Consider the following 54,429-nt stretch of genomic DNA (forward strand, 5'->3'; position numbering starts at 1 on the left):
GTGGGAATGCAGCCCGTGACGCTCCGCGTCACTGGACGCGGAGCGTCCCCAGAGGCGTTCCCACGCAGAGCGTGGGAACGATCGGTTCATCAGGCATAATCCGCCCCAATTCCAACAACAAGGATGCCTTCGAAGTGAGCTCAGTCAACAAGTCGATATTGTTGGTCGATGACGACCAGGAAATACGCGAGTTGCTGGAAACCTACCTGACCCGTGCCGGGTTTCAGGTGCGGGCCACGGCCGATGGCGCCAGTTTCCGTCAGGCACTCAACGAGGCGCCCAGTGATCTGGTGATCCTCGATGTGATGCTGCCCGACGAGGACGGCTTCAGCCTGTGCCGCTGGGTGCGTCAGCATCCGCGTCAGGCGCAGGTGCCAATCATCATGCTCACCGCCAGTTCCGACGAGGCCGACCGGGTGATCGGTCTGGAGCTCGGCGCTGACGATTACCTCGGAAAACCCTTCAGCCCTCGTGAACTGCAAGCGCGGATCAAGGCGTTGCTGCGTCGTGCGCAGTTCGGCCAGGAGCGCAGTGGCAGTGAAGTGCTGGCCTTCGACGAGTGGCGGCTGGACATGGTCAGCCATCGGCTGTTCCACACCGACGGCGAGGAAGTGATTCTCTCCGGCGCCGACTTCGCGTTGCTGAAGTTGTTTCTTGATCACCCGCAGGAAATCCTCGACCGCGACACCATCGGCAACGCCACCCGTGGCCGTGACCTGATGCCGCTCGATCGCATTGTCGACATGGCCGTCAGTCGCCTGCGCCAGCGTCTGCGCGACACGGAAAAACCGCCGCGCCTGATCCGCACCGTGCGCGGCAGCGGCTACCAACTGGCAGCCAATGTGGTTGCCGGCAATGGTCACTGAGTCGCTGCGCCGGCTCGCCAGCAAAGTGCCGGTGCCGCGTTCGCTGCTCGGGCGGATGCTCCTGCTGACCCTGTTGGCGGTGCTGTTTGCGCAGACCTTGTCGAGCGTGATCTGGGTTTCGCAACTGCGCGCGACCCAGCTCGAAGGCCTGGTCACCAGCGCCCGCAGCCTCGCCCATTCGATGACCGCCAGCGTCAGCTATTTCCGTTCGCTGCCAGTGGCGTATCGGCCGCTGGTGCTCGACCAGTTGCGCAGCATGGGCGGCACCCGTTTCGTGGTGACGCTCAATGACAAACCGCTGGGCATGGACGTGTTGCCGGTGACCCCGCGCAAGGCCGCAGTGATGCAAGCGGTGGACGAAGTGCTGCGCCAGTCGCTGGGCCATGATGCTGATATCTCGGTGACCTTCGTCAGCCCCGAAGACCTGCGAATTTTCAACGCCGGACTCAAGCTCGATGAGCTGCCACGCTCCTGGGCGCATTACGCGCTGACCCTGGAACCGGTGAACCCGCCGGTGCTGGTCACCCAGATTCAAATGGCCCCGGGCGAGTGGCTGTACATCGCGTCGTTGCTGCCCGAGCCCTACACCAGTCTCGAAGAACAAGGCCTGCCGGCGCAGCAGGTGTGGTTCATCGTCCTCACCAGCGGCTTTTTGCTGTTGTTCATCGGTCTGCTGGTGCACTGGCAGAGCCGGCCACTCAAGCGCCTGGCGCGGGCGGCGCGGGACCTGTCGCTGGGGGCCGACGTCGAACCGGTGGCCGAGGGCGGCGGCAGTGAAGTGGTGGAAGTGGGCCGTGCGTTCAACACCATGCGCGAGCGCATCAGCCGTTACCTGACCGAACGCAGCCAGTTGTTCAGCGCGATTTCCCATGACCTGCGCACGCCGATCACCCGCCTGCGCTTGCGCGTCGAGCTGCTGGAAGACGAGCAACTGCAAGCCAAGTTCGGCCGTGATCTGGATGAGCTGGAGTTGCTGGTGAAGGGGGCACTGCAGTGCGTGAAAGACACCGACATCCACGAGAACATCGAGCCAGTGGATCTCAACCATGTGCTCGATTGTCTGGTGGAGCCGTACCTGGCGCCCAATGGAAATGGCCGCGTGACCCAGCAAGGCAAGGCACTGGCGGCGTATCCGGGTAAGCCCCTGGCGTTGAAACGCTGCATCGGCAACCTGATCGATAACGCGTTGAAGTACGGGCAGAACGCACATCTGCACATCGATGACGATGAGCGCGCGTTTGTCCTGCACGTCGACGATGAAGGCCCGGGTGTGCCGGAGCAGCGGCTGGAACAGGTGTTCGAGCCACACTTTCGGTTGGCGGGGCAGCAGCAGGGTTATGGGCTTGGGTTGGGCATCGCGCGCAATATTGCCCACAGCCATGGTGGGGAGGTGACGTTGCAGAATCTGCGTGAGGGTGGGTTGCGGGTGACCCTGCAATTGCCGCGTTCGGTGGATTGAATCCAAAGCTTTCCCTCACCCTAGCCCTCTCCCGGGGGGAGAGGGGACTGACCGAGGTGTATTTGGCTATCCGCCGACCTGATGCATTGAGTCGATTATGGATTCGGTACAGCACTTTCAGGTCGGCGCAACTCTTCAGCATCCTGCGGTCGGCCCCCTCTACCTCCGGGAGAGGGCTGGGGTGAGGGTGGCTCTTTTGTCACGGATCAGTGACAAAGCCCGCCCCCTTCGTTACAAGCCCACCCCGGCCCGTTGTTTAGACTCCCCGCAGTCATAACAACAAAAAAGGCCACCCATGGATCTTTTGCTCCCAGGCTTCAGCAGTTGGCTGAATGCCCCAGCCCACCAGCAATGGCTCGCCGACGAAGGTCTGCGCCTGCTGGCATTCGCCAGGAATTCCAGACTGCCCGAAGGTTTCGGCAACCTCGACGAGCGCGGCCGTTTGCCGGCGCACGCGCAAGCCGAAACCATGAACACCGCGCGCATGACCCACAGCTTCGCCATGGCCCATATTCAGGGCCTGCCGGGGTTCGCTGAACTGGTCGATCACGGCATCGCCGCCTTGCGCGGGCCGTTGCGTGATGCACTGCATGGCGGCTGGTTTGCGGTCGCCGAACACCGCGATGGCAACACCGGCAAGAACGCCTATCTGCATGCCTTCGTGGCGCTCGCGGCCAGCTCTGCGGTGGTCGCGCAACGCCCCGGCGCCCAGGCGTTGCTGGATGACGCCATCGACATCATCGACACTTATTTCTGGAGCGAAGAAGAGGGCGCCATGCGCGAATTCTTCAATCGCGACTGGCACGAAGAAGAAGCCTATCGCGGCGCCAACAGCAACATGCACGCCACCGAAGCGTTTCTCGCGCTGGCCGATGTCACCGAAGACCCGCGCTGGCTGGTGCGTGCGCAACGCATCGTCGAGCGGGTGATTCACGGTCACGCCGCGGCCAACGGTTACATGGTCATCGAACACTTTGACCACGACTGGCAACCGCTGTGCGAGTACAACCACGACAACCCGGCCGACGGTTTCCGCCCTTACGGCACCACCCCTGGACACGGTTTCGAGTGGGCGCGGCTGTTGCTGCACCTCGAAGCGGCGCGGGTTCAGGCCGGCATGCTCACGCCCGGCTGGCTGGCGACCGATGCGCAAAAACTCTTCGAGCAGAATTGCCGTCACGGCTGGGACGTCGATGGCGCGCCGGGGATTGTCTACACCCTCGACTGGGATAACAAAGCCGTAGTCCGCCATCGCTTGCACTGGACCCATGCCGAGGCCAGCGCCGCTGCCAGCGCCTTGCTCAAACGTACTGGCGATGAGCAATACGAAACCTGGTACCGGCGGTTCTGGGAGTTCTGCGAAAACCATTTCATCGATCGCTGCGATGGCAGTTGGCATCATGAACTCAGTCCGCAAAACCGTCCGAGTGCCGATATCTGGCCGGGCAAACCCGATCTCTACCACGCGTGGCAGGCGGTGCTGATTCCTCGTCTACCCTTGTCACCGAGTATGGCGACGGCTCTGGCGCAATTGTCCCGGACTGTTCCTGTGTAACCATGTGGTGACATTTGCGCATCCCTTCGTTACCTGCGAAGGGAATCGCCCTGTTTAAACTCCTGTGCAGCGCAAGCACCAGACTTGCATGCATAACAACAAGAAAGGTACATCTCAGATGAATGCGATTTCTCGCCTCGCTACTGTCATTTCTGTCGCCTCCCTGTTCCCGCTCGCAATTCTGCCTCTCAGTGTTTCCGCTGCCGAATCCAAAGGTTCGGTCGAAGTCGTGCACTGGTGGACGTCCGGTGGCGAAAAAGCCGCTGTTGATGTGCTCAAGGCCCAAGTCGAAAAAGACGGTTTCACCTGGAAAGACGGCGCTGTCGCCGGCGGTGGCGGTGCCACGGCCATGACCGTGCTGAAAAGCCGCGCAGTCGCCGGCAACCCGCCTGGCGTTGCTCAGATCAAAGGCCCGGACATCCAGGAATGGGCGTCCACCGGTCTGCTCGACACCGACGTGCTGAAAGACGTCGCCAAGTCGGAAAAGTGGGACAGCCTGCTCGACAAGAAAGTCTCCGATACCGTGAAGTACGACGGTGATTACGTGGCCGTGCCGGTGAACATTCACCGCGTGAACTGGCTGTGGATCAACCCGGAAGTCTTCAAGAAAGCCGGCATCACCAAGAACCCGACCACCCTCGAAGAATTCTACGCCGCCGGCGACAAGCTGAAAGCTGCGGGCTTCATCCCGCTGGCCCACGGCGGTCAGCCTTGGCAGGACAGCACCGTGTTCGAAGCCGTGGTGCTGTCGGTCATGGGTGTTGATGGCTACAAGAAAGCCTTGGTCGATCTGGACAACAAGGCGCTGACCGGTCCGGAAATGGTCAAGGCGCTGACCGAGCTGAAGAAAGTCGCGACCTACATGGACGCCGACGGCAAAGGCCAGGACTGGAACCTGGAAGCGGCCAAGGTCATCAACGGCAAGGCCGGCATGCAGATCATGGGTGACTGGGCCAAGTCCGAATGGACCGCGGCCAAGAAAGTCGCCGGCAAGGACTACGAGTGCGTAGCGTTCCCGGGCACCGACAAGGCGTTCACCTACAACATCGACTCCCTTGCTGTGTTCAAGCAGAAGGACGCGGGCACCGCGGCCGGTCAGCAGGACATCGCCAAAGTGGTGCTGGGTGAAAACTTCCAGAAAGTCTTCAGCATCAACAAAGGCTCGATCCCGGTTCGCAACGACATGTTGAACAACATGGACAAGCTCGGCTTCGATTCCTGCGCCCAGACTGCTGCCAAGGACTTCCTGGCAGACGCCAAGTCCGGTGGCCTGCAACCGAGCATGGCGCACAACATGGCGACCACGCTGGCGGTGCAGGGCGCGTTCTTTGATGTCGTGACCAACTACATCAACGACCCGAAAGCCGACCCGGCCGATGCTGCGAAGAAACTCGGCGCAGCGGTGCAGTCAGCCAAGTAATCCTTGGCCCCTGTAGGAGTGAGCCTGCTCGCGATAGCAGTTTGTCAGGTAACAGATTCATCAACTGACACACCACAATCGCGAGCAGGCTCACTCCTACAAGGGAATGCCCTGTCATCTTTATTCTGGATTTTCCCATGAGTTCTGTTGCTGTGTTCAGCAAGGCCTCGCCGTTCGATGCACTGCAGCGCTGGCTACCGAAACTGGTGCTGGCGCCGAGCATGTTCATCGTGCTGGTGGGCTTCTATGGCTACATCCTGTGGACGTTCGTGCTGTCGTTCACCACCTCGACCTTCCTGCCGAACTACAAGTGGGCGGGTCTGGCGCAATACGCACGGCTGTTCGACAACGACCGCTGGTGGGTCGCGAGCAAGAACCTCGCGGTGTTCGGTGGCATGTTCATCGGTATCACCCTGGTGATCGGCGTGCTGCTGGCGGTGTTCCTCGACCAGCGCATCCGTCGCGAAGGCTTTATCCGCACCATTTACCTGTACCCGATGGCGCTCTCGATGATCGTCACCGGTACCGCGTGGAAATGGCTGCTCAACCCGGGCATGGGCCTGGACAAATTGTTGCGTGACTGGGGCTGGGAAGGCTTCCGTCTGGACTGGCTGATCGACCCTGATCGCGTGGTCTATTGCCTGGTGATCGCCGCGGTTTGGCAAGCCTCGGGCTTCATCATGGCGATGTTCCTCGCCGGCCTGCGTGGCGTTGATCAATCGATCATCCGTGCCGCACAGATCGATGGCGCGAGCATGCCGACCATCTACTGGAAAGTGGTGCTGCCAAGCCTGCGCCCGGTGTTCTTCAGTGCGGTGATGATTCTGGCCCACATTGCGATCAAGAGCTTCGACCTCGTCGCGGCGATGACCGCCGGTGGCCCGGGTTATTCCTCCGACCTGCCGGCGATGTTCATGTACTCCTTTACCTTCAGTCGCGGCCAGATGGGCATGGGCTCGGCCAGCGCGATTCTGATGCTCGGTGCGATCCTCGCGATCATCGTGCCTTACCTGTACTCCGAGCTGAGGACCAAGCGTAATGACTAGTCTCGCTGCCAAACCCGCCTTCAGCCTGAGCCGCGTGGCGATCTACGCGGTGCTGATCCTCGCGGTATTGCTCTACCTGATCCCGCTGGTGGTGATGCTGTTGACCAGCTTCAAGACCCCGGAAGACATCAGCACTGGCAACCTGCTGAGCTGGCCGACCGTGGTCAGCGGCATCGGCTGGGTCAAGGCCTGGGCCACGGTTGACGGTTACTTCTGGAACTCGATCAAGATCACCGTGCCGGCCGTGGCCATCTCCACCGCCATCGGTGCGTTGAACGGTTACGTGCTGTCGTTCTGGCGTTTCCGCGGTTCGCAGCTGTTCTTCGGTCTGCTGCTGTTCGGCTGCTTCCTGCCGTTCCAGACCGTGTTGCTGCCGGCCTCGTTCACCCTTGGCAAGATGGGCCTGGCAAGCACCACCACCGGCCTGGTGTTTGTCCACGTGGTTTACGGTCTGGCGTTTACTACGCTGTTCTTCCGTAACTACTACGTGAGCATTCCTGATGCACTGGTGAAAGCTGCACGTCTGGATGGCGCGGGTTTCTTCACGATCTTCCGTCGCATCATTCTGCCGATGTCGACGCCGATCATCATGGTCTGCCTGATCTGGCAGTTCACCCAGATCTGGAACGACTTCCTGTTCGGTGTGGTGTTCTCCAGCGGTGATTCGCAGCCGATCACGGTGGCGCTGAACAACCTGGTCAACACCAGCACCGGCGCCAAGGAATACAACGTTGATATGGCAGCGGCGATGATCGCCGGCCTGCCGACCCTGCTGGTCTATGTGGTCGCAGGCAAGTATTTCGTGCGCGGGCTGACGGCCGGCGCAGTCAAGGGGTAATCATGGCAACGCTCGAACTTCGCAACGTCAACAAGACCTACGGTGCCGGCCTGCCGGACACCCTGAAGAACATCGAACTGTCGATCAAGGAAGGCGAATTCCTGATCCTCGTCGGCCCGTCTGGCTGCGGCAAATCGACCTTGATGAACTGCATCGCCGGTCTGGAAACCATCACCGGCGGCGCGATCATGATCGGTGATCAGGACGTCAGCGGCATGAGCCCGAAGGATCGTGACATCGCCATGGTGTTCCAGTCCTACGCGCTGTACCCGACCATGAGCGTGCGCGAGAACATCGAATTCGGCCTGAAGATTCGCAAGATGCCTCAGGCGGCGATCGACGAAGAAGTCGCACGCGTCGCCAAGCTGCTGCAGATCGAACACCTGCTGAACCGCAAGCCGGGTCAGCTCTCCGGTGGTCAGCAACAGCGTGTGGCGATGGGCCGTGCCTTGGCGCGGCGGCCGAAGATCTATCTGTTCGACGAACCGCTGTCCAACCTCGACGCCAAGCTGCGCGTCGAGATGCGCACCGAAATGAAACTGATGCACCAGCGTCTGAAAACCACCACCGTTTACGTGACCCACGACCAGATCGAAGCGATGACCCTGGGCGACAAAGTGGCGGTGATGAAGGACGGCATTATCCAGCAGTTCGGCACGCCGAAAGAGATCTACAACGACCCGGCCAACCTGTTTGTGGCGAGCTTCATCGGTTCGCCGCCGATGAACTTCATTCCGCTGCGCCTGCAACGCAAGGACGGCCGTTTGCTGGCGCTGCTCGACAGCGGCCAGGCGCGTTGCGAGCTGCCGATGAGCATGCAGGACGCCGGTCTTGAAGATCGCGAAGTGATCCTCGGCCTGCGCCCGGAACAGATTGTTCTGGCGAACGGCGAGGGCAATGGCTTGCCGAGCATCAAGGCCGAAGTGCAGGTTACCGAGCCGACCGGTCCGGACACCCTGGTGTTCGTCAACCTGAATGAAACCAAGGTCTGCTGCCGTCTGGCACCGGACGTGGCACCGCAGGTGGGCGAGACCCTGACACTGCAGTTCGATCCGTCGAAAGTGTTGTTGTTTGATGCCAAGACTGGCGAGCGTCTGGGCGTTGCGGGCCAGGCGCAAACCGAAGCGCGGTCGGCGAACGTCGCGCAATTCAAAGGCCGCTGAAGATCAAATGTGGGAGCGGGCTTTTGTGGCGAGGGGATTTATCCCCGATGGTCTGCGCAGCAGACCCGGCTTTTGGGGCCGCTTCGCAGCCCATCGGGGATGAATCCCCTCGCCACAGGGCTCACTCCTACAAAGGAGCACGCCGTGGATTGCCTGTAATCCATCGCAATTTATGTAAACCGCGTTAGATAAAAACAGTTAATAACAATAAAGACGAGGATGTAGGGATGAAAAAGAAACACGTCAATGCCCGGTTGATCTGCCAAGTGTCAGCTGCGGCGGCATTGGTGCTGGCCGGCAATGCAATGGCTGCCGATGCATTCAGCTCCGATTCGAAATGGATGACCGGCGACTGGGGTGGCGAGCGTACCAAGCTGATCGAGCAAGGTATCGACATCAAGGCTGATTACGTCGGGGAAATGGGCGCCAACCTGCATGGTGGCTACAACGACGACAAGACCGGTCGCTACAGCGATCAGTTCGGTCTGGGTGTGGCGCTGGACCTGCAAAAACTTTGGGGCTGGGACAACACCCAGGCCAAGATTCAGCTGACCAACCGTAACGGTCAAAACATCTCCAACGACCGCGTTGGCGATCCGCGTGCCGGCACCTTGTCGTCGTCGCAGGAAGTCTACGGTCGTGGCCACATGGTGCGTCTGACCCAGTTGTGGATACAGCACCAGTTCTTCGACAACAAGCTCGACGTGAAGGCCGGTTACTTCGGTGAAGGCGAAGACTTCAACACCTTCCCGTGCGAATTCCAGAACCTGGCGTTCTGCGGCTCGCAAGTGGGTAACTGGGCGACCAACATCTGGTACAACTGGCCCGTCAGCCAGGCCGCGATCCGCGTGAAGTACAACATCAACGACGAGCTCTACGCGCAAATCGGTGCGTACAACCAGAACCCGTCGCAGCTGGAACACGGCAACGGTTTCAAACTCAGCGGCAGCGGCACCAAAGGTACGGTTCTTCCCGTCGAGCTGGTCTGGTCGCCGAAGGTCAACAGCCTGCCGGGCGAATACCGCATCGGTTACTACAAGAGCACGGCTGACGCCAACGACGTACGTGAAGACGTCAACGGTTTCGACGCGGCTACCACCGGCGACGCCTACAAGACTCACAGTAGCAAACACGGCTACTGGTTTGTCGCGCAACAGCAACTCCCCAGCCACAACGGTGATGCTACCCGTGGTCTGAACATTGCCGCCAACGCGACCTTCCACGACAAGGACACCAACTTCATCGACAACTACCAGTCGGTGATGTTTGTCTACAAAGGCCCGTTCGACGCACGTCCGAAGGATGACGTCGGCATTGGCGCGGCGCGTATCCACGTCAACGATGACGTGAAGAAAAACGCCGAGCTGCTGAATGCTTCCAACGGTGTCTCGGACTACGACAACCCGGTGTTCTCGCCAATTCGTGACACTGAATACAACTACGAGATCAACTACGGCTTCCACGTCACCAACTGGCTGACGGTGCGTCCTAACCTGCAGTACATCACTCACCCGGGCGGTGTTGATGCAGTGGACAACGCATTGGTCGCGGGCCTGAAAATTCAGTCGGTGTTCTAACGCTGTTGCGATAAGCTCCTCTCTATGTGCGCATATTTGCGGACAGCCAAGGCTGTCCGCTTTTTTTTGCGACACAGGTCTGTGGCGAGGGGGTTTATCCCCGATGGGTTGCGAAGCGACCCCAAACCTGCAACCGTTTTCCCCCTGACATACCGTATGCAATTGGTTCAGGGCCGCTTCGCGCCCCATCGGGGATAAATCCCCTCGCCACAGTGTTCACTCTCACTGGGCACAAAGGTAATTGAGTACCCCCATGATTTTCAGGACCGTGGCCAATGCATGAGCATCCGCTGCAACGCTTCTTCAAATCCCTGCGCGAACAACCGGTGTTCGCCTGGGAGCGCTATCAGATGCGCGATGTGCTGGTGATCGATCATCCGCTGTGTCAGGCGGTGTTCAGTCGTCAGGGTGCGCAGTTGCTGCACTTTCAGCCGCGTGGGCAGAAACCGTGGTTGTGGTGTGCGGCGAAGTGGCCGCACGTTGGCGCCATTCGCGGTGGCGTGCCGGTGTGCTGGCCGTGGTATGGCCGTCATCCGAGCGAAAACGCGTGGCCTTCCCATGGCTGGGCGCGACTGCTCGACTGGAAACTGATCGACAGCAGCAGTGCCGACGACGGCGTGCGCCTGCATTGGCAGTTGCAGCTGTGCGACTGGCAGGCGGACCTGCACGCGCATCTGGGCGAACGCATGGAATTGCGCCTGAGCACCGAGCATCAGGACGACATGCCGTGCCAGTTGAGCCAGGCTTTGCATGCTTACTGGCGTATTGGCGACGTCGGTGAGATAGCGCTGTCTGGGCTCGAAGGCGCGCAAGGTTATGACCAGTTGAGCCGCCAGTCCTGCCAGCAGGAAGGTGAGTTGCGTGTCGATGGCGGTTGTCAGCGGGTGTTCCAGCATGACGGCGAATTGCAGCTGAAAGATCACGCCTGGCAGCGCGAGCTGTGCATTGATACGGGCGACAGCGCCGACACGGTCGTCTGGCACCCGGGTGCGCGGCCGTTGCTGGGGGTGAGCTGGGATGAGGTGACGGAGTTTGTCTGTGTTGAAGCCGCGGCGGGCGGCACTGACAGCCTGCATCTGGCGCCCGGGGAGAAGGCGCATTTGAGTTTGCAGGCGTGGGCGGCGGCTTGATCGTTCCCACGCAGAGCGTGGGAACGATCAGCCGTCAGAGATCAATTGAACTCGTCACCCACCGGATACCGGCTGGCATTCAAACTCTCTTTGATCTTGCGCAGATGCGGCTGGAAATCCACCCCGCGACGCAAGGTCATGCCGGTCGCCAGCACATCAAGCACGGTCAACTGAATGATCCGCGAGGTCATCGGCATATAGATGTCGGTGTCTTCCGGCAACGGGATGTTCAAGCTCAAGGTGCTGGCCTTGGCCAGCGGCGAGTTCTCGGCAGTCAGGCCCAGCACTGAAGCGCCGTTCTCCCGGGCAATGCGCGCCACTTCCACCAGTTCACGCGTACGCCCGGTGTAGGAAATGATCACGAACAACTCACCGGTGTGCGCCACCGAAGCAATCATCCGCTGCATCAGCACATCGGCATGTGCGGTGACCGCCAGGTTGAAGCGGAAGAACTTGTGCTGTGCATCCAGCGCCACCGGCGCCGAAGCGCCGAGGCCGAAGAAGTGGATCTGCCGTGCCTGAATCAACAGGTCGACGGCACGACTGATCAGGTTCGGGTCCAGCGCCTGGCAAGCGCTGTCCAGCGAGGCGATGGCGCTGCCGAAGATCTTCTGCGTGTAGGCCTCTGGATTGTCATCGGCCTCCACCGCGCGGCTGACATACGCTGCGCCACTGGCCAGGCTCTGCGCCAGTTGCAGCTTGAGTTCAGGGTAGCCGCTGACACCGAACGAACGGCAGAAACGGTTGACCGTCGGCTCGCTCACCGACGCCGCCTGGGCGAGGGCGGCGATGCTGAAGCGGGTGGCCTGCTGCGGGTTGAGCAGGATCACCTCGGCGACTTTGCGTTCGGCCTTGTTCAGCTCTTCAAGGCGACTCTGGATCTGTTCCAGTAAATTTCGCACGCGGTCCATATGGAATTCCTAATTCACCTGCGCAAAGTTGCGCCGGGCTATGCAAATTGGGCCTTTGATGTGGCCCGTGACGGTGGCCTATCCTACTGATGGCTCCGACCGACCACCACTCGGAATCTGTATTTTGCGAAAATGTTGTGGTTATTACTACATTTTCCCTTGAGTGATGCCTTGAAAAAAGGTATTTGTAGCTTAACTTGATAAAAGAACAAACATCATGCCTTCGATTACGGTTGAACCGTGCACCTTTGCCTTGTTCGGCGCTCTCGGCGATCTGGCCTTGCGCAAGCTGTTTCCTGCCCTTTATCACCTCGATGGCGCTGACCTGTTGCACGAGGACACGCGCATCATCGCACTGGCCCGTGAAGACGGCACCGAGCAGCAGCACCTGGCATTCATCGCCGCCGAATTGCGCCGTTACGTCGGCAAAGAACTGGACGAGGCCGTGGCCGAGCGCTTTCTGGCGCGTCTGAGCTACCTGCATGTCGACTTCCTCAAGGCTGAAGATTACGTGGCGCTGGCCGAACTGGCTGGCAGCACTCAACGCATGATTGCCTACTTCGCCACCCCGGCGGCGGTGTACGGCGCGATCTGCGAGAACCTGGCGAAAGTCGGTCTGGCAGAAAATACCCGCGTGGTCCTGGAAAAACCGATCGGCTCCGATCTGGAGTCCTCGCGCAAAGTGAACGACGCCGTGGCGCAGTTCTTCCCGGAGAACCGCACCTACCGCATCGACCACTACCTGGGCAAAGAGACCGTCCAGAACCTGATCGCCCTGCGTTTCGCCAACAGCCTGTTCGAAACCCAGTGGAACCAGAATTACATCTCCCACGTGGAAATCACCGTGGCCGAGAAGGTCGGCATCGAAGGCCGTTGGGGCTACTTCGACAAGGCCGGCCAACTGCGCGACATGATCCAGAACCACCTGCTGCAGCTGCTGTGCCTGATCGCCATGGACCCGCCGGCCGACCTGTCTGCCGACAGCATCCGTGACGAAAAGGTAAAAGTGCTCAAGGCGCTGGCGCCGATCAGCCCGGAAGGCCTGACCACGCAAGTGGTGCGCGGTCAGTACATCGCCGGTCACAGCGAAGGCAAGTCCGTACCGGGCTACCTGGAAGAACCGAACTCCAACACTCAGAGCGACACCGAAACCTTCGTTGCCCTGCGTGCCGACATCCGCAACTGGCGCTGGGCCGGCGTGCCGTTCTATCTGCGTACCGGCAAGCGCATGCCGCAGAAACTGTCGCAGATCGTCATCCACTTCAAGGAACCGTCGCACTACATTTTTGCGCCGGAACAACGCCTGCAGATCAGCAACAAACTGATCATCCGTCTGCAACCGGACGAAGGCATTTCCTTGCGCGTGATGACCAAGGAGCAGGGCCTGGACAAGGGCATGCAACTGCGCAGCGGTCCGCTGCAACTGAATTTCTCCGACACCTGGCGCAGCGCGCGGATCCCCGACGCCTACGAGCGGTTGTTACTGGAAGTGATGAACGGCAATCAGAACCTGTTTGTCCGTAAAGATGAAATCGAAGCCGCGTGGAAATGGTGTGACCAGTTGATCGCCGGGTGGAAAAAGTCCGGTGACGCGCCCAAGCCGTATGCGGCCGGGTCGTGGGGGCCGATGAGCTCGATTGCACTGATCACGCGGGACGGGAGGTCGTGGTATGGCGATATCTGATGTGAAACTGCCGGCGGGCGTGAATGCCCACCCGTTCAAGAGTCCGGTGCTGTTGGCCGAAGGCCTGGCGCTGAACGTCGCCAAGCAACTGAATGAAGCCATTGGCGCTCGCGGCAACGCGGTGCTGGTGGTCTCCGGTGGTCGCAGCCCGGTGGCGTTTTTCCAGCACCTGGCCAAGCAGGAACTGGACTGGTCGAAGGTCGTCGTGACCCTCGCCGACGAGCGCTGGGTACCGGTCGAACACGCCGACAGCAACGCCGGCCTGCTCAAGCAGTATCTGCTCAAAGGGCCGGCCGCCAAGGCGCAGTTCCTCAGCCTCTATAGCGCGGCGGCCAACGTCGAGCAGGCTGCGGAACAAGCCGACCGCTTGCTCGCCGAATTGCCGCCGATTGACGTGCTGGTGCTGGGCATGGGCGATGACGGTCACACCGCGTCGCTGTTCCCCGACAGCCCGAACCTCGCCGAAGCCTTGCAGGCCGATGGCACGCGCCGTTGCTGGCCGATGCTGGCGCCAAGTGTGCCGCGTCAACGCCTGACCATGGGCCGCGCGCTGCTGGCTTCGGCGAGGCACAAGATTCTGTCGATTTCGGGTCAATCGAAACTGACCACCCTGAATGCCGCACTGGCATCCGACGACGTCGCGGCCATGCCGGTTCGCGCGTTTCTGCAACCTACGTTAGAGATTTACTGGTGCCCATGAGCCAAGGAACAGCCGCTATGACAACCCCATCCCCGACCGTTTCCATGGCGGACAAAGTTGCCCTGATCGACAGCCTCTGCGCCAAGGCGCGGATCCTGCCGGTGATCACCATCGCCCGTGAACAGGACGTGTTGCCGCTGGCCGACGCCCTGGCGGCCGGTGGCCTGACCGCGCTGGAAGTGACCCTGCGTTCGCAGTTCGGTCTCAAGGCGATCCAGATCCTGCGCGAGCAGCGTCCGGAGCTGGTGACCGGTGCCGGCACCGTGCTCGATCGTAATATGCTCGCGGCGGCCGAAGCGGCCGGTTCGCAATTCATCGTCACCCCGGGCATCACCCGTGACCTGCTCGAAGCCAGCGTCGACAGCCCGATCCCGCTGTTGCCAGGCATCAGCAACGCCTCCGGCATCATGGAAGGCTATGGCCTGGGTTATCGCCGCTTCAAGCTGTTCCCCGCTGAAGTCAGCGGCGGCGTGGCAGCGATCAAGGCCCTCGGCGGCCCGTTCGGCGAAGTTAAATTCTGCCCGACCGGCGGCGTCGGCCCGGCCAACATCAAGAGCTACATGGCGCTGAAAAACGTCATGTGCGTGGGCGGTAGCTGGATGCTCGATCCTGAGTGGATCAAGAACGGCGACTGGGCGCGCATTCAGGAATGCACCGCCGAGGCCCTGGCGCTGCTGGACTGATGCTGCTGGATTGAAAGTTTTTACCTGACACTTCGTTGTGTGTTCTACGGCTTTACGGTGCGCTTGGTCGGTGCACCGTTTTTTTTTGCCCGGAAAAAGTCACGAGAAATGGCGCGATACATAGTTACCGCACCGAAGGCCTTGTGCGCCGTTAATCTGCGTTCATCTTATGGAAAAGAGAGAACGTGTCATGGAACGAGATACTGCAGCCTCATCGCCGCAACCGATCTATCAGTTGGCTCCCGAGCAAATCGCCGGGCCGTACTTCCGCAATCCCAAACTGCTGCGCCGCAACATCAGCGAAGGTGCCGAAGGATTGCCCTTGCTGCTGCGCCTGAGCATCGTCGACGCCATGACCGGCGAGCCGGTGAGCGGAGCGCTGGTCGATATCTGGCACTGTAATGCGCGGGGCGCTTACTCGGGGTGGAGCCGGATCAATCCGGATCTTGAAGTCGACACCGATGCCATCGGCTCGATCCCGCGTACCGACGATGACACCTACCTGCGCGGCAGCCAGTTCTGCGATCACCAGGGACGGGCGCGTTTCACCACGATTTATCCGGGCTTCTACGCCGGTCGTGCACTGCACATTCACGTCGCGGTGCGCATCGTGGCCGGTAGTAAATATCTCGAGGAGCGCAACGTTGCCTGGGTCGGCCAGCTGTATTTCCCCGAAGTGGTCTCCCGCTCGGTGCTCAACGCCCGGGATTATCGCGGGCGGGCTTCGTCACCCTTGAACAATGCCGAAGACAGCTATTACGCGAACAGTGGGGGCGAAGGCTCGACCCTGACCGTGTGGCCGATTGGCCGTGACTCTCACGAGGATGGCTTTTTCGGGCACATGACCATCGGCATCGACACCTTCGCCGCCTCATCGCAGATCAAGCCCGAGGACTTCGACAAGTACACCGTGTGAGCGGATCAGCGCAGCTCGTTGAGGGCGCGGGTCAGCGTCTGCATGTCGGCAGCGGTGGTGGTCAGCCCCGGAGTGATGCGGATGCTCGGTCCGCTCGCCGCACCGTTGCGCACCACAGTGAACAGGTTGTGCTCGTTGAGCAGTCGCTCGACCATCGCCTGTTGATCGGTGTGGCGGGTGAAGCGCATCGAGGTGATGCCGCAATACAGGCGCGGATCGTCCGGGGTCATCACTTCGATTCCCGGCAGGTGCCGCACCGCGCTGACCCACAGGTTGCGCAGGTAATTGAGTCGCGCGCCTTTGGCCGCTGCGCCGCCGAGCGAACGGTGCTCCTCGAGCGCCAGCGGCAGGGACATCAGTGCCGGAATGTTTGGCGTGCTGTACGGCGTGCGCGCGCGGATGTCGCTGACCGGAAAGTGCATTTCACCCATGTCCGGGTCAATGTCGGCAAGGCGCTGCGGGGCGATGTACAGAAAGCCCAGGGTCAATGGCGCGCCAATCCACTTGTGCAGGTTGAACCCGGCGAACGCGATGCCCAGTGCTTCCAGGTTGAGGTCGATCTGGCCGAGGGCGTGAGCACCATCGAGGATGATGTCTACGCCATATTGTTTCGCCAGCGCAGCGATGGCCTGCACTGGCATTACCAGCCCGGTGCGGTGGGTGACATGGGTCAGGGCCATCAGCTTGAGTTTCGGATAGCGGATGAAGGTTTCGCGGTAAGTGTCCAGCAGGCTGTCGTAACTGGCCGGATGGTTGTGATTGACTTCGATCACGTCCACGCCGCGATGCCGTGCCAGCCAGCGCATGGCGCCTTTGACCGTGTCGTATTCGAGGTCGCAGATCAACACCTGGTCGCCTGGTTGCAGGCGGTTGTAATTGCGGATCAGCGACTGCAGCGCATCACTGGCATTGCGGGTGAAGGCCACGCTTTGCGCGCGCACGCCTATCGTCTCGGCCAGTTGTGCGCGGATATCGAGGCTGTCGTGCTGTTCGAAACGCTGGCGCACATACACCGAGTTGCTCGTGTTGATCAGCTCGATGTTGCGCTGGTAGTCCTCGATCACCGTGCGCGACATGCGTCCGAAATAACCGTTCTCCAGGTTCAGCGGGCCGGTTTGCGCTTCATAGCGGTCGGCGAAGGTCTGCCAGAACGCTTCGTCACGGGCACGGCGGGGGTTGTCAGGCATGGTCGACTCGGCTCAAGGGAAGAGGGCGCTTCAGTGGCGCGGGGCAGGTTTGCCGTGTTTGGCGCGTAGCGGTTCGAGCAGGTCCGACAGACCGTTATGGTCGATTTCGTGCATCAGCGCCAGCAGCCCGCCGAGTTCGCCGTGGGGGAAACCTTCGCGGGCAAACCAGTTCAGATAGGGCCCCGGCAGGTCGGCAATGATCCGGCCCTTGTACTTGCCGAAGGGCATTTCACGGGTGATCAGCAGTTCGAGTTTTTCAGGATTCATCAGCGACAATCATCTGGATTCGAAACACTCTGGAAAATACAGGCATTCTGCATGCAGGCCAAATGACAGATCATGCAAATAACCGTGATACAGAGGCTTCATTTATTTTTAAGTATTTGATAAATAACGAAAATAAATTTATGTAAAAGCTGGCATACACACTGCAATAACCCTTGCATCTTCAACCAACTGCAAGGAATTGAAAAATGACTGACATGAACAAAGAAGCCATCTCTGTACTCAACGACCTGATCGAAACCAGCAAGGACGGCCAGGAAGGGTTCAAGACTTGCGCCGAAGACATCAAGCACCCGGAACTCAAGGCGCTGTTCACCAAGCGCTCAGCCGATTGCGCCACCGCGGCAGCCGAACTGCAGGTCACCGTGCGTTCGATGGGCGGTGATCCGGAAACCTCTACCAGCGTCAGCGGTGATTTGCACCGTCGCTGGGTCGACGTCAAAGCCATGTTCACCGGCAAGGACGAAGAAGCCGTGCTCAACGAAGCCGAGCGCGGTGAAGACCACGCCCTGAAGGCTTATCGTGAAGCCATCGAGAAAATCAACAAGCACAACCTGGTCGGTATTCGTGATCTGGTTGAACGCCAATACCACGGCGTGCAACGCAATCACGATCAGGTGAAAGCCCTGCGTAACCAGGCTCGCGCCCGTTCGTAAAGCCACGCTGGAAAAACTGTGGGAGCGGGCCTGCTCGCGAAAGCGGTGTGTCATGCAACGATTATGTTGCTGACACGACCCCTTCGCGAGCAAGCCTGCTCTCACATTTGTTTTTTGTGTACCTGAAGATCAGCCGATGCTGATCGCCGGCAGCGTCGGCAAGGTCACGGTCTGCTGTTTACGCGGTGCCAGAATCTCGGCCTCGCCATCCACTACCAATTCATCACGCTGGTTGAACACGCGAGTGGCGATGCGCACGCGGAACTTCGGCAGCTTCTCGAGAATTTCCAGGCGCACGGTCAGGGTGTCGCCGATCTTTACCGGCTTCTGAAAGCTCATCTGCTGGCCGATGTAGATGGTGCCCGGCCCTGGCAGCTCGCACGCAACGGCAGCGCTGATCAGTGCGCCGCTGAACATGCCGTGGGCGATGCGTTCCTTGAACATGCTGGCAGCGGCGAACTCGGCGTCTAGGTGCACCGGGTTGTGGTCGCCCGACATCGCGGCGAACAGCTGAATGTCGCGCTCTTCGACGGTCTTGCTGTAGCTGGCGGTCTGGCCGACTTCGAGGGCTTCGTAAGGGATGTTGGTAACCTGGGTCATCGGTCTTGATTCCTGTGACGGATTAAAGTGAATCCACAAAAAATTATTCGCTGCGGTGAGGGCGACGATGGCTCAACGCCTGGTCGATCCAGGTCAGCACATCGGCGATCACTTCGTCGCGATTGGTTTCATTGAACAATTCGTGCCGCGCCTGCGGGTAGATCTTCAGTTGCAGGTTCTGGCTGCCAGCCGTGCGCAACGCATCGGCCAGATCTGTCAGACGCTTGCCTTCGCTCACCGGATCACATTCACCGCCGATCACCAGCAGCGGCAGGCCCGGGTCGATCTGGGCGAGATTGGACGCTTTGCTGATCTGCTGCAAGCCACCGAGCAGATCGATCCACAGTTGATTGGTGCAGCGAAAGCCGCACAACGGGTCGTTGGCATACAGATCGACCTCGACCGGGTCGCGGCTCAGCCAGTCGAACGGCGTGCGTGCCGGTTTGAATTTCTTGTTGAACGAGCCGAACGACAGCCACGCGATCAGCGCGCTGCGCCCTCTGGCGCCCTGACGCAGCTTCTCGAGACGAGCGATCTGCCGCGCCGCGCCATAGAGCGCCACCGGCTGGAAATTCGAACCGCTGAGAATCGCCCCGTGCAGACTGGCGCTGTGATGCAGCAGGTAGCCCTGGGCGAGGTAGCTGCCCATGCTGTGCCCGAGCAGGATGATCGGCACGTCGGGATGCTGCTGGCCGATGTGCTGATTGAGGCTGGCCAGATCGCCGATCACCTTGCACCAGCCATCGTCATCGGCGAAATGCCCGAGTGTGCCGTTTTCGGCCGTCCTGCCATGGCCGCGCAGGTCCGGGGCGTAGACACCGTAGCCTTGTGCGCAAAACGCTTCAGCCAGCCGCTCGTAGCGTGCGCTGTGCTCGGCCATGCCGTGGGCCAGCAGGATCACCGCTTTCAATGGCGCGGCCGGGAGCCACTGGTTGACGAAGAGGCGGCTGCGGTCACTCGCGTCGAGCCAGAAGGCGTGGTGGATCATGGCAATTCCTTTTTATCGAGCGGTAACGGCCCGCAGTCGTAGCATTGTATAGCGCGTCCGATCAGCTCACGCCACGGCGGGAAGATTCATACGATCAATGTCGCCATCGCCCATATTTGCCTCAAAGGTCATAACTGCTAGTGTCCGTGAAGCTCCGCTTTTTGCTTTGTGCTTTCAAGGGATAACAGCAAAAGGACAGAAAGCGGCTCCCGGATCGATTCAGGTAAAGAGGACAAGAACAATGCAACCTGATTTCTGGAATGACAAACGCCCCGCTGGCGTACCGCTGGACATCGACATGGGCGAGTTCAAGTCGGTGATCGAGGTGTTTGAGCGTTCCTGCAAGAAGTTCGCGGACCGTCCAGCCTTCAGCAACATGGGCGTGACCCTGACCTACGCTGAGCTGGAGCGCTACAGCGCAGCGTTTGCCGGTTACTTGCAAGCCCACACCGATCTGGTGCCGGGAGATCGCATCGCGGTGCAGATGCCCAATGTGCTGCAGTATCCGATTGCCGTGTTTGGCGCCTTGCGCGCCGGGCTGATCGTGGTCAACACCAACCCGCTGTACACCGCGCGCGAGATGCGCCACCAGTTCAAGGACTCCGGTGCCCGGGCGCTGGTGTACCTGAACATGTTCGGGCAGAAGGTCCAGGAAGTGCTGCCCGACACTGACCTGCAATACCTGATCGAAGCGAAGATGGGCGACCTGATGCCCACCGCCAAGGGCTGGCTGATCAACACCGTGGTCAGCAAAGTGAAGAAAATGGTCCCGGCGTATTCGTTGCCGCAAGCAATCTCGTTCAAGAGTGCGCTGCGGCTGGGGCGCGGGCTGGGCATCAAACCGCTGAAAGTCGGCCTCGACGACATCGCCGTGTTGCAATACACCGGCGGCACCACCGGCCTCGCCAAAGGAGCCATGCTGACCCACGGCAACCTCGTGGCGAACATGCAGCAAGTGCGCGCATGCCTGGCGCAGTTGGGGCCTGACGGCCAGCCATTGTTGCGCGAAGGGCAGGAGGTGATGGTGGCGCCGCTGCCGCTGTACCACATCTATGCCTTCACCGCGAACTGCATGTGCATGATGGTCTCCGGCAACCACAACGTACTGATCACCAACCCGCGGGACATCGCAGGCTTCATCAAGGAGCTGAAGAACTGGCGCTTCTCGGCGTTGCTCGGGCTCAACACCCTGTTCGTCGCGCTGATGGATCACCCGGACTTCAAGGCCCTGGATTTCTCCAGCCTCAAGCTGACCAACTCTGGCGGTACCGCGCTGGTCAAGGCTACCGCCGAGCGCTGGGAGCAGATCACCGGTTGCCGCATCACCGAAGGTTACGGCCTGACCGAAACCTCGCCGGTGGCGTGCACCAACCCGTATGGCGACAAGTCGCGCCTGGGCACGGTCGGCCTGCCGGTGCCGGGCACGCTGCTGAAAGTCATCGATGACGAGGGTGTCGAGCAGCCGCTGGGCGAACGTGGTGAGTTGTGCATCAAGGGCCCGCAGATCATGAAAGGCTACTGGCACCAACCCGAAGCCACCGCCGAAGTACTGGATGCCGAGGGCTGGTTCAAGTCCGGTGACATTGCAGTGATCGACCCGGATGGCTTTGTGCGCATCGTCGACCGCAAGAAGGACATGATCATCGTCTCCGGCTTCAACGTGTACCCCAACGAGATCGAAGACGTGGTGATGGCCCACCCGAAAGTCGCCAACTGCGCGGTAATCGGTGTGCCGGACGAGCGTTCGGGCGAGGCGGTGAAGCTGTTTGTGGTTGCACGGGAAACCGGGGTCAGCCTCGAAGAGCTCAAGGCCTACTGCAAAGAGAATTTCACCGCTTACAAAGTGCCGAAACACATCGTGCTGCGTGAGTCGTTGCCGATGACGCCGGTCGGGAAGATTCTGCGCAGGGAGTTGCGCGATATCGCGTAGCCCTTAATTGCTGCGCTTCGCGCATTCGTCGGAACGCCGCCCGGAGCAGGCTCGCTCCCACAGGTATAGATGTAGTCCCTGTTGGAGCGAGCCTGCTCGCGAATTTTTGTTTGATGACCCCGAAAACCGGGGCTTTCAGGGATGTCTAGGATTTTTGCTCTAAAATGACTGTTAGAAAGTCTTGAGTCATCAAAGTGACTGTGGAGGCCGCTTTTGGCTCTAGTCGGCCCTCGGCAAAGCTGCTACTCTCGGCGCGCTTTGTGACTTCTCGGCCTATCTGAAAGCCAGATTCACCAATACAAAACACACACCAATAATAATCGCATCAAATGCGGTGAAGAATTCGCGTTGCTGAGGAGTGGGCTTCCATGATCGAAGACTTTTGGAAGGATAAATACCCGGCTGGAATTGCTGCCGACATCAATCCAGACGAGTACCCGAATATTCAGGCAGTGTTGAAGCAATCTTGCCAACGCTTCGCCAACAAACCGGCTTTCAGCAACCTGGGCAAGACAATCACCTACGGTGAACTGTACGAATTGTCCGGCGCGTTTGCTGCGTATCTGCAACAGCATACCGACTTGCAGCCCGGTGATCGAATCGCCGTGCAACTGCCCAATGTTCTGCAGTACCCGGTCGCCGTTTTCGGTGCGATCCGCGCCGGGCTGATCGTGGTCAACACCAACCCGCTGTACACCGCGCGGGAAATGGAACACCAATTCAACGACTCCGGCGCAAAAGCCCTGGTTTGCCTGGCCAACATGGCGCACCTGGCGGAAACCGTGGTGCCGAAAACCGGCGTCAAACACGTCATCGTCACCGAAGTCGCCGACCTGCTGCCGCCGGTCAAACGCCTGTTGATCAACAGCGTGATCAAGTACGTGAAGAAGATGGTGCCGGCCTATCACTTGCCTAAAGCCGTCAAGTTCAACGACGTGCTGAGCAAGGGCCAGGGCCAGCCTGTGGCCGAAGCCAATCCGCACAGCAGCGATGTCGCGGTGCTGCAATACACCGGCGGCACCACCGGCGTGGCCAAGGGCGCGATGCTCACCCATCGCAACCTCGTCGCCAACATGCTGCAGTGCAAGGCACTCATGGGCTCCAACCTCAATGAAGGTTGCGAGATCCTGATCACGCCGCTGCCGCTGTACCACATCTATGCGTTCACCTTTCATTGCATGGCGATGATGCTGATCGGCAACCACAACATCCTGATCAGCAACCCGCGCGACCTGCCGGCGATGGTCAAGGAGCTGTCGAAGTGGAAGTTCAGCGGCTTTGTCGGCCTGAACACGCTGTTCGTGGCGCTGTGCAACAACGAAGGCTTCCGCAAGCTGGATTTCTCCAACCTGAAAGTCACCCTGTCCGGCGGCATGGCCCTGCAACTGGCCGCAGCCGAGCGTTGGAAAGCGGTGACCGGCTGCTCGATTTGCGAAGGTTACGGCATGACCGAAACCAGTCCGGTGGCCACGGTCAACCCGATCCAGCACATCCAGATCGGCACCATCGGCATTCCAGTGCCGTCGACCCTGTGCAAAGTCATCGACGATGCTGGTGTCGAGCAGCCGCTGGGCGAGATCGGCGAGCTGTGCATCAAAGGCCCGCAAGTGATGAAAGGTTACTGGCAGCGTCAGGAAGCCACCGATGAAATGCTCGACAGCGAAGGCTGGCTGAAGACCGGTGATATCGCGCTGATCCAGCCCGATGGCTACATGCGCATTGTCGATCGCAAGAAAGACATGATTCTGGTCTCCGGTTTCAACGTTTATCCGAACGAGCTGGAAGACGTGCTGGCGACGCTGCCGGGCGTGTTGCAGTGCGCCGCCATCGGCGTGCCGGACGAGAAGTCGGGAGAGGCGATCAAGATTTTCATCGTTGCCAGGCCGGGTGTGACCCTGACCAAGGAAACCGTGATGGAGCACATGCGCGCCAACGTCACCGGCTACAAGGTCCCGCGTTCGGTCGAGTTCCGCGACGCGCTGCCGACCACCAACGTCGGCAAGATCCTGCGCCGCGAGTTGCGTGACGAAGAGCTGAAGAAGATCAAGGCCAAGTCCGCCGCCTAAACCAAAAAGCCCCGCAGATGCGGGGCTTTTTGTTGGTGCGGAGCATGGCTTGGGTTAAGCGTTGAACCTGCCCCTCACCCCAGCCCTCTCCCGAAGGAGAGGGGGCCGATCGCGTGCAGTTCAAAACCTGAGTTCGACTCGATATCCCATGTCGGCGTACCTCGCCCAAACACCTCGGTCAGTTCCCTCTCCCTTGGGAGAGGGTTAGGGTGAGGGGAAGGGAGCGGCACTGATCCTACTGACGGAACGGCGCGAAATTCACGTTGGTCCCCGCCGGACGCATGTCCTGCAGGTACGAATCCTTGTCCGCGCTCAATTCCAGACTCAACGCGGCCTTGCGCTTGCCTTCGTTGCGAATCACCAGGCCTTCGAGTTTTTCCCGCAGGAACACCGTCGGCACTTTCAGGTGCAGCAGCTCGTCGGTGGCCGGGGTGTGCATCAGCAGGTGAATCCACTCGTACTGACCGACGGCCAGGCGCGTCACTGGCAGGTCGAACCACCAGATGTTGCGGTTGCGGTTCAGTTCGGCGAAGTGGCAGTTGTTGGTGCCGAGCACAGCACCGCCCAGTTCCTGGTTACGACGGGCAATGGCCTGCTTTTTATCGAGTTTCATAACATTCCTGCGGGATCTGATCGTTGGCGCACGGCGCCCATAGGTGCGCATTCTCGGGGCTTGAGGGGCAAACATAAAGCCCAACCTGCGTTGCACGACGAAATGAAGGGCGAAAAATAAATGAAACTCGTGGCAAACCCGCCCAGTCAATCATTACGTACTGACTTTTCCCCTTCAATGCACCAAGGAGAAACACCATGAGTAGCACAGGCGATAAAGTAAAAGGCATGGCCAACGAAGCGGTCGGCAACGTCAAGCAAGGCGTCGGTAAAGCCACCGACAACACCAAGCTGCAAGCCGAAGGCAAGCTGCAAGAGAAAAAAGGCGAGGCCCAGCAAGCTGTCGGCAAAGCCAAGGACGCCATCAAAAAAGGTGTCGACAAGGCGTAATCGAGCCTTGAACGAAACACCGGAACGGCCATCCAAGGATGGCCGTTTTTGTGTCAAAACCCGACGGTCATCCACGAAGGTCGCCAAGTAGGCTACCGTGATGTAAAAAACGGCCCCTGAGTCGCCACGACTTCAACCTGTTTGCGGCGAAAGGAGACGCGAATGATTTTTCCGGACATGAAAGGTCTGCCCTTGCACCGGGTGATGGTGCGCACGGTCACTGAATTCATCGACGACGAGATGTCCACCTACGCCTCGGCGCTGGCCTACCAGATGCTGTTCTCGCTGTTCCCGTTCATTCTGTTCCTGATTGCCCTGATCGGTTTCCTGCACCTGCCGGACTTCTTCACCTGGCTGCGTCTGCAATCGGAACTGGTGCTGCCGCCGCAGGCGCTGGACCAGGTCAACCCGGTGATCGATCAGTTGCAGCAGTCCAAGGGCGGCTTGCTCTCGTTCGGTATCGTCATCGCCCTGTACACCGCCTCTGCCGGTGTGCGCCTGATGATGAGCGCGATGAACGCCGCTTATGATGTGGTCGAAGGCCGGCCGATCTGGAAGCGCTTTCCACTGTCGATTTTCTACACCGTCGGCATCGCCGGCATGCTGCTGGCCGCCGCCGCGCTGATGGTGCTCGGGCCGCAGGTGATGGGCTGGATTGCCGCGCAGGTGGGTCTGGAAGACTTCATTGTCACGGTGTGGACGATTGCGCGCTGGCCGGTGATCGTGATTCTGATGATGGTTGCCGTGGCGCTGATCTACTACGTGATGCCTGACGTCAAACAGGAATTCCGCTTCATCACCCCGGGCTCGGTGCTGGCCGTGGTGGTGTGGATCATCGCCTCGTTGGGCTTTGCGTTCTACGTCAAAACCTTCGCCAACTACAACGCGATGTATGGCAGCATCGGGGCGATCATCGTGCTGCTGCTGTATTTCTATATTTCCTCGGCGGTGCTGCTGCTCGGGGCCGAGATGAATGCGGTGATCGAACACATGTCCAGCGAGGGCAAGGAGTCGGGCGAGAAAGTCCCGGGCGAACTCGATGAACACCCCAAACAACATGTCTCGGGCCTGGGGCGCGACCACTCGCTCAAGCCGGACACTGACGAAGCCTGATCATGATTCGTGAAATCCTCAAAATGGGCGACGAACGCCTGCTGCGTATCGCCCCGCCTGTACCGACCGAGATGTTCGACAGCCCCGAGCTGTGGCAACTGATCGATGACATGTTCCAGACCATGGAAAGCGTCGGTGGCGTCGGCCTGGCCGCGCCGCAGATTGGCGTCGACCTGCAACTGGTGATCTTCGGTTTCGAGCACAGTGAGCGCTATCCCGAGGCTGAAGCGGTGCCGCAGACGATCCTGATCAATCCGTTGATCACGCCACTGAGCCCGCTGACGGAAGAGGGCTTTGAAGGCTGTCTGTCGGTGCCGGGCTTGCGTGGCGCGGTGGACCGCTATCAGCAGATTCGCTACGAGGGTGTTGATCCCAAGGGCGAGCCGATTGTGCGTATCGCCTCAGGTTTCCACGCCCGCGTCGTGCAGCACGAATGCGATCACCTGATCGGCCGGCTGTACCCGTCGCGCATCACCGATTTCAGCAAGTTCGGATTTACCGAAGTGATGTTCCCGGACCTCGATCCCACGGCTGACGACTGATCCCGTCAACACCCCAAAACCCTTGTGGGAGCGAGCAAGCTCGCTCCCACAAGGGTTTTGCGTCAGATTGAAGGTCTCAGCTCCATCGCAATCATCGGCTTGCTCCGCGCATACCGACTCAAGCGCTCCGCCATCGCCTGCGGCAGCGCCGGGTCGAAGGTGAACCCGCGCCGCTCATAAAACCCACGCAGATCCGGGTGACAGAACAGCCACACCGGCTCGCTCATTTCCTGCACTGCCGCCGCGATCAACTGTGCGGCAATCCCTTGTTCACGACACGTGGGATCGACAAACAACCCCGTCAACCAGCGTCCACCCGCCACCGGGCGCAAACACAACGCGGCAACGATTTCATCGCGCCGCGCCACCCACAGTTGCGCATCGCGCACTGCCTTCATCGACGATTGGTGGCTGCGGTAAAACTTGTTCATCAACGGCCATAGAGAGGCGTCGAGCAGGCTGTATTGGGTATCGGACATGGGATCGGACTGTCGGCGGGCAAAGCGCCGATTATAAAAGAACGCACGACGCGGGATAGGTGTATACCTGAGCCTACATCCCTGTGAGTGGAGTACGCATCATGTCCAAAGGTATGGATTCAAAGAAAGCCGCGAAGAAGAAACCGGCCAAGACCGCCATTGAAAAGCGTGCGGAGAAGAAAGCCAAGAAAGTCGATATTTTCGGTCATTGATCGGGTTCCTCGGGGGCCCGGTTCTCGGGCTCCCGCTCAAGCGCTAAAAATAATCTGCAAGATTCAGCGGGCTCGTTGCACAGAAGGGGAAGATTCCCGTTCCGAGCCACGCCATGCCCCATTACTTCGACGCCGATCACCGGCAACAGATCGAAACCCTGCGCCAACGTTTTACCGCCCGCACCGAATGGCCGACCTGGTTATTGCTGATCGGCGTGTACGGCGGCTGGTTCGCCATTGTGCTCAACAGCCAGTGGCTCGGCCGCAGCTTGAGTACATTGCTGCTGATTCCGTTGCTGGTGCTGTGGCTGTCGGTGCAGCACGAGTTGCTGCACGGTCATCCGACGCGCTGGACAGGGGTTAATAAACTCCTCGGTTATGCACCGTTTGCGGTGTGGTATCCGTACACGCTTTACCGTGACAGCCATCTGTTGCATCACCGCGATGAAAACCTGACCGTGCCCGGCGTCGACCCGGAAAGCCGGTACCTGACAGCGTCGCGCTGGCAGGGCAGTTCGCTGTTCGAACGGAGCCTGCACTGGCTGAACAAGACCGTGCTCGGTCGCTTCGCGATTGGCGCGCCGCTGGCGTTACTGGCGCTGGCCAGCGAAGAACTGCAACGTCTGAAAAACCGCGAGCGCCAGGCCTGGCTGATGTGGCTGATCCACGGCGGGTTCACCCTGTTGATGCTGTGGTTCGTCGCACGCTACAGCGTGTTGCCGGTCTGGCACTACTTGCTGCTGATCAGTGTGCCGGCACTGACGATTGCGATGATCCGCTCCTATTATGAACACCGCCCGCACGCGCAACCGGAGCAGCGTACCGTGCTCAACGAGGCCGGCTGGCCGTGGCGCTGGCTGTTTCTGAACCTGAACTTTCATCTGGTGCATCATGATCTGCCAGGGCTGGCGTGGTACGACTTGCCTGCGGCCTATCGCATGCGCCGCGAGCAGTGGGTGGCGCGCAGTGGCGGCTTTCTGGTGCAAGGCTATGGGCAGTTGTGGCGGCAGAACGGGTTCAAACCGATCGACAGTCCGCAGCATCCGTATCACTGACCTCAAGATCAGCACGGAACCCTTGTGGGAGCGGGCTTGCTCGCGAAGGCGATCTGTCTGTCGACATCCAGGTTGAATGTGCCGGCCCCTTCGCGAGCAAGCCCGCTCCCACAGGTCATGTATTTGCAGGGAAATAATGTGTATGACCCAACACCACGCCGAACTGCTGATGTATGTCGCCCCCGAGCCAATTCGTGCGGCCAACGAATGCTGGATCTCGCGCATCCTCGACCACCTGGGCCATTGCCGCCTGAACGCCGAAAGCCTGTCACTCCCCGAACTCTGGTTATCGCCCAGCCTGCTGCTGACGCAAACCTGCGGCTACCCGTTGATGACCTTGCTACGCGGTCAGGTGCGCATCGTCGGTCGTCCACGTTACGAACTGCCCGACGCCAGTGCCGGCAATCACTGCAGCATGATCCTCAGTCGCGCTGATGATGTGCGCACAACCCTGGCGGACTTTCGCGGCAGTCGCGGGGTGATCAACAGTGAGGACTCCAACAGCGGCATGAACCTGTTGCGCCAGCGTCTGGCGCCGTTGCACCGCGACGGGCAGTTCTTCGCCACGGTCGGCATCAGTGGCGCGCACCGTGAGAGCCTGCGCTGGGTACGGGAGGATCGCGGCGATCTGGCGGCCATCGACAGCGTTACCTATGCGTACCTTGCGCAATACGCGCCGGATGAGGTCAGTGGCTTGCGGGTCGTGGCGCGCAGTGCGTACAGCCCGACGTTGCCGTTTATCACCGCTGCCACCGCCACTGATGAGCAGATCGAACAGCTACTCCAGGTGATGAATCAGTCGCTGGACGAGTTGCCCGACGTCGCGCGCACCCTCGGACTGCTCCACGTATTGCCGGCCAACGAAAGTGATTATGAGGTCCTGCTCGGTTATCAACGCGAGGCCCAGGCACAGGGTTATGGTCAACTGCGCTAATTTCTTTATGGAATATAAAGATTCGTTTTAAGTATTTTTAACGAATAAGGTGCCTTGCTACGATCGCGCCACCGGATCACCGGACATTCAGCGACCCCTTGCCAAGGAGCCCCTATGTCCGGCGCCGATCCATTGCATCGCCACACCGTTGAAGGCCTGTTCCGCGCCCATTACCACTGGCTGCGCAACTACCTGCGCCGGCAACTGCAAGACCCGGCGAGTGCCGAAGACCTCACGTCCGAAACCTTCGTTCGCCTGCTCGAAGCGCCCGCACTGACTGCCATCCGCGAACCCCGCGCCTTGCTCACCACCATCGCCCAGCGCCTGCTTTATCAGCATTGGCGGCGTGCCGATCTGGCGCGGCGCCATGCGCAGCAAGTCGAGGCCGAGTGTGCCGCTTCGCCGGAAGAACTCACGCAACAGCGACAAACCCTGAGCCGCCTCGACCGCAGCCTGCAGCGCCTGCCCGGCAAGGTTCGCTCGACCTTTCTGCTGGCGCGGGTCGATGGCCTGACCTACCCGCAAATCGCCGCCGAACTGGGTATCTCGCAACGTTCGGTCAGCGTGTACATGAGCCGTTCCCAGGCCCTGTGCGATCGCCACAGTGCCAATCAAATCCTGACAGACAAGAGGTCCGCATGAGATCGATCAAAACCCTGCTCGGCAGCTCGTTGCTGGCGCTGAGCCTGAGCGTCGGCGCTGTTTCGGCGGCGGAGAAAACCGCGCCGATCCACTTCGGTGACATCACTTGGGAGAGCGGCAGTTTCATCACCGAAGTGCTGCGGCTGATCGTCGAAAAAGGCTACGGCTACCCGACCGATACGCTGCCGGGCAGCACCGTCAGCCTGGAAGCGGCGCTGGCGAAAAACGATATTCAGGTGATCGGCGAGGAATGGGCCGGGCGCAGTCCGGCGTGGGTCAAGGCGGCCGCTGAAGGCAAGGTGTTCGGCCTCGGCGATACGGTCAAGGGCGCGACCGAGGGCTGGTGGGTGCCGGAATACGTGATCAAGGGCGACTCTGAACGCGGGATCAAACCGTTGGCGCCGGAGCTGAAGTCGGTGGCCGACCTGCCGCGCTACAAGGAGGTGTTCCGCGACCCGGAAGACCCGAGCCGTGGACGATTCCTCAACAGCCCGACTGGCTGGACTTCGGAAATCGTCAACAGCCAGAAGCTCAAGGCCTATGCGCTGACCGACAGCTACGTCAACTTCCGCACCGGCTCTGGTGCAGCGCTGGATGCCGAGGTGGCGTCGTCGATCAAACGTGGCAAACCGGTGCTGTTCTACTACTGGTCGCCGACGCCGCTGCTGGGCCGATTCAAACTGGTAAAACTCGAAGAACCGCCGTTCGATGCCGAGGCCTGGAAGACCCTGGCCGATGCCAATAACCCGAATCCCAAGGGCACGCGCTCGATGCCGGCGAGCCTGGCGATTGGCGTGTCGGCACCGTTCAAGGCGCAGTACCCGGAGTTGGTGACGTTCTTTGAGAAAGTCGATTTGCCGATTGATCTGCTGAACCGCACGCTGGCCGCAATGAGCGAAAAACGCCAGCCACCGCGTCAGGTCGCCGAAGCGTTTTTGCGCAATCAACCGCAGGTGTGGCAGGCGGGGGGACCGGGGGAAGTGGCGAGCAGGGTGACAGCGGGGCTTTGAGTTTCAACCGTTTGATCCGGGGCGTTTGAACCACCGCTTTCGCGAGCAAGCCCGCTCCCACAGAGGTTTTGTGCACGCCACAAATCTAATGTGGGAGCGAGCCTGCTCGCGAATGATCTGAAGACTTACGCCGCTTCCGCCGCCAGCGCCGCGATCACTGTCGGCCGCTGCTCAATCCGCGCCTGAAACCTCGCCAACGCCGGCCACTGCGTCAAGTCGATATCAAACAACCCGGCCCAACGCAGCACCACAAACAGCAGCGCATCCGCCACGCTGAATCCACTCGGCAGCAGATAATCCTGCTGCTCCAGCACCGCGACCAACACCGCAAAGCGCCTGAACAACTTCTCCTTGATCACCTCGGCCGGCAGGCGTTCGTCGAACAGTGCGCCGAGGCCGCCGTGGATCTCGCTCGAGACGAAGTTCAGCCACTCTTGCAAGCGCACCCGTTCGAAACTGCCAGGCGCTGGTGCCAGCCCCGATTGCGGCTGCAGATCCGCCAGATACTGGAGGATTGCCGGGCTTTCGGTCAGTACCGCACCGTTGTCCAGTTGCAGGGCCGCGACATAACCCTTGGGATTGATCGCGAGAAAGTCTTCGCCGCTGGCGGTGCGCTTGCTGCGGTTGTCGACGCGGATCAGCACGAAGGGCAGTTTCAGTTCGCGCAGCACAATATGCGGCGCCAGCGAACAGGCTTGAGGGGCGTAATACAGCTTCATCGGTAGCGCTCTGGTGAGGATTTGGCGCCAGTGTCATAGTGCAGCGCACCCTCGGTAAAATTAATCTTTCAGAAAGCAGCCATAAGGACAGCTACTGGCATGATGAACCTGATGCATTGGCGGCTGGTGGTCGCTGTGGCTGATCACGGCAACATCACCCGCGCCGCCGAACGGATCGGCATGACGCAGTCCGGCGCCAGCCAGGCCTTGGCGTTGATGGAAGAAACCCTCGGTGTGCAACTGTTCAGTCGCGAAAGCCGTCAGACCCTGCCCACCGCCATCGGCCTGCCGGTGATCGAACAGGCACGGCTGATGCTCGGCGCGCTGGAGACCATTCGCCAGACTGTCGACAGCGTCCGCCCGATGTTGCGCGGGACGATCCGTCTGGCGAGTTTCCCCATGGTGTTGGCGAGTTTTCTGCCGCCGCTGCTGCGTCAGTTCAATCGCCTGTACCCGGGCATCGAAGTGGTGGCGCTGGAGGTCAGCGACGACGAGGTCGAAACCCTGTTGGCGGCCGGTCTGGTAGATGTCGGCGTGGTGCTCAATCCGGCGCCCGAGCGCAATGCCGGGCCGTTGGGCCGTGATGCCTGGGTGGCGGTGGTGCCGGCGGGGCACCCGCTTGCGCTGCGCGGAACCGAGCAGGGCGTGAGCCTGCAAGAGTTGTCGGCGTTGCCGTTTGTGCTGGCCACCGGTGGTTGCTCGACCAATGCCCGCAGCCTCGCCGTCGCCGCCGGGTTGCAGTTGCAGGATGTGCGGGTCGAGGTGCGCGAATGGAGCAGCGCCTTCACCCTGGTTCGGGAAAACCTCGGCGTGACGCTGGTGCCGGAAATGACCTTGCCGGCGGACAGGCAGGGACTGCGGGTTATTGCCCTGGCGCCACGCATCGAACGGGTGTTTTCGCTGGTGCTGCCAGCGGGGCAGACGCCCTCACCGGCGGTGCAGGCCTTGTTGGATCTGCTGGCAGATACGGCTCACGCAACGACGCGCTGAACCGATTCTTGTGCAAAAAGTGCCAGATACTGGCCGACTAGTGGCCTTGCGCACCGCATAGCGCTGGCTATGCTGAGCTGTAACTAACTATGTCGACCGTCATCTGTTAGCCGTGATTTCAACGCTGCCAGAGTGCGCAACCCAAGGCACCGGACACTGAACCAACAAGGAGCCTGTGGTACATGGAAGTTCTTCTGCACGTTAGGGCTGGCCCGCTCGCGGGCTATCAAGAGAAGGATGTCTTGATTAGAGCGTCGCTGCATGGACTCTCCGATTAAACGTCATTTATCACCTGACAACTTCCTCCCGTGGAGGAATGCGTGCGCCTGTTCTGTGGAACGTAGTGGTGGATTCTGAAAGATCTGAACTTTCATCAAATCAAAAGACCGCGCGGAAGGTGATACAACCATGTTCAACCTACATCACAAGGCTGACCTGCAGGAAATCGAGCGTTTCAGCTGCGCCTTGACCGAAGCCAACGCCAAGCTCGAAGCGATCAGCCGCTCGATGGCGATGATCGAATTCACGCCCGAAGGCATTGTTCTGGATGCCAACGAAAACTTCTGCAAGACCATGGGCTACAGCGCCGAGGAAGTGCGGGGCAAACATCACCGGGTGTTTTGTGAAGAAGCGTTTTACCGCAGCGAGGAATACGCCAGATTATGGCGCGACCTGGCCCGGGGAGAACCGATCAGCGGGACGTTTCTGCGCTTGAACAAATCCGGCAAGGAGATCTGGCTCGAAGCCAGTTACATGCCGGTTTATGGCCCGGACAAACAAGTCAAAAGTGTGATCAAAGTGGCGGCGGACATCACCGCACGGGTCAACAAAGAGCACGAAGAAGAAAGCATGCTGGCGGCGATCAGTCGTTCGATGGCGGTGATCGAGTTCACCCCGGAAGGCAACGTGATCAGCGCCAATGACAACTTCCTCAGAACGATGCAGTACTCGCTCAATGAAATCGTCGGCCACCATCACAGTATGTTTTGTCACCGTTCCGAAGCCGAATCGGCACAGTACAAGGCGTTCTGGGCATCGCTCAATCGCGGCGAATATCACTCGCACCGTTTCGAACGCAAGAACAAGTCCGGGCAGATGGTCTACCTAGAGGCCTCGTACAACCCGCTGTTTGACGCCAAGGGCCGTTTGTACAAAGTGGTCAAGTTCGCCAGCGACATCACCAGCCAGATGACCACGCTGCAAAACGCCGCGGAGTCGGCCCATAGCACCTCGGTACAAAACGACGCTTGTGCGCAAAAAGGCTCACAAGTCGTGCAACAAACCGTGCAAATCATTCAGGACATTTCCCGCGACCTCAACGAAGCGGCGCTGAGTATCGATGCGGTGAGCAAACAGTCGGACATCATCGGCACCATCGTGCAGACCATTCGCGGAATTGCCGATCAAACCAACTTGCTGGCACTGAATGCGGCGATTGAAGCGGCGCGGGCCGGTGAACATGGGCGTGGTTTTGCGGTGGTCGCGGATGAGGTGCGCAGCCTGGCGGCGCGGACCAGTCAGGCGACACTTGAGATCGTCGATGTGGTGCGCAAGAACCATGATTTGTCGTTGAGTGCCGTGTCGAGCATGCAGTCGAGTTTGAGCCGTACCGGGCTTGGCGTGGAACTGGCGAACGAGGCGGGGGCGGTGATTCAGGAAATTCAGCAGGGATCGCGGCATGTGGTGGACGCGATCGGGCAGTTCAATGCAACGTTGCAGCTGAATTGATGCTCTGAAATCGCGAGGGCCATGTTCTAAAAGCCAAGGGCAGTAGCGACTGCCCTTGTTTTATTACTTTCACCTGTTACTTCAATTCGTACTTGCCACTGAACGTACCCTTGAAGGCAATCAACCGCCCCACATCATCAAGGTAGTTAGCGTCAATCGTTCCTTCTTGGGTATCCAGATTCTCCCCGATGGTGACTTTCCCGGTTCCAGCTAATTTGAGCCGTCGGTTTCCATTGTAATATTCCAGCTGAGGAACTCCATCTTGAACAAAAGTCAGAAGGTGTTCACCGGGTTCTAGGTTCTCGGGGCCATAGAGCATCTGGACGAAATTTGTGTTCATGGTCGCTTGAAAAGTTCTTTGATCAAAAACAACCCGCTCTGTATTAAAGTCCGTTCCGACCGGGTTTCCGTTGTAGGTGGACTTGCAATTGCAATGACCGGTGAATGCTTTGGCTTCTGCTTTGGCTTCCATGATTCTCTCCTGATCCTGTCTTGTGATCACGAGTGTGATCACTCGTTCTATTGAACGCGCGCAGTTCAAACGAGCACCACTGTCAGTTCTTACAGGTGATACGATTTTCTGATGAAAGGTAGCGAGCCGGAGGGAAGGGAGTGGGACAGGACAGAGGCCTCCGTGACCCCCATCCACTTGTCACATAATCACAGCGCTGCGAGAAACTTGTCCGCCAACTTGTCGCTGTCCTTGACGTCATTGACGTTGTCTTTGTCCGCCTGCGCCAACTTCATTTTGTCCTGCAAACGCTCGGCGATTTCTTTGCCGATGGCCAGTTGTTTCTCCGGCGGCATGGCTTTGATGTCGTCTTCGGTGATGCCCATACTCTGGAGGATACTGTCGCGCAGGCGTTGTTCCGGCGACTTGCTCATGTAGTCCTTGAACGCGTCGGTGGCCGAGGTGCCGGTGGTGGTGCTGGCAGCCGTGGCATCGGTGGTTTGCAGACCGACGCGGGTCTTGGCGAACGCCTCGTCGACGTTGTCGCTGATGCGCGCGGCGGCGGCCACCTGTTGGGTGGCGATCTGCGTGGCCGAATCCTGCACCTTGGACGTCGCATCGGTGGCTTGCGACTGGGCCTGATTCTGCAGCGATTGCAGCATGGCGCCGTGCAGGCCACTTTGCAGACCGGCAGCGGCGGTCGTGGTCGCATCTTCCGCCAGTCGCTTGGGCAGGTGGATGAGTTGCTGCTGTTTTGCACTGACCAACATCATGATGGAGACCTTTGAATTATTGCTGACAGGCCTGCCGCAGCAATTACCGTGCCTTTGCGGCAAATCCCGCTATTTCAATGCGTTGCTGCTCGGGCATGCGGAACAAAGCGGTCATCCCTTGCCGTCAGGCGGCAGAGGATGACCGCGCGGCCGTCAGCGATGGGCGATGTTCTCCAGCGCCAGGTTGCGCGTGCGCGGGCCGAACCAGCCGATGGTCAGCATCACGATCAGCATGCTGCTGACGATGAACGCGAGCACCCCGGGCGTGCCGAAGTTATCCAAGAACAAGCCAATCAACAGGCTGCTGAACACCGTCGACAGGCGGCTGAACGAATAGCAGAACCCCACCGCCCGCGCACGGATGTTGGTCGGGAACAATTCGCTCTGGTACGAGTGATAACTGAAGCTTAGCCACGCATTGCAGAAGGTGATCATCACCCCGCAGAAGATCAGGCCGAAGGCACTGGTCTGCAACGCAAACAAAGTGCCGAACGTCATGGCGCCGAGGGCCGAGCCGACAATCTGCCATTTGTTCTCGAAACGGTTGGCGAACTTCACGAACAGCAGCGGCCCGAGCGGGTAGGCGAGGGTGATGATGAAGGCGTACATCAAACTGTGGGTGACGCTGACGCCTTGGCCGGAGAGCAGCGCCGGCAGCCAGTTGCCGAAACCGAAGAAGCCGATGGCCTGGAACACGTGAAAGACGATCAGCATCAACGCGCGGCGGCGATACGGCGGCTGCCAGATATCGGCGAAGCGGCCCTTGCCTTCGACGTCGACCGGAACGGCTTCAGGAGTGTCCAGCGCTTTACCGTGATCCTTCTCGCAGCGCGCTTCGATGTTGTCGAGAATCCGGTTCGCCTCATCAAAGCGGCCATGTTGCGCCAACCAGCGTGGCGACTCCGGCAGGCGCTTGCGCAGCCACCAGATGAACAGCGCAAACACCGCACTCGCCAATACCACCCAACGCCAGCCGGACACACCGAATGGCGCCTGCGGCACCAGCCACCACGACATCAACGCCACCGCCGGCACTGACAGGAACTGCACGAAAAACGCGAAGGCAAACGCCGAACTGCGCATGCGTTTGGGCACCAGTTCCGAGAGGTAGGCATCGATGGTCACCAACTCGATACCCAGGCCGATGCCGACCAGAAAGCGCATGCAGATGATCCCCAACGCCGAACTTTGAATCCCCATCAGCACCGTGGCCACCGTGTACCAGACCAGCGCAAAGGTGAAGATCGCGCGGCGGCCGAAACGATCGGCCAACGGGCTGAGCAGACTGGCGCCGAGGAACAGGCCAAGGAAGGTCGCCGAAGCAAACGCTGCCTGATCGGAGAAACCGAACACGCCCTGATTGCCGGTGGCGAAGATCCCGTCGCGGATCAGGCCGGGGCTGATGTAGGCGGTCTGGAACAGGTCGTAGAGTTCGAAGAAACCACCGATCGACAACAGCGCCACCAACCGCCAGATCGTGGCGACGGCAGGGAGGCGGTCGATGCGGGCGGAAATCTCGGCGGCGCGTATCGGGTCAATGCCATCGCGTTGCGCGGCGGCAGGGGCGTGAGCAGTCATGGGCGGGTCCATTTTTTATTGATGGAAAAGCTTAGCCTGCTATCGGAGTTCACGGCTTGTGAATATCGGCGGTTTGCCGGGAAAAACCGCCGATTTCTTGCAATAACTGTTTACCCATTAACGATTTATGCCGCAGCGGTTGAATCGGGCAGCGCCGAGGCCGGCAAGCCGAAGAGGCGATCGAACAGCCAGTTGAAGGCGAACGTGTAGCACGGGATGAAAATGATCAGCGCCAGGTCCAGCAGGAATGCCTGCACCAGACTGATGTTCATCCACCATGCGATCAGCGGGATCAGGAACACGATCAGCGTCAGTTGAAAGCCGACCGCGTGGGCGATGCGCCGTTTGACTGTGCGCGTGCGCGACGTCTGGCGGCTTTCCCAGTGCTCGAACAGCGTGGTGTAAATGAAATTCCAGGTCACGGCAATGGTGGTGATGATCACCGCCAACGGCCCGGTGCTGCCGGGCGAGGTGCCAGAGAGCAGCGCCAGGCCGAGGGCGGAGAAGGTCATGCCGATCACTTCGTAGAGCGACACATAGACCAGTTTGCGTTTGACGCCTTGCATGCGGATTTGCCTCTGTCTTGAAATCGATGGCCAGCGGGACTGGCGGAGGCGGCGAAAGATAGCTTCAATCGTAGTGACAGAAAAAGTCAGTAGCTTTCAGTTTTGGTGATAGGTAGATGAAGTGAATTTCAACAGCGACAGCATCGAACTGTTTCTTGCGGTGATCGAACGTGGCTCGTTTTCCGCGGCTGCCCGCGCGCTGGGCCGGGTGCCGTCGGCGGTCAGCATGGGCATCGGTAATCTGGAAGCGGAGCTCGGTTATCCGCTGTTCGACCGTAGCCATCGCGAACCGCAGCCGACGGCCATGGCACTGTCGCTGGTGCCCCATGCGCGGCTGATTGCCGAGCAACTCAAGCAACTGCAAGTGCATGCGGTGGAGTTGTCGTTGGGGCTGGAGAGCAAGTTGTCGATCGGTGTGGTCGCGGACATCGACCGTCGGCGCTTGCTCGCCGCGATCAAGGTGATTGCCGAGCGCCATCCACTGCTCGACATCGAAGTACTGACCGCGCCGCAGGACGACGTGTTGGCGATGCTGCACAGTGGCCGCGTCAGCGTGTGTCTGGCGTTTGCCGGGTTGAGCATGAACGTGCTGGAGCGCTTTCAGTTTGTCGGCAGCGAACGGATGATCGCCACGCTGGCGGCGGACAGTCCGTTATTGCAGGGGCAGGATCTGTTTCTCGAAGACCTGGTGCACGTGCGGCAGATTTTCGTCGCCAGCCGTGATTTGCCGATCAGCGAAACCCGGCCACTGGTGGCCGAATCGCACTGGCGCACCGACACCCTGGAGGCGGCGCTGGAGATGGTCGAGGCGGGGTTGGGCTGGGGCAATTTCCCGCTGTCGATGGTGCAGCCGTGGCTGGACAGCGGGCGCTTGAAACGACTGAATTTCCGCAACATCGAAAACGGACTGGTGCTGCCGGTGCATGCGGTATGGCTCAAGAGCCAGCCACTGCAGAAGGGCGCGTTGGCCCTGGTCGACCTGCTCGGCCACTGAACCCGACACAGATCCCCTGTGGGATTGGGTTTCAACCCAGCAGTTGTGACCACCACGGGGATTTCAGAGGTCAGGTGCTTTCGCGGACTTTCAGTTCAAAACCCATGTCTTCCACCGGACGTGCAACATTGTTGCCCGCCATCAACGTCAGCATCTGCTCCGCCGCCCGCCGGCCAATCGCTTCACGCGGGGTATTGATGCTGCTCAGGCGCGGCACCATGTGTTCGGACATCGGCAGGTCGTTGAAACCGAGGATCGCCACCTGATCAGGGATCTTGATCCCGTTGCGCAGCGCTTCGAGCAGGGCGCCCTGCGCCAGGTCGTCGTTACCAAAGAAGATCGCATCGACATCCGGATGCGCCGCCAGCAGTTGCAGGAACAACTCACCGCCCAGGCCCACCGACGAGGATCGCGGGGTCAGTACTTCCAGGTCCGGGTCATAACGCCCGGCCTTCTGCAGGGCTTTGCGGAAACCCTCGCCGCGCAACAAGGTGCGCTGATCGAGTTGCGCGCCGATGTAGGCCAGGCGCTTGCGGCCACGGGAGAGCAAGTGCTCGGCCGCCGTTTCGCCGGCGCTGAGCTGAGAGAAACCCACGCAGTTCACCCCGGCGGCGCTGTCCAGTTCCATCATGTACACGCAGGGAATGTTGCTGGCCTCGATCATCCGCCGCGAACTTTCCGTGCGATCAAACCCGGTCAGCAACAAACCACGGGGCTGATAAGCCATGTAGTTGCGCAGCAGGTTTTCTTCTTCATCACGCGAATAGTGGAAGTTGCCGATCAGCACTTCGAAGCCCTTGGGCGTGAGCACCCGATGAATGGCTTCCAGGGTATCGATGAACAACAGGTTGGACAGCGACGGCACCAACACCACCACCGAATGGCTCTGCGCCGAGGCTAAAGCGCGGGCGGCAGGGTTGACCACATAGTTGAGTTCACTGGCTGCTTTCTGCACTTTTTCCACCAGCTCGGTGGCCACGGTGCTGACCCCACGCAAGGCGCGAGAGGCGGTAATCGGACTGACACCGGCCAGGCGGGCAACTTCATTGAGGGTGGGACGGCCGGTGGTGCGGGTATTTTTATCGTTTTTAGGGGTGGTCATCGACGGCTTGCCAAACAAAAATCAAGGCACTAAGGTAGCGCTGTCCTGATGCAGCTGTAAATGCGTAAGCGAGGTCCTGCCTGATCTTCGCTTTTTGGCGTTGGGCGCAAACCTGCTGCAACCCAAAAAAACGACAAGAAGGCGTCGGCAACTTCTGCCTGTGCACTAGAGTCATAGCTAGCAAAGGTAGCGCTGTCTGCGCGCTGAGGTGTTATATGAGTCATCCCATCACCGCCCTGGTCATCATGGGCGTTGCCGGTTGCGGCAAGACGTGCGTCAGCGAGGCCCTGTGCCTATTGAGCGGCGCCACTGCCATTGAAGGCGATACTTTTCATCCGGCCGCCAACATCGAAAAGATGAGCGCGGGGATCCCCCTGAACGACGAAGACCGTGCCGGCTGGCTCGACAGCCTGTGCGTTGAATTGCGTCGTATCGATGCACTGGGCGAGCGTCCGGTGCTGACGTGCTCGGCCCTTAAACACAGTTATCGTGAAGTGTTGCGCAGCGCCTTGCCGGGCCTGGGCTTCGTGTTCCTTGAGCTGACCCCTGAAGTCGCCGCCGACCGTGTGTCCCATCGCCCGGGCCACTTCATGCCGGCGACGTTGATCGAAAGCCAGTTCGCCACGCTCGAATCGCCGGTCGGCGAGCCGCTGACGTTGGCACTGAATGCTTCGATCCACAGTGTTGAAGAACTGGCGGCCCAGGCGCACGTCTGGTGGCAGGCGCACGGCCTGAAACAGGCGGTATGAGTGTGTTGAAAGAGCTAGCGCTGTCCTCACGAATTCTGTTTAACCCGCTTTAATAACAACAACAAGCCAGGAGACACCCCCAATGTTTGGCATGTCCCACGACGCCTACCTGCTGCTCGATGCAGTGGTCACGGTAATCGGCCTGATTATCCTGATCACCAAATTCAAGATTCACCCCTTTATCTCCCTGACCATCGCGGCCGCGTTCCTTGGCCTGACGTCCGGCATGCCGATCGGCACCATCATCAAGGCGTTCCAGGACGGCTTCGGTGGCGTGCTCGGTTTCGTCGGCATCATCCTCGCGCTGGGCACCATGCTCGGCAAAATGATGGCCGAGTCGGGCGGGGCCGATCAGATCGCCCAGACCCTGATCCGTGCGTTCGGTAAAGAAAGAGTGCAGTGGGCAATGATGTTCGCCGCGTTCCTGGTGGGCATTCCGCTGTTCTTCGAAATCGGCTTCGTGCTGCTGATTCCGCTGGTGTTCATCGTTGCCCGCCGCACCGGCGTGTCGATCATCAAGATCGGTATCCCGCTGCTCGCCGGCCTGTCCGCCGTACACGGCCTGGTGCCGCCGCACCCGGGGCCGTTGCTGGCAATCGGCGTGTTCGGCGCCGACATCGGCAAGACCATTCTCTACGGTCTGATCGTTGCGCTGCCGACCGCGATCATTGCCGGTCCGATTTTCGGTACCTTCATTGCCAAGCACATCCCCGGTCATCCGAATCAGGAGCTGGTCGATCAACTGGCCCGTGAAAACGATGACTCGGCCAAACTGCCGAGCTTCAGCATCACCCTGATCACCGTGCTGCTGCCGGTGTTCCTGATGCTGCTGAAAACCTTCGCCGACGTAGCGCTGCCGGACGGTCACTTCTTCCGCACCTGGATGGACATGATCGGTCACCCGATCTCGGCACTGCTGCTGGCATTGCTGCTGTCGCTGTACACCTTCGGTCACAAGCAGGGCATCGGTTCCCAGCAGATGCTCAAGTGGCTGGACGCGAGCCTGGCACCGACCGCCGCGATCATCCTGATCATCGGCGCCGGTGGTGGCTTCAAGCAGATGCTGGTGACCAGCGGCGTGGGCGACGTGATCGGCCACATGGCGGTCAGCGCGCAGATCTCGCCGATTTTGCTGGCGTGGCTGGTGGCGGCGGTGATTCGTATCGCCACCGGTTCGGCAACGGTGGCGACCATCACTGGCGCGGGCATCGTGGTGCCGGTGGTGGGGATGATCCCGGGCGTCAACCGTGAGCTGCTGGTGCTCGCTACCGGCGCCGGTTCGTTGATCCTGTCCCATGTGAACGATGCTGGTTTCTGGCTGGTGAAGCAGTACTTCAACATGACCGTGGCCGAGACGTTCAAGACCTGGACGGCGATGGAAACCATCCTGTCGGTGGTTGCGTTGGGCTTTATCCTGCTGTTGTCGCTGTTCGTTTAATCCCGAACGCCAGACACAAAAAAACCGCAGCGATGCGGTTTTTTTGTGCCTGATGGATCGTTCCCACGCTCTGCGTGGGAATGCATCCCGGGACGCTCTGCGTCCCAAAGCGGACGCAGAGCGTCCATTGCGGCATTCCCACGCAGAGCGTGGGAACGATCAGAACGATCAGATGCGTCAGGCAGAGGTCTTCGGGGTCAGACCATCCGCCCGGAACATCCCGCGAATCCCGCGCACCGCCTGACGAATCCGGTCCTGGTTTTCGATCAGCGCGAAGCGCACGTGATCGTCGCCATACTCACCAAAACCAACCCCCGGCGAGACGCAGACCTTGGCCTCGGCCAGCAGCTTCTTGGCGAACTCCAGCGAACCGAGGTGTGCGTAAGCCTCGGGGATCTTTGCCCAGACATACATCGAGGCTTTCGGATTCTCGACCATCCAGCCCAGCTCATGCAGACCTTTGACCAGCACGTTGCGGCGCTGGCGATACTGCTCGGCGATGTCGCGCACGCATTGCTGATCGCCTTCCAGCGCGGCAATCGCCGCCACTTGCAGCGGGGTGAACGTGCCGTAGTCGTGGTAGCTCTTGATCCGCGCCAGGGCGTTGACCAGCTCCGGGTTGCCGACCATGAAACCGATGCGCCAGCCGGCCATGTTGTAGCTCTTGGACAGGGTGAAAAACTCCACCGCGATGTCCTTGGCGCCCGGCACTTGCATGATCGACGGGGCTTTCCAGCCGTCGTAGACGATGTCGGCGTAAGCCAGATCGTGAATCACCAGCACGTCGTACTGCTTGGCGAGGGCGATCACCCGTTCGAAGAAATCCAGCTCCACGCACTGTGCAGTGGGGTTGGACGGGAAGCCAAGGATCATCATCTTCGGCTTCGGGATCGAGCCGCGAATCGCCCGTTCCAATTCATCGAAGAAGTCCACGCCCGGCACCAGTGGCACCGAACGCACCTGGGCGCCGGCAATCACCGCACCGTAGATGTGAATCGGGTAGCTTGGGTTCGGCACCAGTACGGTGTCGCCCTGATCCAGGGTCGCCAGCATCAAATGCGCCAGGCCTTCCTTGGAGCCGATGGTGACGATGGCTTCGCTTTCCGGGTCGATGTCGACCGCGTAGCGTTCCTTGTACCAGTTGGAAATCGCCCGGCGCAGGCGCGGAATACCCTTGGACGTGGAGTAACCGTGGGTGTCTTCGCGCTGGGCGACCTGGACGAGTTTTTCGACAATATGCGGCGGCGTGGCCCCGTCGGGGTTGCCCATGCTCAAGTCGATGATGTCTTCACCACGACGACGCGCGGCCATCTTCAGCTCGGCGGTGATGTTGAAAACGTAAGGGGGGAGTCGATCTATGCGCGCAAAGCGGCGCGGCGAACCTTGTTCAGCCATTGTTGCCTCGGATAACGTAAGCGCCCGGAACCGTCCGAGCGACGCTGGTCACTGCGGTGACCTGTGGCCGAAGATAAGGGCAGCGATGGCAGACTGTCCAGCGCGCACGACAATAATTTTTCCCAAGGAAATGCTTAATGGAATTCACCAGCGGCTTCTTGCTGAGCCTCTCGCTGTGCCTGGACATCGGCGTGGCCAACATCGCGATGATCACTCTGGCGATGCAGCGCGGTTACTTTCAGGGCTTCGCTCTGGGCCTCGGTACCTGCGTCGGTGACTTGATTTACGCGGTGCTGGCGCTGGCCGGGATGACCGTGCTGCTGCAGTACGAAAGCGTGCGCTGGGTGCTGTGGATGGGTGGTTCGGTGCTGCTGATCTACTTTGCGGCGAAGATGATCTATTCGGCGATTCACCACGAGGCGCAGTTGGCGGCGACGACGGAGGTGGGGCAGAACTCGCATCGCAAGGAGTTCTTTCGCGGGATCTTCCTCGCCATGTCCTCGCCGAGCGCGATTTTGTGGTTTGCCGCGGTCGGCGGCACCTTGATCGCCCGCTCCGGTGGCGGCGGCCCGGTGAGTTCGGCGCTGTTCCTCGGTGGTTTCCTTTGCGCGGGGCTGCTGTGGTCGGCCGGTTTGTGCTTTGCCGCGAGCCACGGTGGCAAGCTGCTCGGTGACAAGCTATTGCGCTATTGCTACATGGCATCTGCGGCGATCTTCTGCTATTTCGCGGTTTACGTGATCGTATCCGGTTATAACGAGTTCGTTGGCTCCGGGGCTGCCGACCAGTTGCACGCCTTGTAACATTGCGAATCGGGTTTGGCTTCTATACTCACCAGCCGAACCCCCTTTTTTTGTTCCAGGAGTCGAGTCATGGATGAGCAAAAACGCGTCGAAGTGGCTGAGCCTCGCTTCGAACATGGACACTTCCTGCTGATTGCAGGACTTCGTGGTCGATTTACTCAGGACACCGCCAAGGACATCCCTGCGCTGTGGGAAAAGTTCTTGCCGCACCTGGGCAAGATACAGGGACAAAAAAACGAAGTGACCTACGGGGTGTGCAGCAATTTCGACGGCCAGGGCGGCTTCGATTACATCGCCGGAGTGGAAATCAGCAAGCTCGATGACCTCGACCAGAAGGTCTATCAGTGGGTCGAAGTGCTGCCCCGCCAGTACGCGGTGTTCGAGCACAAGGGACCGCTCGAACAATTGCCGCAGACTCTGCAATACATCTACAAGACCTGGCTGCCGACTTCCCACTACGTGGAACTCAATGCTCCGGAGCTGGAGCGCTACAGCGCCGATTTCAATCCGCGGCTGAACACCGGCAAACTGGAAATCTGCGTGCCGGTCGATACCAAGGCCTGAGCCAGCCACATGTGGCGGATCACTGATCCGCCGCATGTTGTTCAACCGCGTTTTCCCTTGGTCACCCGTCGCGCCCGCAACAGGTCGATGCCCAGGGTGATAAAGCCGAACGTACTGATGCCCAATACCATCAACAGGCCGATTTCAACGCTGCTCATAAGCGGTTTCCCCCAAGGGTGATCAGAGACACACCGCAGAAATAGCCCGCCCATCGCACGAAGAAAAGCGCTTATACGCAGGCTTTACGCCGCCCACGCGGATCGATATGAACACCTTATTCCTTTATGCTTTGCGGACCTTTCTCCGCTGATTTTCGAGCTGCCATGAACACCGTCATCCGCAACGTCACCGCCGCCGACCTGGAGCGCTGCTACACCATCGAAACCGTTGCCTACGAAGGCGATGAAGCCGCCACCCGTGAGAAGATTGCCACGCGCATCGCCACTTGGCCGGAAGGCTTCATCGTGGCCGAGGTGGACGGGGTGGTCGCCGGTTTCATCAACTCGGGCGCGGCGTTTGATGTGCAGATGTCGGACGAGGCGTTCAAGGAACTGATCGGCCACGATCCGAAGGGGCCGAATGTGGTGATCATGTCGGTGGTGGTGCACCCGGACTACCAGGGCCAGGGCCTGGCCAAGCGCTTGATGGCCGAGTTCATCGAGCGCATGCGCGGGATGGATAAAGCGACGATTCATCTGATGTGCAAGGAAAAGCACATCCCGCTGTATGCCGGGTTCGGCTTTGCCTACATCAAGCCATCGGAGTCCGATCACGGCGGGATGGCGTGGCACGAGATGATCCTGACTCTCTGATCCAACCCCGATCAAAACCTGTAGGGGGGCGTGTCGGGTCAGCAGAGGGCCGTGCCGATTGCCCGCATGACTCAGAAAAACAGCCCCATACGCCGTTCGTAACCAATCCGCCCCTTGTACGCTTCACCGCTGTCGACGTAGCCGTGCTTGGCGTACAGCGCAATCGCCGCGTCGTTATCGGCGTCCACCGACAGTTCCAGCCCTTTGATCTCCGGCCACGCCTGACGGGCGGCTTCGGGCAACGCTTGCAGGCAGGCCTTGCCGTAACCTTTGCCTTGCGCCCGATGATCGACCTGCAAGGCGTGCAGGGTGGCGCTGTGTTCATCGGCCCAGGCCGGCAACACCGGCGGGCGCTTGAGCAGCAAAAACGCCACTGGCACCTGATCGGCCAGCAGTGCGAAACCCTTCACGCCGGGACCGGGTTTGGACAGCAGCGTGTGCAGCGCGCCGTGGATGTCGCCGGAAAATTTGATCTGCTCGGGATGGATTTCAATCGCCTCGACTTGCTGGCGCTGCAAGGCGTTCAGGCTGTCGTACGGCACGAGTTGGGCTGACACGGGAATTTCCTTTTTCCTACAAAGATGAGCCTCGGATTCTAGCGATTTTGTCTTCGGCGGAATTTTTTTGTTTTGCCTGTCGATTTGCTCGATTGCCGAGCGACTAAGGGTGTCCTCACAACAAAAACACGGAGAACACCATGAGCGCACAATCTGCAATCCAGACCCTGATCAACACTTACCGCGAAGCGGTCATGACCAAGAACGTCGAGAAAGTCATGGCGCTGTACGCCGACGACATCGTCTCCTTCGACGCGATCAAGGCCCTGCAATTCAAAGGCAAGGCGGCTTACCGCGCGCATTGGGTCGAATGCATGGAAATGTGCCCTGGCCCGCATATTTTCGAGTTCCACGAGATCGCCATCGAGACTGCCGACAACCTCGCTTTTGCCCATTGGGTGGCCAATTGCGGCGGCACCAACGACAAGGGCGAAACCCAGAGCTGCTGGATGCGCGTGACCGCGTGCTATCGGCAGGTGGGCGGGGCGTGGAAGATTGTCCACGAGCACTGGTCGGCACCGTTCGATCCGATGAGCGGCGCGACGCTGTTCGATGTGCAGCCCTGATCTTCAGCCATAGTTGATCCGTCCGATTCAGGAGAACGCCATGAAATATCTATGCCTGGTCTACAGCGATGAGCGCCTGTTGCATTCTTCGCCCGACAGCCCGGAAGACGCCGAATGCTGGGCCTACGCCGAGTCGATTCAGGGCAGCGGGCGGATGGTCGCGGCTGAAACGCTGGAGTCGGTGCAGACCGCCACCACGGTGCGCATGCGCAACGGCAAGTTGTCGATCACCGATGGCCCGTTCGCTGAAACCAAGGAGCAACTGGCCGGTTTCTACCTGATAGACGCCAAGGACCTCAACGAAGCGATCCAGGTCGCCGGCAACATTCCGGCGGCGCGGGTTGGCAGCGTTGAAGTGCGCCCGGTGCGGCAGCTGAATGTCTGACGTTCGGACGCGGGTCGAGCAGGTCTATCGCGAAGACTCGCGGCGGATTCTGGCGACACTGATTCGCCTGCTCGGTGATTTCGACCTCGCCGAAGAGGCCTTGCACGAGGCGTTCTTCGTCGCGGTCGAGCGCTGGCGGCACGACGGCGTGCCAGACAATCCGCGCACCTGGCTGGTGTCCACCGGACGCTTCAAGGCGATTGATGTGTTGCGTCGGCGCGCACGCTTCAAGGCCTCGCAACCGCTGTTGCTGGCGCAACTCGAAGAACTGGAACAGGCCGACTGGAGTGGCGAAGACGTGGAAGACGACCGCTTGCGGCTGATCTTCACCTGCTGTCACCCGGCACTGGCGGCGGATGCGCAGGTACCGCTGACCCTGCGTGAAGTCTGCGACCTGACCACCGAGGAAATCGCCCGGGCTTTTCTTTCGGCACCGGCAGCGATTGCCCAGCGCATCGTGCGGGCCAAGGCCAAGATCCGCGATGCGAAAATCCCCTATCAAGTGCCCAGCCTCAACGAGTTGCCGGAGCGTCTCGACAGCGTGTTGCGGGTGATTTATCTAGTGTTCAACGAAGGGTATTCGGCGTCGATGGGCGCTGAGCTGACCCGTGAAGAGCTGACCCGCGAGGCGATCAGGCTCGGGCGTTTGCTGATGGAGTTGTTGCCGGAGCCGGAGGTCATGGGGCTGTTGGCGTTGATGCTGTTGCACGAGTCACGGCGGCCGGCGCGCACCTCGGCGGATGGGGAGTTGATCCTGCTGGACGATCAGGACCGCTCGCGCTGGGACGCCGGGTTGATTGCCGAAGGATGTGCGCTGGTAGAACGCGCGCTGACCACACGGCGGTTCGGGCCGTATTGTCTGCAAGCGGCGATTGCCGCGGTGCATGCCGAGGCGCCATCAGCGGCTGAAACGGATTGGCAGCAGATCGTCGGGCTGTACGACGTGTTGTTGCGTGCAGTGCCGTCGCCGGTGATCGAGTTGAATCGTGCGGTGGCGGTGGCCAAACGCGATGGAGCGTTGGCCGGGTTGAATCTGATTGAAGGGATTCTGGATCGCGGTGAGTTGCAGGATTACCACCTGGCGCATTCGGCGCGGGCGGAGTTCTGTCGGCAGTTGGGCCGGGTAGAGCAGGCGCGTGCGGCGTATCTGCGCGCATTGGAATTGACGCGGCTGGAGCCGGAGCGGCGGTTTATCGAGGCGCGATTAGAGGCGTTGGACTGATCCGACAGGATCGGTGGCAGTACCGGTCCCTTCGCGAACAAGCCCGCTCTCACCGTGATTGATGTCCTACACAAATCCACTGTTCAACGCCGAACCTTGTGGGAGCGGGCTTGCTCGCGATGGCCTCACAAACCTCGCCGCTAAATCTCGACGGGAACAGACAACTTCGGGCTCCCCAGCGCATGCGTCTTCGAATCAAAGAACCGCAACTCGACCCTGGTTCCTTCGAACACCTTGGCGTAATGGCGTTTCTGATGCTGAATGAACGCCCCACTGCGCGGATAAATCGAGATCGCCACCGTCGCAGGTTTTGCCAGTCGCAGTGCCCGAACAATGTGCGCGTCCTGTTCACCCAAGGCGTGGCCGAAGATGCACAGGCTGTCGCCATGACCCAATAATTGCTCATGGCAGAACGACAGATAATCCGAACTGCGGATGGTCTTGAGCTTGTCCTCGCTCGGTCCTTCGGTGACGAACAGCGGCACGTCATCCAGGGTCTTGATCGTGTTGTTGATCGCAAAGCTGCCGAGCAGGGTGCCTTCGGTCGAGGTCAGTTTGCGGGCGGTGCCGTCCTGATTGCGCACCAGGTGCAGGCCGCCGTGCAGGTACAGCAAACGCGGTTTGACCGTGGCACTTTCGCTCAGATCGAAACTGGAATTGGGGCCGTTGAACAGATCGTCGATGGCTTCGCTGTTGTGCTGCTGCGCCCAATAGTTGAGCAGGTCGTAATTGCTGGTGAATACCGTGCGATAGCGCGCCAGTTCTTCATTCAACGTTGCCAGCGTCGAGGCCTGCACTAGCCGCCACGGGATGTGCACGGCGTGCACGGTGTTGATCAGCGCTTCCTTGATCGCGTAGTAGCGATTGCGTGGTGCGGCCGAGCTGACGGCCAGCGCCTTGTTCACCTTGCTGGTGGTTTTCAGCGCGCCGAGCACCTGCTCGAAGCTGCGCGTCTGCATTGCGTCGAACACGCTCAGTTCCGACGGGCTCAGCGGTTTCTCTTCCATGGTGCGGGCGTTTTCGAACAGCGAGTCGTAGCCGAAGTCGTCCCACACCGCGCGGCTGGCGCCATTGCCTACCAGCAACCCGTTGAACTCGGTCGCGGCGCGCAAGGTGTTCCAGTCTTCAAGGCTGGCGTCGACATCGAGAAAATCGGTCATTGCGTGGGAAGTCTCAAAACAAAGGGTGGATGGGCGGCGACTTTATCACGAGCGGGCATTGAGCCAGATCAACATCGGTGGTGACTGATCGGTCGATCCTGTGTGCATCCGCCGTATCGGAGCAGTCGATTCGGCCCTAGTCAGGAGACGCACATGAGCAGCACCTTTTTCATTCCGGCGGTAAACATCATGGGTAACGGATGCCTCGACGAGGCCATGGTTGCGATCCGCAATTATGGTTTTCGCAAGGCGCTGATCGTCACCGACGCGGGGCTGGCCAAGGCCGGTGTGGCGTCCATGCTCGCCGAGAAGCTGGCGATGCAGGACATCGACTCGGTGATTTTCGATGGCGCCAAGCCGAACCCGAGCATTGCCAACGTCGAATCCGGATTGGGGTTGCTCAAGGAAAGCCGCTGCGATTTCGTGGTGTCGCTGGGCGGCGGCTCGCCCCATGACTGCGCCAAGGGCATTGCCCTGTGTGCGACCAACGGCGGGCAGATCCGCGATTACGAAGGCGTCGATCAATCGAGCAAGCCGCAACTGCCGCTGATTGCCATTAACACCACCGCCGGTACCGCCAGCGAGATGACCCGCTTTTGCATCATCACCGACGAATCGCGCCACGTGAAAATGGCGATCGTCGACCGCAACGTCACGCCACTGCTGTCGGTCAACGACCCGGCACTGATGGTCGCCATGCCCAAGAGCCTGACCGCCGCCACCGGCATGGACGCGTTGACCCACGCCATCGAGGCCTACGTCTCGACCGCCGCCAACCCGATCACCGACGCCTGCGCGCTGAAGGCGATGACCCTGATCAGCAACAACCTGCGCCTGGCCGTGCGCGACGGCAGCGACCTCGCAGCGCGGGAGAACATGGCCTATGCGCAGTTCCTCGCTGGCATGGCGTTCAACAATGCGTCCCTCGGCTACGTGCACGCGATGGCGCACCAGTTGGGCGGTTTCTACGACTTGCCGCATGGCGTGTGCAATGCCGTGCTGCTGCCGCATGTACAGACCTTCAACGCACAGGTGTGTGCCGAGCGCCTGACCGATGTGGCCCATGCGATGGGCGCGGACACTCGTGGTTTCAGTCCGGAGGAGGGCGCTCAGGCGGCGATCAACGCGATCCGTTGCCTGGCCAGGGACGTCGACATTCCTGGTGGTCTGCGCGAACTCGGCGCCAAGCTCACTGACATCCCGGTGCTCGCCACCAACGCGCTGAAAGATGCGTGCGGCCTGACCAATCCACGGGCGGCGGATCAGCGGCAGATCGAGGAGATTTTCCGCAACGCGTTTTGAAAGGGGGCAGCCTCGACAAGTTCTGAGATTTGCAGCGTCAGTTCTGACGCCATCGCGAGCAGGCTCACTCCTACAGGGGGACGCATTTCAACTGTAGGAGAGAGCCTGCTCGCGATGGCTGACTTCCAGATATTGAGTAACTATCTGGATTAGCCAACAGCCACCCCATTCCTCTCAAACACCCCACCAAACTGAATCAACACCACCCCGCCAATCAGCAGCAACGCCCCCAACACCCGCGACACCGTCAACTGTTTCTCCACCAGTCCAAACAATCCGAAGTGATCCAGAACCATTGAAGCGATCACCTGCCCGGCCAGCGCCAGCGCGACAAACCCCGATGCCCCAAGCCTTGGCAACAGCATCACTGCCAGCGCCACAAAACACACGCCGAATGCACCACCGGCCCACATCCACAGCGGCGCCTTGCTGAAAAAGCCCAGCGACGGCAGTGGCAGGCGCAACGCCAGAATCACCGGCAACAGCACCAACACACTGACCAGCAGCGAGGCCAGGGTCGCCCATAGCGGATGTCCAAGCCCCCGCGCCAGATTGCTGTTGATCGCGCTCTGGAATGGCACCACCGCCCCGGCAAACGCGGCCAGCAGTAACAGACCGGCCCACTGCAACGTACTCATGATCAATCTCCAACAGGTTTTGCTGGACTCTAAGGTATTCGTCGCGCAGATTTAAATTCCGTTTTGTCATCCAGAACATGCACAAGATGAATGATCTGCGCCGTATCGATCTCAACCTGCTGGTGATCCTCGACGCCTTGCTCAGCGAGCAACACGTCACCCGTGCCGCCGAGCGTCTGCACCTCAGTCAACCGGCGGTCAGCCATGCGCTGGCGCGCTTGCGCGAGGTGCTCGGCGATCCACTGCTGGTGCGCGCTGGCTCGACCCTGGTGCCCACCGCACGAGCGCTGGAACTGATCGCGCCGCTGGCCGAAGCGCTGGCGCAGGTGCAATCGCTGCTGGCGCCAAACACCTTCGATCCGGCCCATGCGCGGCGAACCTTTCGCCTGGCGATGTCCGACTACGGTGCGGCAATCATCCTCCCCGGGCTGATCCGCACCCTGCGCCGCGAAGCGCCGGGCATTGACCTGCAAATCAGTCACGCCAGCCGCGAAGGCATGCTCGAAGGCGTGCTCAACGGCGATATCGATGTGGCCGCCGGGGTGTTTCCGGAAATGCCCAATGAACTGCGCAGCACGCTGCTGTTCGAGGAGCGCTACGTCTGTCTGCTGGATCGCCGTACCTTGCCGGCCGATGGGGTTCTGGACCTGCCGACTTACCTGTCGCGCCCGCACGTCTTGCTGGAAATGCGTGGCAGCGGCACCCCGGAAATTGAACGGGCGTTGACCTCATTGCGCGAACGCCGCCGCGTCGCCATCAGCCTGCCGCACTGGAACGTCGCGCCGCAGTTGATCAGCGGTACGGATCTGATCCTCACCGTGTCGTCGCGTAGCGTGCGTGAGATCGAACTGCAGGAATTGATTGTGCTGCCGCCACCGTTCGAGATCGCGCCGTTCACCTTTGTGTTGGCGTGGCACAAGCGTCGGGGGGCGGATCAGGCATTGAACTGGTTGAATCGCAGGATTGAGGAGGGGATGAGGAGTGATACTTGAGTATCCATTACCACATGCTGGGAGGAAGCCGGCGAGTATGGAATATGCGCAGAACCTGGAGTCGGCCCTGACGAACCCGGTATGGAATCAGATAGGGGCGATCAGGTAGCGCGCATTCTCTTGTTCCTGCCAGACGCCCCTCGCGTCCGGAAGCAGGAAATCGGGTGAGATGATCGACGCAGTCGAGGATGGCCTGGACGAACTCTGAAGCAGCTTTCGGATTTTCAATCGCGATGTAGGCCGCTTCGTCATCGAGATTCTTTAGAGCGGTACGTAGCCACTCAACGCGCATTGGCATTCCATTTGTTGGCGATGGCCCTGACTTCATCGGCAGACGTGAAGTCTCCGGCGTCGGCTTCTTTCAACGCTTGCTGGATCTCTTCGATTTGCCAGGCTTCGCGCGCGAGATACTCGCGAAGCGCATCCACCGCCAGATAAGACTTGCTACGCCCGGTCGCCTTGGCGAGGTTGGCAAGGGTGTCGGCAATTTCATCGGGAAGACGCAATGACATGACGGACATGATGGTCTCGGTGTAGTGATTTGTAGTGCAACATACTACAGCGTCATACTTGGGCCCGCGTGCCATTCGTCCAACAGCAGGGCACCAGACATTTATCAAGGAAGAAACATGACCTGCAGAAACACGTTCCTCTTGGCTTGCGCATTGCTGGCCATCACCACCCACGCCCAGGCCGCCTGCACCACCAAGAGTTTCGACGGCAAATCCATGTCGCGCTGCAACGTCTGGCCGGCGTTCCCGAGTCAGGCGATCTCGGTCAAATCCACCTATCTGGCCGATTCCGGCGGTGACGATGCCGGGGCGTTCGATCTGGATCTGGCGATTCTCAATGCCAGCAACGCCAAACCGATCGCCACTTACCATAAGCCGGGCGCCTACAACTCCGATGCCGTGCGTCTGGATGATGTGCGCATCGATACAGCGCGCTACCGCCTGACGCCGGACGTCCGGGCTTTTGGGCTGCGAGCGAAATTCGTGCACAGTTCCCAGGCCATTCCCTACGAGAAAACCGATCTGGCGCTGTATGTGCGCGAGAGTGACAGCCTGCGCCCGGTGCTTGAGGGCCTGGTGGTCTTCAAGGACAACGGTGAGTTCGTGAATAACTGCGAGGGCTACAGCAAAAAAATCCGCCGGACGCTCGAGATCGCTCCATCGAGCCACAATGGATTCGCCGATCTGATCGTCACCACCAGTGGCAGTAAAATGAAAAACACCCAATCCGGCAGTCAGTGCGTTTCGAACACCACCGAGCTGAAGAAAAAACAGATCACCCTGACCTACGATGGCCAGCAGTACAACGTCCCCGAAGACCTCAGAGGTTACTGACTCATGCTCATCGGCCTCAACCACCTGACCCTCGCTGTCAGCGACTTGCCGCGCAGCCTGGCGTTCTATCGCGAGGTGCTGAATCTGCGCGTAGAGGCCACGTGGGACGCCGGTGCCTATCTGTCGTTGCCGGGGCTGTGGTTGTGTCTGTCGCTGGATGCGCAGCGCACTGCCGAGCCATCCGTCGACTACACCCATTACGCCTTCAGTCTCGATCAAGCGGATTTTTCGCGGTTCGTAGAACAGCTGAAAGCGGCGAACGTGCAGGAATGGCGCGACAACCGCAGCGAAGGTGCGTCGTTCTACTTTCTTGACCCGGACGGGCACAAGCTCGAAGCCCACGTCGGCGGTCTGGCGTCGCGACTGGCAGCCTGTCGGTTGAAACCGTACGCGGGCATGCGTTTTTACGACGAGTCGTGAACAGACACATTGCGCTGATATAGACTGGCCATCATTTGTACTGGCGCCTGCAGGTATTTCATGACTCCATCGCTGCTTATGGCCGTTTTGGCCTCGGGTTTCATCTATGGCATCACGCCGGGGCCGGGCGTGCTGGCGGTGTTCGGCATCGGCGCGGCGCGCGGGCGGCGGGCCGGGGCGGGTTTTCTCTGTGGGCACCTGCTCGGCGATGTGGTCTGGTGCAGCACCGCGTTGATTGCGATTGTCGGCGCCCGGGAAATCGGCAGCACCGCGTTTGATGTGCTCGGTGTGCTCAGCGGTTTGTACCTGTTCTGGCTCGGCTGGCGGGCGGTGCGGGCCCAGCGACGCGGCGATGATCAGCCCCAGGGTGCGGCGCGTCAGCCGTTCTGGCACGGTATCCTGTTCGGCCTGACCAACCCCAAGGCCTACCCGGTGGCGGTCGCGACCTTTACCGCGCTGCTGTCGAGCCGCGCTGAACTGCTCAACTGGTCGATGCTGCCGGCGCTGATCGCCTTGAGCTTCCTCGGCGGATT

At 60.2% G+C, this 54,429-nt stretch carries 57 protein-coding genes and 2 pseudogenes (1 of these 59 only partly in view); 40 read left to right on the forward strand and 19 right to left on the reverse strand.

Annotated features, from left to right (window positions below; translation table 11 throughout):
* Positions 1-134 precede the first annotated feature (134 nt).
* The 9 genes from PseAD21_RS18675 (at position 135) to PseAD21_RS18715 (ending at position 11,054) form a co-directional block, all read left to right on the forward strand.
* Positions 135-866 (forward strand): response regulator, encoded by a 732-nt coding sequence (locus tag PseAD21_RS18675; RefSeq protein ID WP_025112821.1) that lies wholly within the window; start codon positions 135-137, stop codon positions 864-866.
* Positions 856-2,325 (forward strand): ATP-binding protein, encoded by a 1,470-nt coding sequence (locus tag PseAD21_RS18680; RefSeq protein ID WP_102356962.1) that lies wholly within the window; start codon positions 856-858, stop codon positions 2,323-2,325. The genes PseAD21_RS18675 and PseAD21_RS18680 overlap by 11 nt, the downstream gene beginning before the upstream one ends.
* Positions 2,326-2,620: 295 nt before the next feature.
* Positions 2,621-3,880, forward strand: coding sequence for an AGE family epimerase/isomerase (locus PseAD21_RS18685; RefSeq protein WP_102356963.1), 1,260 nt, complete (start codon positions 2,621-2,623; stop codon positions 3,878-3,880).
* 118 nt (positions 3,881-3,998) lie between these two features.
* On the forward strand, positions 3,999-5,300 hold the full coding sequence (locus PseAD21_RS18690) for an ABC transporter substrate-binding protein (RefSeq protein WP_090285552.1): 1,302 nt from the start codon (positions 3,999-4,001) through the stop codon (positions 5,298-5,300).
* A gap of 137 nt (positions 5,301-5,437) precedes the next feature.
* A complete protein-coding gene (locus PseAD21_RS18695; protein ID WP_007917874.1) occupies positions 5,438-6,346 on the forward strand; it encodes a carbohydrate ABC transporter permease in 909 nt (302 codons plus the stop codon).
* On the forward strand, positions 6,339-7,184 hold the full coding sequence (locus PseAD21_RS18700; RefSeq protein ID WP_102356964.1) for a carbohydrate ABC transporter permease: 846 nt from the start codon (positions 6,339-6,341) through the stop codon (positions 7,182-7,184). The genes PseAD21_RS18695 and PseAD21_RS18700 overlap by 8 nt, the downstream gene beginning before the upstream one ends.
* Positions 7,185-7,186: 2 nt before the next feature.
* A complete protein-coding gene (locus PseAD21_RS18705) occupies positions 7,187-8,347 on the forward strand; it encodes an ABC transporter ATP-binding protein (protein ID WP_102356965.1) in 1,161 nt (386 codons plus the stop codon).
* Between the two features lie 227 nt (positions 8,348-8,574).
* Positions 8,575-9,924, forward strand: coding sequence for a carbohydrate porin (locus PseAD21_RS18710; RefSeq protein WP_102356966.1), 1,350 nt, complete (start codon positions 8,575-8,577; stop codon positions 9,922-9,924).
* Positions 9,925-10,199: 275 nt separating this feature from the next.
* The gene (locus PseAD21_RS18715; RefSeq protein WP_102356967.1) at positions 10,200-11,054 is read left to right on the forward strand and encodes a D-hexose-6-phosphate mutarotase; all 855 of its coding nucleotides are present in this window, start codon (positions 10,200-10,202) and stop codon (positions 11,052-11,054) included.
* A 41-nt stretch (positions 11,055-11,095) separates the two neighbouring features.
* On the opposite strand, the gene PseAD21_RS18720 is transcribed toward PseAD21_RS18715, so the two are convergent.
* The gene (locus PseAD21_RS18720) at positions 11,096-11,956 is read right to left on the reverse strand and encodes a MurR/RpiR family transcriptional regulator (protein WP_169842436.1); all 861 of its coding nucleotides are present in this window, start codon (positions 11,954-11,956) and stop codon (positions 11,096-11,098) included.
* A gap of 226 nt (positions 11,957-12,182) precedes the next feature.
* Here PseAD21_RS18720 and zwf point away from each other — a divergent pair, with 226 nt between their 5' ends.
* The 4 genes from zwf (at position 12,183) to PseAD21_RS18740 (ending at position 15,948) form a co-directional block, all read left to right on the forward strand.
* Positions 12,183-13,649, forward strand: a complete 1,467-nt coding sequence (gene zwf, locus PseAD21_RS18725; protein WP_102356968.1) for a glucose-6-phosphate dehydrogenase — start codon at positions 12,183-12,185, stop codon at positions 13,647-13,649.
* Positions 13,636-14,349, forward strand: a complete 714-nt coding sequence (gene pgl, locus PseAD21_RS18730; protein ID WP_102356969.1) for a 6-phosphogluconolactonase — start codon at positions 13,636-13,638, stop codon at positions 14,347-14,349. Before zwf ends, pgl begins: the two co-directional genes overlap by 14 nt.
* Before the next feature lie 17 nt (positions 14,350-14,366).
* Complete coding sequence (locus PseAD21_RS18735; protein WP_007969324.1) at positions 14,367-15,032, forward strand: bifunctional 4-hydroxy-2-oxoglutarate aldolase/2-dehydro-3-deoxy-phosphogluconate aldolase; 666 nt, start codon at positions 14,367-14,369, stop codon at positions 15,030-15,032.
* A gap of 190 nt (positions 15,033-15,222) precedes the next feature.
* Positions 15,223-15,948, forward strand: a complete 726-nt coding sequence (locus PseAD21_RS18740) for an intradiol ring-cleavage dioxygenase (RefSeq protein WP_102356970.1) — start codon at positions 15,223-15,225, stop codon at positions 15,946-15,948.
* 5 nt (positions 15,949-15,953) lie between these two features.
* Here PseAD21_RS18740 and PseAD21_RS18745 read toward each other — a convergent pair whose 3' ends face one another.
* Positions 15,954-17,135: an aminotransferase class V-fold PLP-dependent enzyme gene (locus tag PseAD21_RS18745; RefSeq protein ID WP_102356971.1), complete on the reverse strand. Its 1,182-nt coding sequence runs from the start codon at positions 17,133-17,135 to the stop codon at positions 15,954-15,956.
* A 30-nt stretch (positions 17,136-17,165) separates the two neighbouring features.
* Positions 17,166-17,402 (reverse strand): DUF3820 family protein, encoded by a 237-nt coding sequence (locus tag PseAD21_RS18750; protein WP_025112833.1) that lies wholly within the window; start codon positions 17,400-17,402, stop codon positions 17,166-17,168.
* 206 nt (positions 17,403-17,608) lie between these two features.
* Between PseAD21_RS18750 and PseAD21_RS18755 the strand changes: the two genes are divergently transcribed.
* Positions 17,609-18,076, forward strand: a complete 468-nt coding sequence (locus PseAD21_RS18755; protein WP_102356972.1) for a PA2169 family four-helix-bundle protein — start codon at positions 17,609-17,611, stop codon at positions 18,074-18,076.
* A gap of 129 nt (positions 18,077-18,205) precedes the next feature.
* Here PseAD21_RS18755 and PseAD21_RS18760 read toward each other — a convergent pair whose 3' ends face one another.
* A complete protein-coding gene (locus PseAD21_RS18760; RefSeq protein ID WP_003227420.1) occupies positions 18,206-18,676 on the reverse strand; it encodes a MaoC family dehydratase in 471 nt (156 codons plus the stop codon).
* Between the two features lie 43 nt (positions 18,677-18,719).
* Positions 18,720-19,664, reverse strand: a complete 945-nt coding sequence (locus PseAD21_RS18765) for an alpha/beta hydrolase (protein WP_102356973.1) — start codon at positions 19,662-19,664, stop codon at positions 18,720-18,722.
* 241 nt (positions 19,665-19,905) lie between these two features.
* On the opposite strand from PseAD21_RS18765, the gene fadD2 reads away from it, so the two are divergent.
* Positions 19,906-21,594, forward strand: a complete 1,689-nt coding sequence (fadD2, locus tag PseAD21_RS18770; protein WP_102356974.1) for a long-chain-fatty-acid--CoA ligase FadD2 — start codon at positions 19,906-19,908, stop codon at positions 21,592-21,594.
* 368 nt (positions 21,595-21,962) lie between these two features.
* Positions 21,963-23,660, forward strand: coding sequence for a long-chain-fatty-acid--CoA ligase FadD1 (fadD1, locus tag PseAD21_RS18775; protein WP_102356975.1), 1,698 nt, complete (start codon positions 21,963-21,965; stop codon positions 23,658-23,660).
* Between the two features lie 235 nt (positions 23,661-23,895).
* Here the strand turns inward: fadD1 and PseAD21_RS18780 are convergent, their stop codons facing one another.
* Positions 23,896-24,273, reverse strand: a complete 378-nt coding sequence (locus tag PseAD21_RS18780; protein ID WP_007969330.1) for a hypothetical protein — start codon at positions 24,271-24,273, stop codon at positions 23,896-23,898.
* A gap of 197 nt (positions 24,274-24,470) precedes the next feature.
* Between PseAD21_RS18780 and PseAD21_RS18785 the strand changes: the two genes are divergently transcribed.
* From PseAD21_RS18785 to def, 3 genes are all read left to right on the forward strand, one after another.
* Entirely contained in the window at positions 24,471-24,662 is a 192-nt protein-coding gene (locus tag PseAD21_RS18785; protein ID WP_027612573.1) for a CsbD family protein, read from the forward strand.
* 162 nt (positions 24,663-24,824) lie between these two features.
* Positions 24,825-25,775: a YihY/virulence factor BrkB family protein gene (locus PseAD21_RS18790; RefSeq protein ID WP_102356976.1), complete on the forward strand. Its 951-nt coding sequence runs from the start codon at positions 24,825-24,827 to the stop codon at positions 25,773-25,775.
* Between the two features lie 2 nt (positions 25,776-25,777).
* Complete coding sequence (def, locus tag PseAD21_RS18795) at positions 25,778-26,317, forward strand: peptide deformylase (protein ID WP_102356977.1); 540 nt, start codon at positions 25,778-25,780, stop codon at positions 26,315-26,317.
* Positions 26,318-26,379: 62 nt separating this feature from the next.
* On the opposite strand, the gene PseAD21_RS18800 is transcribed toward def, so the two are convergent.
* A complete protein-coding gene (locus PseAD21_RS18800; RefSeq protein ID WP_102356978.1) occupies positions 26,380-26,796 on the reverse strand; it encodes a GNAT family N-acetyltransferase in 417 nt (138 codons plus the stop codon).
* 325 nt (positions 26,797-27,121) lie between these two features.
* Here PseAD21_RS18800 and PseAD21_RS18805 point away from each other — a divergent pair, with 325 nt between their 5' ends.
* The 4 genes from PseAD21_RS18805 (at position 27,122) to PseAD21_RS18820 (ending at position 30,649) form a co-directional block, all read left to right on the forward strand.
* Positions 27,122-28,063: a fatty acid desaturase gene (locus PseAD21_RS18805; RefSeq protein ID WP_102356979.1), complete on the forward strand. Its 942-nt coding sequence runs from the start codon at positions 27,122-27,124 to the stop codon at positions 28,061-28,063.
* Positions 28,064-28,205: 142 nt separating this feature from the next.
* Entirely contained in the window at positions 28,206-28,997 is a 792-nt protein-coding gene (locus PseAD21_RS18810; protein ID WP_102356980.1) for a phosphate/phosphite/phosphonate ABC transporter substrate-binding protein, read from the forward strand.
* 114 nt (positions 28,998-29,111) lie between these two features.
* A complete protein-coding gene (locus tag PseAD21_RS18815) occupies positions 29,112-29,639 on the forward strand; it encodes a sigma-70 family RNA polymerase sigma factor (RefSeq protein WP_102356981.1) in 528 nt (175 codons plus the stop codon).
* Positions 29,636-30,649: an ABC transporter substrate-binding protein gene (locus PseAD21_RS18820; RefSeq protein ID WP_102356982.1), complete on the forward strand. Its 1,014-nt coding sequence runs from the start codon at positions 29,636-29,638 to the stop codon at positions 30,647-30,649. The genes PseAD21_RS18815 and PseAD21_RS18820 overlap by 4 nt, the downstream gene beginning before the upstream one ends.
* A gap of 125 nt (positions 30,650-30,774) precedes the next feature.
* On the opposite strand, the gene gstA is transcribed toward PseAD21_RS18820, so the two are convergent.
* Positions 30,775-31,368: a glutathione transferase GstA gene (gene gstA, locus PseAD21_RS18825; protein ID WP_102356983.1), complete on the reverse strand. Its 594-nt coding sequence runs from the start codon at positions 31,366-31,368 to the stop codon at positions 30,775-30,777.
* 99 nt (positions 31,369-31,467) lie between these two features.
* On the opposite strand from gstA, the gene PseAD21_RS18830 reads away from it, so the two are divergent.
* From PseAD21_RS18830 to PseAD21_RS30345, 3 genes and pseudogenes are all read left to right on the forward strand, one after another.
* The gene (locus PseAD21_RS18830) at positions 31,468-32,358 is read left to right on the forward strand and encodes a LysR family transcriptional regulator (protein WP_102356984.1); all 891 of its coding nucleotides are present in this window, start codon (positions 31,468-31,470) and stop codon (positions 32,356-32,358) included.
* Positions 32,359-32,766: 408 nt separating this feature from the next.
* A pseudogene (locus PseAD21_RS30340) lies at positions 32,767-33,543 on the forward strand (PAS domain-containing protein); the annotation flags it as partial.
* Between the two features lie 111 nt (positions 33,544-33,654).
* A pseudogene (locus PseAD21_RS30345) lies at positions 33,655-34,086 on the forward strand (methyl-accepting chemotaxis protein); the annotation flags it as partial.
* A 76-nt stretch (positions 34,087-34,162) separates the two neighbouring features.
* Here PseAD21_RS30345 and PseAD21_RS18840 read toward each other — a convergent pair.
* The 4 genes from PseAD21_RS18840 to PseAD21_RS18855 form a co-directional block, all read right to left on the reverse strand.
* Positions 34,163-34,558: a hypothetical protein gene (locus tag PseAD21_RS18840; RefSeq protein WP_102356986.1), complete on the reverse strand. Its 396-nt coding sequence runs from the start codon at positions 34,556-34,558 to the stop codon at positions 34,163-34,165.
* Positions 34,559-34,746: 188 nt separating this feature from the next.
* Positions 34,747-35,307: a hypothetical protein gene (locus tag PseAD21_RS18845; protein ID WP_102357026.1), complete on the reverse strand. Its 561-nt coding sequence runs from the start codon at positions 35,305-35,307 to the stop codon at positions 34,747-34,749.
* Between the two features lie 156 nt (positions 35,308-35,463).
* Entirely contained in the window at positions 35,464-36,888 is a 1,425-nt protein-coding gene (locus tag PseAD21_RS18850; RefSeq protein ID WP_102356988.1) for an MFS transporter, read from the reverse strand.
* A gap of 125 nt (positions 36,889-37,013) precedes the next feature.
* A complete protein-coding gene (locus tag PseAD21_RS18855) occupies positions 37,014-37,454 on the reverse strand; it encodes a PACE efflux transporter (protein WP_102356989.1) in 441 nt (146 codons plus the stop codon).
* 121 nt (positions 37,455-37,575) lie between these two features.
* Between PseAD21_RS18855 and PseAD21_RS18860 the strand changes: the two genes are divergently transcribed.
* A complete protein-coding gene (locus PseAD21_RS18860; RefSeq protein ID WP_102356991.1) occupies positions 37,576-38,448 on the forward strand; it encodes a LysR family transcriptional regulator in 873 nt (290 codons plus the stop codon).
* A 70-nt stretch (positions 38,449-38,518) separates the two neighbouring features.
* On the opposite strand, the gene PseAD21_RS18865 is transcribed toward PseAD21_RS18860, so the two are convergent.
* Positions 38,519-39,550, reverse strand: coding sequence for a LacI family DNA-binding transcriptional regulator (locus tag PseAD21_RS18865; protein ID WP_102357027.1), 1,032 nt, complete (start codon positions 39,548-39,550; stop codon positions 38,519-38,521).
* Positions 39,551-39,765: 215 nt separating this feature from the next.
* Between PseAD21_RS18865 and PseAD21_RS18870 the strand changes: the two genes are divergently transcribed.
* Both PseAD21_RS18870 and PseAD21_RS18875 read left to right on the forward strand, forming a co-directional pair.
* A complete protein-coding gene (locus tag PseAD21_RS18870; RefSeq protein WP_102356992.1) occupies positions 39,766-40,299 on the forward strand; it encodes a gluconokinase in 534 nt (177 codons plus the stop codon).
* A gap of 82 nt (positions 40,300-40,381) precedes the next feature.
* Positions 40,382-41,737, forward strand: a complete 1,356-nt coding sequence (locus PseAD21_RS18875) for a GntP family permease (protein WP_102356994.1) — start codon at positions 40,382-40,384, stop codon at positions 41,735-41,737.
* A 177-nt stretch (positions 41,738-41,914) separates the two neighbouring features.
* On the opposite strand, the gene alaC is transcribed toward PseAD21_RS18875, so the two are convergent.
* Entirely contained in the window at positions 41,915-43,132 is a 1,218-nt protein-coding gene (gene alaC, locus PseAD21_RS18880) for an alanine transaminase (protein ID WP_102356995.1), read from the reverse strand.
* A gap of 137 nt (positions 43,133-43,269) precedes the next feature.
* Between alaC and PseAD21_RS18885 the strand changes: the two genes are divergently transcribed.
* The 3 genes from PseAD21_RS18885 to PseAD21_RS18895 all read left to right on the forward strand — a co-directional run bounded on the left by PseAD21_RS18885 (position 43,270) and on the right by PseAD21_RS18895 (position 45,308).
* Positions 43,270-43,932, forward strand: coding sequence for a LysE family translocator (locus PseAD21_RS18885; RefSeq protein WP_102356997.1), 663 nt, complete (start codon positions 43,270-43,272; stop codon positions 43,930-43,932).
* A 69-nt stretch (positions 43,933-44,001) separates the two neighbouring features.
* Entirely contained in the window at positions 44,002-44,496 is a 495-nt protein-coding gene (locus tag PseAD21_RS18890; RefSeq protein ID WP_102356998.1) for a GyrI-like domain-containing protein, read from the forward strand.
* 323 nt (positions 44,497-44,819) lie between these two features.
* A complete protein-coding gene (locus PseAD21_RS18895) occupies positions 44,820-45,308 on the forward strand; it encodes a GNAT family N-acetyltransferase (RefSeq protein WP_102357000.1) in 489 nt (162 codons plus the stop codon).
* 71 nt (positions 45,309-45,379) lie between these two features.
* On the opposite strand, the gene PseAD21_RS18900 is transcribed toward PseAD21_RS18895, so the two are convergent.
* Positions 45,380-45,865, reverse strand: coding sequence for an N-acetyltransferase (locus PseAD21_RS18900; RefSeq protein WP_102357001.1), 486 nt, complete (start codon positions 45,863-45,865; stop codon positions 45,380-45,382).
* Positions 45,866-46,005: 140 nt separating this feature from the next.
* Between PseAD21_RS18900 and PseAD21_RS18905 the strand changes: the two genes are divergently transcribed.
* From PseAD21_RS18905 to PseAD21_RS18915, 3 genes are read left to right on the forward strand one after another with little or no spacing between them, the layout of a single operon-like run.
* The gene (locus PseAD21_RS18905) at positions 46,006-46,431 is read left to right on the forward strand and encodes a nuclear transport factor 2 family protein (protein ID WP_102357003.1); all 426 of its coding nucleotides are present in this window, start codon (positions 46,006-46,008) and stop codon (positions 46,429-46,431) included.
* A gap of 40 nt (positions 46,432-46,471) precedes the next feature.
* Positions 46,472-46,816 carry a YciI family protein gene (locus tag PseAD21_RS18910; protein WP_102357004.1) on the forward strand — a complete coding sequence of 115 codons (345 nt, stop codon included), beginning with the start codon at positions 46,472-46,474 and terminating at the stop codon, positions 46,814-46,816.
* Entirely contained in the window at positions 46,809-48,038 is a 1,230-nt protein-coding gene (locus PseAD21_RS18915) for an RNA polymerase sigma factor (RefSeq protein ID WP_102357006.1), read from the forward strand. Before PseAD21_RS18910 ends, PseAD21_RS18915 begins: the two co-directional genes overlap by 8 nt.
* Positions 48,039-48,178: 140 nt before the next feature.
* Here PseAD21_RS18915 and PseAD21_RS18920 read toward each other — a convergent pair whose 3' ends face one another.
* On the reverse strand, positions 48,179-49,198 hold the full coding sequence (locus PseAD21_RS18920) for a DUF4917 family protein (protein WP_102357008.1): 1,020 nt from the start codon (positions 49,196-49,198) through the stop codon (positions 48,179-48,181).
* Between the two features lie 153 nt (positions 49,199-49,351).
* On the opposite strand from PseAD21_RS18920, the gene yiaY reads away from it, so the two are divergent.
* Positions 49,352-50,500, forward strand: coding sequence for an L-threonine dehydrogenase (yiaY, locus tag PseAD21_RS18925; RefSeq protein WP_102357009.1), 1,149 nt, complete (start codon positions 49,352-49,354; stop codon positions 50,498-50,500).
* Between the two features lie 149 nt (positions 50,501-50,649).
* On the opposite strand, the gene PseAD21_RS18930 is transcribed toward yiaY, so the two are convergent.
* Entirely contained in the window at positions 50,650-51,138 is a 489-nt protein-coding gene (locus PseAD21_RS18930) for a DMT family transporter (protein ID WP_102357010.1), read from the reverse strand.
* A gap of 77 nt (positions 51,139-51,215) precedes the next feature.
* On the opposite strand from PseAD21_RS18930, the gene PseAD21_RS18935 reads away from it, so the two are divergent.
* Entirely contained in the window at positions 51,216-52,130 is a 915-nt protein-coding gene (locus PseAD21_RS18935; RefSeq protein WP_178082143.1) for a LysR substrate-binding domain-containing protein, read from the forward strand.
* Between the two features lie 7 nt (positions 52,131-52,137).
* Here the strand turns inward: PseAD21_RS18935 and PseAD21_RS18940 are convergent, their stop codons facing one another.
* Together PseAD21_RS18940 and PseAD21_RS18945 are read right to left on the reverse strand one after the other, a co-directional pair.
* The gene (locus PseAD21_RS18940) at positions 52,138-52,422 is read right to left on the reverse strand and encodes a type II toxin-antitoxin system RelE/ParE family toxin (RefSeq protein ID WP_102357013.1); all 285 of its coding nucleotides are present in this window, start codon (positions 52,420-52,422) and stop codon (positions 52,138-52,140) included.
* On the reverse strand, positions 52,412-52,651 hold the full coding sequence (locus PseAD21_RS18945) for a CopG family ribbon-helix-helix protein (RefSeq protein WP_102357015.1): 240 nt from the start codon (positions 52,649-52,651) through the stop codon (positions 52,412-52,414). The genes PseAD21_RS18940 and PseAD21_RS18945 overlap by 11 nt, the downstream gene beginning before the upstream one ends.
* 108 nt (positions 52,652-52,759) lie before the next feature.
* Here PseAD21_RS18945 and PseAD21_RS18950 point away from each other — a divergent pair, with 108 nt between their 5' ends.
* The 3 genes in view from PseAD21_RS18950 to PseAD21_RS18960 are tightly spaced (at most 60 nt apart) and all read left to right on the forward strand, a layout consistent with a single transcriptional unit that may run on beyond the window.
* Positions 52,760-53,476 carry a hypothetical protein gene (locus tag PseAD21_RS18950; RefSeq protein WP_102357016.1) on the forward strand — a complete coding sequence of 239 codons (717 nt, stop codon included), beginning with the start codon at positions 52,760-52,762 and terminating at the stop codon, positions 53,474-53,476.
* A 3-nt stretch (positions 53,477-53,479) separates the two neighbouring features.
* Positions 53,480-53,896, forward strand: coding sequence for a fosfomycin resistance glutathione transferase (gene fos, locus PseAD21_RS18955; RefSeq protein ID WP_102357018.1), 417 nt, complete (start codon positions 53,480-53,482; stop codon positions 53,894-53,896).
* Between the two features lie 60 nt (positions 53,897-53,956).
* A protein-coding gene (locus PseAD21_RS18960; protein WP_102357019.1) for a LysE family translocator crosses the window boundary here: on the forward strand, positions 53,957-54,429 show its 5' portion. It continues 166 nt past the right edge of the window; only the first 473 of its 639 coding nucleotides appear in the window; its start codon is at positions 53,957-53,959; its stop codon lies off the right edge, out of view.

The organism is Pseudomonas sp. AD21 (assembly GCF_002878485.1).
Lineage (GTDB): Bacteria > Pseudomonadota > Gammaproteobacteria > Pseudomonadales > Pseudomonadaceae > Aquipseudomonas.

Bases quoted from the DNA above. Each gene is read 5' to 3' on its own strand.
- PseAD21_RS18680 (WP_102356962.1), top strand. From the start codon at position 856: ATGGTCACTGAGTCGCTGCGCCGGCTCGCCAGCAAAGTGCCGGTGCCG.
- PseAD21_RS18685 (WP_102356963.1), top strand. From the start codon at position 2,621: ATGGATCTTTTGCTCCCAGGCTTCAGCAGTTGGCTGAATGCCCCAGCC.
- PseAD21_RS18690 (WP_090285552.1), top strand. From the start codon at position 3,999: ATGAATGCGATTTCTCGCCTCGCTACTGTCATTTCTGTCGCCTCCCTG.
- PseAD21_RS18695 (WP_007917874.1), top strand. From the start codon at position 5,438: ATGAGTTCTGTTGCTGTGTTCAGCAAGGCCTCGCCGTTCGATGCACTG.
- PseAD21_RS18700 (WP_102356964.1), top strand. From the start codon at position 6,339: ATGACTAGTCTCGCTGCCAAACCCGCCTTCAGCCTGAGCCGCGTGGCG.
- PseAD21_RS18705 (WP_102356965.1), top strand. From the start codon at position 7,187: ATGGCAACGCTCGAACTTCGCAACGTCAACAAGACCTACGGTGCCGGC.
- PseAD21_RS18710 (WP_102356966.1), top strand. From the start codon at position 8,575: ATGAAAAAGAAACACGTCAATGCCCGGTTGATCTGCCAAGTGTCAGCT.
- PseAD21_RS18715 (WP_102356967.1), top strand. From the start codon at position 10,200: ATGCATGAGCATCCGCTGCAACGCTTCTTCAAATCCCTGCGCGAACAA.
- zwf (WP_102356968.1), top strand. From the start codon at position 12,183: ATGCCTTCGATTACGGTTGAACCGTGCACCTTTGCCTTGTTCGGCGCT.
- pgl (WP_102356969.1), top strand. From the start codon at position 13,636: ATGGCGATATCTGATGTGAAACTGCCGGCGGGCGTGAATGCCCACCCG.
- PseAD21_RS18735 (WP_007969324.1), top strand. From the start codon at position 14,367: ATGACAACCCCATCCCCGACCGTTTCCATGGCGGACAAAGTTGCCCTG.
- PseAD21_RS18740 (WP_102356970.1), top strand. From the start codon at position 15,223: ATGGAACGAGATACTGCAGCCTCATCGCCGCAACCGATCTATCAGTTG.
- PseAD21_RS18745 (WP_102356971.1), bottom strand. From the start codon at position 17,135: ATGCCTGACAACCCCCGCCGTGCCCGTGACGAAGCGTTCTGGCAGACC.
- PseAD21_RS18750 (WP_025112833.1), bottom strand. From the start codon at position 17,402: ATGAATCCTGAAAAACTCGAACTGCTGATCACCCGTGAAATGCCCTTC.
- PseAD21_RS18755 (WP_102356972.1), top strand. From the start codon at position 17,609: ATGACTGACATGAACAAAGAAGCCATCTCTGTACTCAACGACCTGATC.
- PseAD21_RS18760 (WP_003227420.1), bottom strand. From the start codon at position 18,676: ATGACCCAGGTTACCAACATCCCTTACGAAGCCCTCGAAGTCGGCCAG.
- PseAD21_RS18765 (WP_102356973.1), bottom strand. From the start codon at position 19,664: ATGATCCACCACGCCTTCTGGCTCGACGCGAGTGACCGCAGCCGCCTC.
- fadD2 (WP_102356974.1), top strand. From the start codon at position 19,906: ATGCAACCTGATTTCTGGAATGACAAACGCCCCGCTGGCGTACCGCTG.
- fadD1 (WP_102356975.1), top strand. From the start codon at position 21,963: ATGATCGAAGACTTTTGGAAGGATAAATACCCGGCTGGAATTGCTGCC.
- PseAD21_RS18780 (WP_007969330.1), bottom strand. From the start codon at position 24,273: ATGAAACTCGATAAAAAGCAGGCCATTGCCCGTCGTAACCAGGAACTG.
- PseAD21_RS18785 (WP_027612573.1), top strand. From the start codon at position 24,471: ATGAGTAGCACAGGCGATAAAGTAAAAGGCATGGCCAACGAAGCGGTC.
- PseAD21_RS18790 (WP_102356976.1), top strand. From the start codon at position 24,825: ATGATTTTTCCGGACATGAAAGGTCTGCCCTTGCACCGGGTGATGGTG.
- def (WP_102356977.1), top strand. From the start codon at position 25,778: ATGATTCGTGAAATCCTCAAAATGGGCGACGAACGCCTGCTGCGTATC.
- PseAD21_RS18800 (WP_102356978.1), bottom strand. From the start codon at position 26,796: ATGTCCGATACCCAATACAGCCTGCTCGACGCCTCTCTATGGCCGTTG.
- PseAD21_RS18805 (WP_102356979.1), top strand. From the start codon at position 27,122: ATGCCCCATTACTTCGACGCCGATCACCGGCAACAGATCGAAACCCTG.
- PseAD21_RS18810 (WP_102356980.1), top strand. From the start codon at position 28,206: ATGACCCAACACCACGCCGAACTGCTGATGTATGTCGCCCCCGAGCCA.
- PseAD21_RS18815 (WP_102356981.1), top strand. From the start codon at position 29,112: ATGTCCGGCGCCGATCCATTGCATCGCCACACCGTTGAAGGCCTGTTC.
- PseAD21_RS18820 (WP_102356982.1), top strand. From the start codon at position 29,636: ATGAGATCGATCAAAACCCTGCTCGGCAGCTCGTTGCTGGCGCTGAGC.
- gstA (WP_102356983.1), bottom strand. From the start codon at position 31,368: ATGAAGCTGTATTACGCCCCTCAAGCCTGTTCGCTGGCGCCGCATATT.
- PseAD21_RS18830 (WP_102356984.1), top strand. From the start codon at position 31,468: ATGATGAACCTGATGCATTGGCGGCTGGTGGTCGCTGTGGCTGATCAC.
- PseAD21_RS18840 (WP_102356986.1), bottom strand. From the start codon at position 34,558: ATGGAAGCCAAAGCAGAAGCCAAAGCATTCACCGGTCATTGCAATTGC.
- PseAD21_RS18845 (WP_102357026.1), bottom strand. From the start codon at position 35,307: ATGTTGGTCAGTGCAAAACAGCAGCAACTCATCCACCTGCCCAAGCGA.
- PseAD21_RS18850 (WP_102356988.1), bottom strand. From the start codon at position 36,888: ATGACTGCTCACGCCCCTGCCGCCGCGCAACGCGATGGCATTGACCCG.
- PseAD21_RS18855 (WP_102356989.1), bottom strand. From the start codon at position 37,454: ATGCAAGGCGTCAAACGCAAACTGGTCTATGTGTCGCTCTACGAAGTG.
- PseAD21_RS18865 (WP_102357027.1), bottom strand. From the start codon at position 39,550: ATGACCACCCCTAAAAACGATAAAAATACCCGCACCACCGGCCGTCCC.
- PseAD21_RS18870 (WP_102356992.1), top strand. From the start codon at position 39,766: ATGAGTCATCCCATCACCGCCCTGGTCATCATGGGCGTTGCCGGTTGC.
- PseAD21_RS18875 (WP_102356994.1), top strand. From the start codon at position 40,382: ATGTTTGGCATGTCCCACGACGCCTACCTGCTGCTCGATGCAGTGGTC.
- alaC (WP_102356995.1), bottom strand. From the start codon at position 43,132: ATGGCTGAACAAGGTTCGCCGCGCCGCTTTGCGCGCATAGATCGACTC.
- PseAD21_RS18885 (WP_102356997.1), top strand. From the start codon at position 43,270: ATGGAATTCACCAGCGGCTTCTTGCTGAGCCTCTCGCTGTGCCTGGAC.
- PseAD21_RS18890 (WP_102356998.1), top strand. From the start codon at position 44,002: ATGGATGAGCAAAAACGCGTCGAAGTGGCTGAGCCTCGCTTCGAACAT.
- PseAD21_RS18895 (WP_102357000.1), top strand. From the start codon at position 44,820: ATGAACACCGTCATCCGCAACGTCACCGCCGCCGACCTGGAGCGCTGC.
- PseAD21_RS18905 (WP_102357003.1), top strand. From the start codon at position 46,006: ATGAGCGCACAATCTGCAATCCAGACCCTGATCAACACTTACCGCGAA.
- PseAD21_RS18910 (WP_102357004.1), top strand. From the start codon at position 46,472: ATGAAATATCTATGCCTGGTCTACAGCGATGAGCGCCTGTTGCATTCT.
- PseAD21_RS18915 (WP_102357006.1), top strand. From the start codon at position 46,809: ATGTCTGACGTTCGGACGCGGGTCGAGCAGGTCTATCGCGAAGACTCG.
- PseAD21_RS18920 (WP_102357008.1), bottom strand. From the start codon at position 49,198: ATGACCGATTTTCTCGATGTCGACGCCAGCCTTGAAGACTGGAACACC.
- yiaY (WP_102357009.1), top strand. From the start codon at position 49,352: ATGAGCAGCACCTTTTTCATTCCGGCGGTAAACATCATGGGTAACGGA.
- PseAD21_RS18930 (WP_102357010.1), bottom strand. From the start codon at position 51,138: ATGAGTACGTTGCAGTGGGCCGGTCTGTTACTGCTGGCCGCGTTTGCC.
- PseAD21_RS18935 (WP_178082143.1), top strand. From the start codon at position 51,216: ATGCACAAGATGAATGATCTGCGCCGTATCGATCTCAACCTGCTGGTG.
- PseAD21_RS18940 (WP_102357013.1), bottom strand. From the start codon at position 52,422: ATGCGCGTTGAGTGGCTACGTACCGCTCTAAAGAATCTCGATGACGAA.
- PseAD21_RS18945 (WP_102357015.1), bottom strand. From the start codon at position 52,651: ATGTCCGTCATGTCATTGCGTCTTCCCGATGAAATTGCCGACACCCTT.
- PseAD21_RS18950 (WP_102357016.1), top strand. From the start codon at position 52,760: ATGACCTGCAGAAACACGTTCCTCTTGGCTTGCGCATTGCTGGCCATC.
- fos (WP_102357018.1), top strand. From the start codon at position 53,480: ATGCTCATCGGCCTCAACCACCTGACCCTCGCTGTCAGCGACTTGCCG.